The sequence below is a fragment of the Actinomadura violacea genome, assembly GCF_017573465.1.
In the GTDB taxonomy this organism is placed as follows: domain Bacteria; phylum Actinomycetota; class Actinomycetes; order Streptosporangiales; family Streptosporangiaceae; genus Spirillospora; species Spirillospora violacea.
Window position 1 is genome coordinate 109,393 of sequence record NZ_JAGEPF010000001.1, and the last position, 56,964, is coordinate 166,356.

Genomic DNA, 56,964 nt, shown 5'->3' on the forward strand with positions numbered 1-56,964 from the left:
CTCAGTTCGGCCGCGCGTCAGTTGGACCGCGTGTCAGTTGGGGCGCGCGTCAGTTGGGGCGCAGCACCCGGGTGACGCCGGCGATGAGCGCGGTGGCGAGCACCCACCCGGTCGCGATCAGCGCGTAGGCGACCCAGCGGGACCAGTTCTGCGGGTCGAACGCCTCCTGCTGCCCGAACGTGTCGATCGGGATCAGCAGGTCGAGGCTGTAGACGAGCGCGTGGAAGTGCGGCTGCTCGGCCGGCTGCTTGATCCCCTTCGGATGGTCGAGGGAGAACACCGTGGTCCCGACGGCGAGCAGCACCGCGAACCACGCGAACGCCAACCACGGCCGGTACCCGTAGCCGACCGTCCAGTCCAGGACGAGGTTCCACACCCGGCTGACCGGGTGGATCTTGCGGCGGCGGGCGCGCAGCTTGGCGAGCTGCACCTTGCGGGCCAGGTCGTCGTGGCCGATGCCGTGGTACCAGGCGGCGAGCTGCTCGTACGGCTGGAGGTGGAACTCGGGGTCGCGGGACACCCAGCCCAGCCGGTCCTTGAAGCCGCCGCCGCGCAGCGACTGGTACGTCGTGCCGTTCAGGAACAGCTTGTCGGGCCAGATCGACGGATGGTCCATGATCAGGTCGATCCGGGAGAACGACAGCGACACCCGGCCCTTGATCTTCTCTGCGGGCCACAGCAGCAGCTCGTCGCAGACCATGTGGCTGGCGTGCAGCGCCATCCGCGCCGGGTCGCCGGAGTCGAGGAACCCCTTGGAGAACGACAGGATGCCGTTGAACCGGGCGCTGCGCAGCCGGACCGTCCCGACCGCGCGGAAGCCGGCGCTGAACTCGGCGGCGTTCTCCACCACCATGTTCTGCGCGTCCAGCGCGATCCGCCCCGGGTTGGACAGCGTGGCGCCCTGCATGAACAGGCCGCCGTTCATCTTCGCGCCGACCAGCCGCACGCCGCCGGTGATGTGCGCCTCCTGCGCGAACATCCCGACGTCCACGACCAGCCCGCCGCTGAACAGCGCCCACTTCTCCGGCGCGGTCGCGGTGATCCGCGTCCGGTTCATCCGGAAGCCGCCGAGCAGCTGCGCGCGCGGCAGCCGCACCTCGCCCTCGATCTCCGAGCCGGACAGGCTGAGGTACCCGTCGGCCTGGAGCCCGCCGCCGTCGAAGCCCGGCAGCCGGCAGTCGGCGAACCGCAGCTGCCGGGTGCGCGCGTTGGAGAACTTCGGCTCTTCGACGAGCCGGCAGTGCTCCAGCCGCAGCTCGTGCTCGACGGTGCCGCCCGACACGTCCAGCCGCCCGGTGACGTACGCGCCGCGCAGCCGGACCGCCGCGACGGACCCGGACCGGGTCTCGCCCGCGCCGAGCAGCAGCCGGCTGATCACCTCCGCCCGGACGATCCGGTCGGGCAGCGGCCCGGCGGGACGGTCGTCGCCGAGGACGACGCGGGCGCCGGTCGGGAACGCGGCCCACAGGCGGCGTTCGGCGTCGTTGAGTCCGGGAGGCTCGCTGAGCCCGGGGGGCTGGGGCACGGGACCTCTTTCTACGGGACGCCTCCTCCGCGATCAACACCGCGGAGGAGGGTCGCGCTGATCCTCCTGGTCAGGGCCTCGGGCCGGACGGGGATCAGAAGAAGCCGCGGCGGCGGCCGGCCTCCTGGAGGAAGCCGTCCAGCTCGCGCTCCCAGTCGGTGTGCCCGACGGTCGCGTAGTCGACGGTGAAGCGGCTGAACGCGTCGTGGCCCTCGGTGAAGACGCCGCCGCGCTTGTCCAGCTCCAGGACGACCTCCATCGACTGCGGGTACGACACGAACGTCACTTCGAGCTGCTTGATGCCATGCCCGTACTGGTGCGGCGGGTGGAACTCGATCTCCTGGTAGAACGGCAGCTCCTGGTGGACGCCCCAGATGCGGCCCTTCTCGCAGTCGGCGTTGCGGAAATGGAAGCCGAGGTTGGAGAACGCGGCGAGGAGGCGCTCCTGCGCCGGCAGCGGGTGCACGGCGATCGGGTCGAGGTCGCCCGGGTCGAGCGCGCCCGCGACCTCCAGCTCGGTGGCGATGCCGACGGTGGTGCCGTGCAGCGGGTGCCCGTACATGTGGGTGAGCGGCGCCTCCCACGGGATCGGGAACTGGAACGGGATGCTGTGCCGCATCCCCTCCTCCAGCTTGAACCCGCCCGCGACCGGCATCTTCGAGTACTCGATGTTGGAGGTGTACTCGCTGTCGTCGGTCTCGACCTCGACCCGGGTGCGCAGCGCGAGGTTCACCGACTTGATGTCGGAGTTGAACTGGCCGCCCACGATGACGACCTCGCCGGTGACGACCCCGCCCGGGGTGGTGTTCTCGTCGTGCAGGGTCGTCTCGATCGAGGGGCCGCCGATGCCCATCGCCTGCCGCAGCTTCTTGAAGACCAAGGTCCGTCCTCCCGTGTACGAGCACCCCCGGTGCTCTCGTCGTCCCATAGACGTGCTTACGGGAGATTACGTTCCTTAACGGAAGGTCGCCGGGCGAATCGCCGGGCCCGCCAGTGCCCGTCAGTGCCCGTCAGTGCCCGTCAGTGCCCCGTCAGTGGCCTCCGCCGGCCAGGTTCAGGCCGATCACGCCGATGATGATGCAGGCGAGCGCGCCGATCTTCACCGCGGACACCTGGTCGCCCATGACCAGCATGCCGAGCGCGGCGGTGCCGACCGCCCCGATGCCTACCCAGACGGCATAGGCGGTGCCGACGTCCAGCGACTTCAGCGCATGGCTGAGCAGGCCGAAACTGGTCACCGCGAAGACGAGGAAGCCGATCGACGGCGGCCACTCGGAGAAGTTCTTGCCGGCCTTCAGGCACAGCGCCATCGCGACCTCGAACAGGCCCGCGAGGATGACGAGGATCCACGCCATGGTGCACTCCCGGATGCGTGAGACGGCACGGTCACGCGTCGTCTTCGCCTGCCGGGTACGGCGCACCTCGTCCGGGAAGGCCGCCAGGGGCCTTCATGCGCGTCAACGGCCCAGCGGTGCGGGGTGTTCCCGCCGGTGGCCGATGTCACCGGCGGGAACCCCGGAACGCGGGGGAGCGGGGGGACGCGCGGAACGCGGCCTCAGGACCGTCCCAGCGCGCGGTACTCCCAGCCGGCGGCGCGCCACTTCGCGGCGTCCAGCGCGTGCCGGCCGTCCACGATCCGCTTGTGCTTGACGACCTGCGCCAGCGCGTCCGGCTCGATCTCCTTGAAGTCCGACCACTCGGTCAGCAGCACGACCACGTCGGCGTCCTGCGCGACGTCCAGCGCGCTGTCGCCGTAGCGCAGCTCCGGGAACGCGCGCCGCGCGTTGTCGAGCGCCGCCGGGTCGAACACCCGGACGTGCCCGCCGAGCCCGTGCATGGTGCGCGCCACGTCCAGCGCGGGCGCGTCCCGGATGTCGTCGGAGTTCGGCTTGAACGCCGCGCCCCACGCCGCGATCCGCTTGCCGGAGATCCCGCCGAGCATCTCCCGGACGAGGTCGACGGTGCGGGCGCGCCGCCGCCGGTTGATGTCGTCGACCTCGCGCAGGAACGACACGGCCTGCCCGACGCCGAGCTCCTCGGCCCGGTGCGCGAACGCCCGGATGTCCTTCGGCAGGCAGCCGCCGCCGAAGCCGAGGCCCGGCTTCAGGAACTTGCCGCCGATCCGGTCGTCGAGGGCGAGCGAGTCGGCGAGGTGCTTGATGTCGGCGCCGACCGCCTCGCAGACCTCCGCCATCGCGTTGATGTAGGAGATCTTGGTGGCGAGGAAGGAGTTCGCGGCGACCTTCACCAGCTCGGCGGTCGCGAGGTCGGTGCGCACCACCGGGGTGCCGAGGTCCAGGATCGGCCGGAACGCCGCCTGCAGCCGCTCCTCCGCCCACTCGGACGCGACGCCGAACACCAGCCGGTCCGGGCGCATCGTGTCGTCGACGGCGAAGCCCTCGCGCAGGAACTCGGGGTTCCACGCCAGCTCGACCTCGTCGCCCGCCGGGGCGAGCTCCTGCAGGAGGCCGGTGAGCCGCTTCGCCGTGCCGACCGGCACCGTCGACTTGCCGACGACCAGGGTGCGCCGGGTCAGCGTCGGCGCGAGCGCCCGTACCGCCGCGTCGATGTAGCTGAGGTCGGCGGCGTCCGAGCCCGGCTGCTGCGGCGTCCCCACGCACAGGAAGTGCACGTCGCCGAACTCGCCGGCCTCCGCGAAGGAGGTGGTGAACCGCAGCCGCCCGGACTCCAGCGCCTTGCTGAGCAGCTCCGGCAGGCCCGGCTCGAAGAACGGCACCTCGCCGGACGCGAGTTTGTCGATCTTGCGCTGGTCGACGTCCACGCCGAGCACCTCGAAGCCCAGCACGGCCATGCAGATCGCGTGCGTGGCGCCGAGGTACCCGGTGCCGATGACGGTGAGCCGCGGGGACTCCGTCGGGTTCATTGCACTTCTCCTTCTTCACTGCTGACGGAAGAGACGACTCCCGATGGCTCTAGGAGCACTTGCCCTTGTTGGTCAGTTCGCCTCCGGTGACCCGGTTGTCGCAGGCGACCTTGTTGCCGTCCGAACCGAGGAAGATGCCGACGCCTTTCGCGCCGCCCAGGTCGATGACGTTGCGGCGGAAGACGTTTCCGGTCCCCCAGCCCTTGTACTCCTCGTGGGTCTGGAAACCGTCCTTGACCGTTCTGGTCCCCCGGTTCCCCTCGATGAGATAGCCGTTCCCCTTGGCGTCGACCCACGAGTCGTTGATGCCGCCGCCGGACAGCTGCGACCCGTCGAAGACGTTCGCGACGAGCCGGCCGCCCGACGTGCCCTCCTTGATGTCCACCGCCTCGGCGGTGGCGGTGATCCGGTTCGCGGCGACCAGGTTGGCGTCGCTCGCGTCCGGCCTGCCCCGCGTGAGCTGAGACCAGTTGTTGTGCGACGAGCCGAGGTACACCCCCTCGCCGAAGCGCGGGTTCGCGCGGCCCGTCCGCATGATCATGTTGTACTGCACCGCGTTGCCGGTGCTGAAATTGCGCAGGTGGACGGCCTCGTCGCCCACGTCGTGGACGTTCAGCCCCTGCACCACCGTCCCGCTGGTGCCGTCGAGCATGACGCCCTTCTGGCTGCGCGTGACGGTGAAGCCGATCAGCCGCCAGTTGCTCGCGTTCTGCAGGTGGAAGCCGTAGCCCTTGGCCACGCCGCCGCCGTCCAGCACCGCCTGCGGCGTCCCGCAGACGAAGATCGGTTTGCCCTGCGCGCCCGACTTCTGGCTGGAGAACCGCCCGGGGTACCTGCCGGGAGCGAGCCGGATGACCTCGCCCGGCGCGGCCGTGTTCAGCTTCTCCTGCAGCTGGACGGGCCCGTGCACCGTCACCGTCGCCTTCGGGCACGCGATCCGCCGGTACGACGACGGCAGCGGCATCGCCGGCGCCGGCTGCCCGATGCCGCTGCCCGAGCCGGCTCCTGCTCCCGCACCCGCACCGGCTCCCGCGCCGGATCCGCTGCGCGGCACTGCGGTCAGCCCCGTCCCGGGGAACGGGTCCGTCCCGGCGGTGTCCTTGGTCTTGCCGCCGCCGCCCTCGGTGGCCAGCACGACGACCGCGCTCGTCGCGACGGCCCCGACGACCAGCACGCCGGCGAACTTCACATCGATCTTCACTGTCCGGACCCCGTCCACGCGCCGCCGCGCGTCAGGAGCACTTGCCCTTCTTGGTGAGCTGCCCGCCGGTGACCTTGTTGTTGCAGGCGATCGTGTTGCCGCCGACGGTGTCGTTGATGCCGACGCCGTTGCCGCCGTCCAGCGCGATCGTGTTGTTGCGGAAGGTGTTGCCGGTGCCCCAGCCCTTGATGATCTGGTGCACCTGGAAGCCGTCCGCGGGCGTCTTGTCGCCCCGGTTCCCCTCGATCAGGTAGCCGTTGCCCTTCACGTCCACCCACGAGTCGTTGTGCTTGTCGCCGCCGGTCTTCGACCCGTCGAACACGTTGTTCAGGATCTTGCCGCCCTTCGTGCCCTCCTTGATGTCGATCGCCTCGGCGGTCGCCCTGATCACGTTGCCGCGCACCACGTTGTTGTCGCTGTTGTCGATCTTCCCGCCGGACACCGACTTCCAGTTCGACTGCGCGGTGCCGAGGTACACGCCCTCGCCGAACTTCTCGCGCCGCAGCCCGGTGTTGAAGACCTTGTTGTACTGGATGGTGTTGCCGGTGGAGAAGTCCCGCACGTGGATGCCCTCGTCACCGATGTCGTGGACGTTCAGGCCCTGGATCACCGACCCGTTCGTGGTGTCGCCGACGACGCCCTTCTGGCTGTTCTGCACGGTGAACCCGATCAGCCGCCAGTAGTTCGCCTTGTCCAGGTGGAAGCCGTAGCCCTTCTTGATCCCGCCGCCGTCGATGACCGACGACGGGTCGCCGCACAGGAAGATCGGCTGCTGCTGCGTGCCGGACGCCGTCGCGACGAACTTCCCCACGTACTTGCCGGGGCTCATCTTGATCACGTCGCCGGCCTGCGCGCCCTTCAGCGCCGCCTGGAGCGAGTTCGCGTCGCCGACGGTCTTGGTCGGCTTCGGGCAGCCCACCTTCCCGCCGCCGTCGGGGACGGGCAGCGTCAGCGGCGCCCCGGCCTGCGCGCCGCCGCCGTCCCCACCGCCGTCCCCACCGCCGTCGCCGCCCTGGTCACCGCCGCCCTGCGGCGCCGCGCTGATCCCGCCGTCCGCGGACGTCTTCTTCGAGTCGTCCCCGCCGCCGCTGGTGAACAGGATCACCAGCCCGGCCGCCACCAGGGCACCGACCGCCAGGCCGATGAGGAACTTGACATCGATCTTGATCGTCATGCTGAACTACTCCTTGGAAGACCGCTCTGGTGCGTCGTGCCGTCGCCGGCGCCGGGCTACCGTCCCGCGCGCGCACCGGCCCGCTGACCGTCCTCGGAGGGGACGGTATCGGCGCGGCGGAGCAGCCGCACGGGCCGTTCCTCGAGCACGTCCTGCGCCGCGTACGGGTGGGCGCCGAGGCTGCCGATGCGCAGCCGGGTGCCGCGGGACCGGAACATGGAGACCGCCACCAGCAGGAACACGCCCGCCCAGATGACGTTCATCGGCTTGAAGATCCGCTTCAGCCAGGTGACGAAGCCCGCGGTCTTGTGCCATCCCTTGATGTTGTTGTTGGCGTTCTGGTACCTGCCGGTGGCCCGGTCGAGGTCCATCACGCTCGTCCCGGCGCCGCTCAGGGTGTTGCCGGTGATGACGCTGCCGGTGACATTGCCGCGCAGCGTGAGCCCGTGCCGGTGCGCCGACTGCACCGTGTTCCCGTTGACCGTGCCGTTGGCGTCGCGCAGGTAGAGCGCCGTCTTCCCGCCGCTGATGACGTTGCCGGACACCGTCGCGGCCGCCATGCCGTCGCGCACGACGATCCCCTGCCGCGCGAACCCCTTCACCTGGTTCCCGACGATCTGGACACGGGTGCCCTTCTCGCGCGCGACGATCCCCATGTCGCCGCCGCTGATCCGGCTGTTCTGCACGGCGACGCCGGACCCGCCGAGCAGCTCGACCCCGTACCGCCCGTTGTCCTTCGCGACGCTGCTGCTCACCCAGTTGTTGCCGAAGCTGGTGATCGCCTCGCCGGACGCCGACGGCCCCTCCGCGAGCGGCTCGCCGTTCAGCGTGAACCCGTTGCCGCCGTTCCCGCTCGACGTGCAGTTGGTGACCCGGACGCCCTCCGTCCCGCGCGACAGCACGAACCCGTCGCCGCGGCTGCCGGCGACCGTGGTGTTCTCGATCGTCGCGTTCTTGGCGAACCGGTGCAGCAGCAGCCCGTCCACCAGGCTGTTCCTGATGGACGTGTTGGTGATCTGCGCCTGGTTGGACGCGGTGACGAACACCCCGTAGGCGTCGCCGTCGAAGCTGGAGTGGTCGATCGTCCCGCTGACCAGGCTCGCCGTCGGCACCTCGAACGTGCCGCCCTTGCCGCCGCCGCCCGCCGGGACGACTTGGACCCGCGCGTTGTCGCCGTCGGTCTCCTCCTGCCCGCCGTCCGGCAGCGGCACCCGGTGCGCCGGGCCGGGGTCGGCGAGCTCGGCGGAGGAGTCCGGGCGGTCCGAGCCGGTCAGCGCGACGCCGCCGGTCCGCCCGCTCCAGAACCCGAGGTCGGACACCTGCGTGTAGTGCATCTCGAACGTGCCGCCGATCGCGCGGATGTAGGCGCGGCCGTCGGCGACCTGCGTGTCGGGCTTGCCCGTGTCGTCGTTCCAGCTGGTGAAGCGGACCGGGTTCTGCGCCGACCCGTTGATCCGGACGGTGCCGCCCGCGCTGACGATCGAGGTGAACGAGCCGGGCACGCTGCGCATCCGGATCGTCAGCGGCCCCGTCGAGCTCTGCAGGATCAGCTTGCCGCCGGCCGCCACCATGATGTTGACGCCGAGCAGGTAGGAGCCGTCGCTCTGCTTCTGGAAGTCCTGCCCGCCGAGCTTCTCCAGCTCGGACACGTAGTAGGGCTGCCGGCGCTGCGGCAGCATCAGCGTCCGGCCGGTGGCCGAGGTCATCAGCCGCGGCTGGCGGGCCGCCGCCGCGGCCGCGCCGCCGCCCGCGAGGTCGGACTCCTGCTTGGCGCGGATCTGCATGACCCGCAGGTCCTCCTGGTCGACCAGCGTCGACTGCTGCCGCGCCGCGCTCGGCGACACGTCGTCGACGCCGGGCGGCCCGCCGCCCTGCTGGGAGTAGACGCGGTAGGCGTAGGTGCCGCCGCCCGCGAGGCCCAGCACCAGCAGCGTCGCGACGATCCGGCCGCCGCCCTTCTTCTTCGGCGGCGGCGCGCCGTGCCGCGGCCCCTCGGGCGCCGCGGGCGCCGGCCCGGCGGCGGATGCCGGCCCGGCGGCGGGTGCCGGCCCGGAGGCCGGGGTTCGCCCGCTCATGTCAGACCCCCCTTCGCTGCGGCTGCGGGACGCCGCTGCGCGGCGTCGGATGCGGCGGTGTCGCGGGCGGCGGCACCGGTCGCGGGCCGGTCGCCTGCGACGAGTGCGGCGCGACCGGCTGCGGCCCGCGCGGCGGCATCGAGGGACGGCGCACGTTGCCGGGGACCGTCGGCGAGGCGGACGGCCCGCCCGGCGGCGGCGCCATGTGCCGTCCGGCGGCCTGCCCGGGCACCGGCCCGGCGAACGGGCTCCCGGCGCGCCCGCCGGCCCCTGCGCCCGCCATCGCCGGCGCGCCCATCGGGCCGGGACGCGCGGGCATCGGCCGCGGCTGCGGCTGCGCCGACCGCCGCGGCAGGCTCCACACCTGCCGCTTCTCCAGCGGCTGCTGCAGCGTGTACGGGTGCAGGCCGAGCCGGCCGATCCGCTGCCGGTCGTTGCGGGCCCGGACCATCGAGAAGATGACGACCGCGAACACGCACGTCCAGATGACGTTCAGCGGCGTCAGGTAGCGCTGCGCCTTCATCCACAGCGACGCGGTGTCGTGCCAGCCGTCGTCGTTGTTGTCCTCCTTGACGACCTTCCCGTGCGACCGGGACGTGCTGACCGCGCTCGTCCCGGACCCGCTGAGTGTGTTGTCGCGGATCTGCGAGCCGCCCGCCGCGCCGAGCACCGAGATGCCGTGCGCCTTGGCGCCCTTGACCGTGTTGCCGAGCAGCGTCGCCGACGAGCCCCGCAGGTAGATGCCGGTGCGGGCGCCGTCGACGGTGTTGCCGGCGAGGTTGGCGCCCTTCACCCCGTCGCGCAGCGAGATGCCCTGCCGGACCTGCCCGGTCAGCTGGTTCCCGGAGATCTGCACGTTGGTGGCGGCGTCCCGCACGACGATCCCCATGTCGCCGCCGATGACCTTGCTGTTCTGCACCGACAGCTTGTCGCCGCCGAGCAGCTCGATGCCGTAGTGGCCGTTGTCCTTGGCGAGGCTGTTGTTGATCGAGCTGTCGCCGAAGCTCTCCAGCGATTCGCCGGACGCCGACGGGCCCTCGGCGAGCGCCCTGCCGTTCAGCGTGAAGCCGTCGTGGCCGTTGCGCTCCGCGGTGCAGTTGGTGACGCGGATCTTCTCCGTCGCCCGCGACAGCACGAACCCGTCGCCGCGGCTGCCCCGCACGGTGGTGTTGGCGATGTTGGCGTTCTTCGCGAACCGGTGCATGACCAGCCCGTTCACCAGGCTGTTCTGGATCGCGTCGTTGGTGATCTGGGTCTGGTTGGAGCCGGACACGAACAGCCCGAACGCGTCCCCGGTGATCGTGCTGTTGGTGATCGCCCCGGTGACGAGGTCGGCGGCCGGGACGTGCGTCGCGGTGCCGCCGGGGCCGTCGCCGCCGCCGGGCTTCTCGGTCTCGATGTCGCCGGGGCCGCCGCCGGTGCTGCCGCCGTTCTGCTGCTGCTCCTGGCGCTTCTTCTTGGCCTCGTGCCGCTGCTGCTTGTTCAGGTGCTTGGTGGCGCTGGACGGGCGGTCGGTGCCGGTCAGCGCGATGCCGCCCGTCCGGCCGCTCCAGAACCCGAGGTCGCTGACCTTCGTGTAGTCCATCCGGAACTCGCCGCCGACCGCGCGGATGTAGGCGCGGCCGTCGGCGACCTGCCGGTCCGGGGCGTTGGTGCGCGGGTTCCAGCTGGTGATCTGCACCGGGGCGCGCTGGGTGCCCTTGATCTGGATGGCGCCGCCGAAGCTGACGATGGAGCTGAACGCGGTCGGCAGGCTGCCCATCCGGATGACCAGCGGGCCCGTCCCGCTGGACAGCTGCAGCTTGGCGCCGTCGGCGACGAACACGTGGATGCCGAGCAGGAACGAGCCGTCGCCGAGGCGGCGGAAGTACTGCCCGCCGTACTTGGCGAGGTCGGCGACGGTGTAGGCGCGCCCGTTGGTGGTCGGCGGCAGGACGAGCGTCTTGCCGTGCGCGGAGCCGAAGATCTGCGGCCGCTTCCACTGCGTGGTCGCCTGCCCGCCGATCATCAGCATCGCCGACAGCACGGACCGCGTCTGCATGATCCGCTGGTCCTCCTGGTCGACCAGCGCGGCTTGCCGGTTCGCGTCGGCGACCGGGTCGGCGTGCGCGCGCGGCGCCGGCGTCCCGGGCAGCAGCCCGAGGGGGAGCAGCCCGATCCCGAGGGCGGCGAGGGCGAGGGCGGTCCCCCGCCCGGCTGCGCTCGGCGGGCGCGGGCGGATGTTCGGCCGGGTCACCTCAGCCCACTCCCTGGAGCGAGCTCGCGCTCTGCCCGGCGCCGCCGACCTGGTCGGAGGTGCGGGTGAGCCAGCCCTGCTTGTTCATCGTGACGAACGCGTACAGCTTGATCGGCAGCGAGATGCCGATGACGACGAAGACGGTCAGCGGCAGCAGCAGGATCTCGCCGGGGTGCCGCTTGAGGTGCGACCAGCCGCGGACGCCGCGGCCGAGCAGCACCCAGCCGAGCGCGAGCGCGATGCCGAGCGGGTTGAAGTTGTCGGCGAGCCGGCTGAAGATCAGGTAACCGAGGGTGACGGCCATGGTGACCGGGGTCAGCAGGATCTGCAGCACGGTCACCTTCGTGACGAACGGCGTCTTCCACAGCCAGCCCTTCCACAGCGCGGTGAGGTAGCAGCGGTAGGAGTTGCGGCTCCACCGGATGCGCTGCTTGAAGAAGGCGCGGAACGAGTCGGGGAACATCGAGATCGCGCGCGCCGACGACTGGTGCACGGTCTTGTAGCCCTGCGAGAGGGTGAGCCAGGTGAGCCGGCCGTCGTCGCCGGCGATGCAGCGGCGGCCGAGGAAGAACTCGTTCTCCAGGTTCTCCACGACCGGCAGGATCACCGAGCGGCGGTAGGCGGCGGTGCGGCCGGACAGGCAGGCGACGCCGCCCTTGGAGCCCATCGCGGGGACGTAGTCGTAGTAGCGCAGGTTGACCAGCCAGTCGGCGACGCGGCGCCAGACGCTGGTGGTGCGCTGGTAGACGTTCTGCTGGGTGCCGACGCCGCCGACCTGCGGGTCCTCGAACGGCATCTGGACGGCGTCCAGCAGCCCGGGCTGCCACCAGGTGTCGGAGTCGGCGAACACGATGACCTCGCCGCGGGCGGCGCGGATGCCGACGCCGAGCGCGGAGCGCTTGCCGGAGTGCTCGTAGACGAGCACGTGCAGCCGCGGGTCGGTGACCTGGGCGAGCCGCCGGTGCCCCTCGGTGTCGGCGACGTCGATCACGATGATGACCTCGCTGGGGTTCTGCGCGAGCCAGCTCTCCAGGCAGCGGACGAGGATCTCGGGGTCCTCGCGGTAGGAGGGGACGACGACCGAGACGGTGGTCCGGAAGTTGTTGACCACCGGTTTGTCCATGCGCGACAGGATCACCCGGTAGAGCCAGAGGCCCCAGACGAGCAGCCCGGCGAAGCCCAGCGGAACGAACTTCCGCCAGTCGCCTCCGGCGGTCGCCCCCGCGACCGAACTCCAGGCGTCACTCAGCCACCCCGTGACAGACGACAAAACAGGTCCTCTCTCTCCCGTGGCATCGGGAGAAACCACCGACTCCTGCGACCCCGTGCCACCTCAAGTAAGAGTGAGCAGACCAGCAAATGGTTCACCTTTGCCGGATGCGGCCACGCTTGCCCCATTGGCCGGGCTCTTTATCGTTCGTCCCGATTCGTCGTCAAGGATCATGCGGGAATCGTTCGCCAACCGATGTGCTCGTCAGGTCCCGGACGCTCGGAGGCCGTGATTCGGAAACACTCGACCGGGAGTTATCTGCCCTGTATAGGGCTAGGCGTCCGATAGATGGCCGTTCGCCTCTTTGGGAATGCGCATCAGGGCAAGCCCTGTGATTCGCGTCACGTTGGGGCGTTCTGGACGGCCCGCGCATGGTCTGAGTCCTGTGACCCACCCGGTTCCGGGTGGTTGTCACTGGTTACCAGCGGGTAGCATGATGTCGAGTTACTGACCAGTAGAACGTGCGGGGCCGGCCGGCGCCGCCGGACCGGACGGAGTCTCGAATGGGGCACTACAAGAGCAACCTCCGGGACCTGGAGTTCAACCTCTTCGAGGTGTTCAAGCGCCAGGACCTCCTCGGCAGCGGACCGTACGCCGACCTTGACGAGGACACGGTGCGCAGCATCCTCGACGAGGTGAACCGCCTCGCCGAGGGCCCGCTGGCCGACTCCTTCGAGGACGCCGACCGCAACCCGCCGAAGTTCGACCCCGCCACCGGCGACGTCCGGATGCCGGAGAGCTTCAAGAAGTCGTTCAAGGCGTGGATGGACGCCGAGTGGTACCGCCTCGACCTCGCCCCCGAGTTCGGCGGCAGCGGCGCGCCCCGCTCGCTGACCTGGGCCGTCGCCGAGCAGGTGCTGGGCGCCAACCCGGCGGTCTACATGTTCGCCTCCGGCCCCGGCTTCGCCCAGATCCTCTGGCACATCGGCACCCCGGAGCAGAAGAAGTTCGCCGAGCTGGCGCTCGAGCGGCAGTGGGGCGCCACCATGGTGCTGACCGAGCCGGACGCCGGCTCCGACGTCGGCGCCGGCCGCACCAAGGCCGTCCAGCAGCCCGACGGCACCTGGCACATCGAGGGTGTCAAGCGCTTCATCACCTCGGCCGAGCACGACATGGCCGAGAACATCTTCCACCTGGTGCTCGCCCGTCCCGAGGGCGCCGGCCCCGGCACCAAGGGCCTGTCGATGTTCCTCGTCCCCAAGTACCTGGTGGACGTGGAGACCGGTGAGCTCGGCGAGCGCAACGGCGCCTACGTCACCAACGTCGAGAAGAAGATGGGCCTCAAGGTCTCCACGACCTGCGAGCTCACCCTCGGCGAGAAGCACCCCGCGGTCGGCTACCTGGTCGGCGACGTGCACCAGGGCATCAAGCAGATGTTCCTGGTCATCGAGTACGCCCGGATGATGGTCGGCACCAAGGCCATCGCCACCCTGTCCACCGGGTACCTGAACGCGCTGGAGTACGCCAAGGAGCGCGTCCAGGGCGCCGACATGACGCAGATGACCGACAAGGCCGCCCCGCGCGTCACGATCACCCACCACCCGGACGTCCGCCGCAGCCTGATGACCCAGAAGGCCTACGCCGAGGGCATGCGGGCGCTGGTGCTGCTCACCGCGTCCTACCAGGACGCGGTGCAGGTCGCCGAGCACGAGGGCCGCAAGGACGAGCAGGCCGAGAAGGTCAACGACCTGCTGCTCCCGATCGTCAAGGGCTTCGGCTCCGAGCGCGCCTACGCGCTGCTCGGCGCGGAGTCGCTGCAGACCTTCGGCGGCTCGGGCTTCCTGCAGGAGTACCCGGTCGAGCAGTACATCCGCGACTCCAAGATCGACACCCTGTACGAGGGCACCACCGCGATCCAGGGCCAGGACCTGTTCTTCCGCAAGATCCTGCGGGACAACGGCGAGGCCCTCAAGGTGATCGCCGGGCAGGTCAAGGCGTTCGCCGAGTCCGAGGCCGGCAACGGCCGGCTGAAGAACGAGCGCGCCCTGCTCGGCAGGGCGCTCGACGACGTCCAGGGCATCCTGAACCCGATGATCGGGTGGGCGCTCGGCTCCATGGAGAACCCGAAGGAGCTGTACCGCATCGGCCTCAACAGCTCCCGGCTGCTGCTCGCCCTCGGCGACCTGATCGTCGCGTGGCTGCTGTGCCGGCAGGCCGAGGTCGCCCTCACCGCCCTCGGCGGCGGGGACGTCTCCGACTCCGACAAGGCGTTCTACACCGGCAAGGTCGCCGCCGCGCAGTTCTTCTGCCAGACGGTGCTGCCGCGCCTGGCGTCCGAGCGCGCGATCACCGAGGCCACCACCCTCGACGTGATGGAGCTGCCCGAAGAGGCCTTCTGAGCCCCTCCGCCTCCCGCGGACAGGGAAGCGCCGGCCCCCGCCACCCGTGTGGCGGGGGCCGCTGCCGTTCCGGCGCCCGGGTCACTAATGTGAGCGCCGTCCCCCCGCCCCCCGAATCGAACCGGAGAACCCGATGCCGGCAGGCCGCCCGCGGGATTACCGAAGCCGAAACCGTCTCGTCTTAAGCGTCCCCTTGGCCGTATCGCTCGCCGGGGTGCTGGCCGCCGCCGGCTGCGCCGACTCCGGCAAGGCGAGCAAGAGCGACCCGCCGACGGCCAAGGGGGGCGGCCCCGTGACGCCCGCCGCGACCACCGCCGCGGCCGGGTCCACCAAGGAGGGCTGGTTCGGCGGCCCGGACGGCCTGCACGCCCGGCTCCAGATCACCGGCGTCGAACGGCAGGGCGCCAAGTCCGTCCTGAAGTACAGCGTCACCTCGCTCGACCAGGCCGCCAAGTCGGCGCCGCTCGCCATCAGCCTGCTCGACCCCGTCGCCGGGAAGCTCTACAAGCCCACCGCGTCCACCAGCGGCGAGCAGTTCGCGCCCGGCGCCACCCGGCAGATGCAGGCCGACTACCCGGCGATCCCGCAGAACGTCCAGAAGCTCACCGCGATCACCCCGGGCACGGCGGGGGAGTACGCCGGCGTCCCCGTGACGGGCACCGGCGACGCGCCCGCCGCCGGGTCGTCCACGGGGAATCCGGTCGAGCTGTACGACATCACCGAGGGCGAGATCAAGGACGTCACGTCCAGCGGCACCGACGTCACGATGAACCTGCGCACCGACGTGCTGTTCGCGTTCAACTCCGCCAAGCTCTCCGGCCGCGCCAAGTCCGTCCTGGACGAGGCCGCGCAGGAGATCAAGGCGAAGGCCGACCCGGACAAGAGGCCGCTGGCGTTCGACGGCTTCACCGACAGCAAGGGCGGCGACTCCTACAACCTCAAGCTGTCGCGCCAGCGCGCCGAAGCCGTCATGAACGAGATGAAGAAGCGGCTCGGCAACGCGTTCAAGTACTCCGCGCACGGCAAGGGCGAGTCCGAGCCCGTCGCCAAGGAGGGCGGCAAGGACGACGCGCAGGCCCGCGCCCGCAACCGCCGCGTCGAGATCTCCTACGTCGTCCGGCAACAGGCCGACGGCACCACCGGCTCGTCGACCGCCGCCGCGAACGGCCGCGGCGGCACCGTCGCGCCCGCCGCGTTCCACGGCCAGGACGGCAACACCGTCGCCAGCCGCTACGGCCGCTTCGGCGCCGACAAGCGCCGCCTCGACGTCAAGCCGTTCTACCGGGACGGCGCCTACATCGTCTGCGTCTTCACCATCACCGACGAAGGCCCCGGCACCACCCCGGCCGACGCGAACTACGCGCACAAGGACTACCCGGGCGGCGCGTTCACTTCGTTCTCCGTCCTCGCGCAGGGCGGCAAGGACGTGTACCGGGCCGTCCGCATCGGCCCCGGCGACCCCGGCAAGCCCGCCGCTTACGTCGATCCGGGCCGCGCCACCTTCCTCACCGCCGTGAACCAGCCGCAGCGCGGGTTCATCTACGTGCCGGCCCCGCCCGGGAACATCTCCTCGGTCGTCTTCGACGGCGGCCCGTTCGGGAAGGTCCTCAACGTCCCGGTTCAGTGACCCCGCGGCCCCGCACCAGGGGCAGGAACACCTCGTCCACGATCTCGGTCAGCACCGCGTCGGGGACGTCGGGCAGGCCGCGCGCCGCGTACTCGCCGCGCAGCATCGTCATCGGCAGCGCGGCCACGCGCGGATGCACCGCCTCCGGCGGCGCCTCGCCCCGCGCCACCGCGCGGCCGAGCATCGTCAGCCAGGCGTTGTCCATGGTGGTGTCGCCGGCCTGCTCCCGCAGCAGGCCCAGGAGCTGCGGGTCGTCGCCGGTCGCCGCGAGCAGCTCCCGGAGGACGGCGCCCTGCGGTGACGACCACGTCGCGTTCGCGCGCCTGAGCATCTCCAATGCGTCGCCGTGCAGCGTCCCGGTGTCCGGCACGGTCATCTGCGCGCGCGCGAGCTGCCGGTACGCGGCGACGCCCAGCGCCGCACGGTTCGGCCAGCGCCGGTAGATGGCGTTCTTGTTCGTGGCGGCGCGCCGGGCGACCTTGTCCATGGTCATCCCCGCGTAGCCCGACTCGCGCATCTCGTCCGCCGCCGCCCGCAGGATCGCCTCCTCCAGGGCCGCGCCCCGCCGCCTGGTCGCCGTCACGGTACGCGCCGTACGTGATCGCGGTTCCTCGTTCCCACAAAAAGGAGCTTAGTCCCGCCCAAATAAGGTACCTTTCGTACCCTAAGAGTGGAGGGACGCATGCGCGCCTACGGCATCACCTACGACACCGGCTTCACCTCCGCCGGAACCACCACCCACGAGCCCTTCGCCCCCGACCTCGTCCGCCGCGAGATGCGGATCATCCGGGACGAGCTGCACTGCGACGCCGTCCGGATCACCGGAGGAGTCCAGGACCGCCTCGAAACCGCCGCGCGGCACGCCGCCGACGCCGGCCTGGAGGTCTGGTACTCGCCGTTCACCAACGGCCTCACGCAGGACGAGCTGATGGCGTTCCTCCTCGACGGCGCCGAACGCGCCGAGCGCATCCGCCGGTCCGGCGCGCCGGTCGTCTACCTCACCGGCTCCGAGGTCACCCTGTTCACGCACGGTTTCCTGCCTGGCGACGACTTCCGGGCCCGCGTGGGCCTGATGGCCGACCCCGCCCGCTTCCGCGCGGCGCTCCCCGACCTGCATGTCCGCGTCAACGACTTCCTCGGCCAAGCCGTCGCCGCCGTCCGCGAGCGCTTCTCCGGCCCCGTCGGCTACGCGTCCCTGCCCTTCGAAGGCGTCGACTGGACGCCCTTCGACGTGATCGCCACCGACGCCGGATACCGCGACGCCGACACCGCCCCCACCTTCGGAGAGGCCCTCGCCGGCCAGACCCCGCAGGGCAAGCCGTTCGCCGTCACCGAGTTCGGCTGCACCACCCACCGCGGCTCCGCCGACCTCGGCGGCCACGGCGAGTCCGTTCTCGAGTACGACGACCGCGCCCGCCCCGTCCGCATGACGCGGCCCCTCGTCCGCGACGAGCAGGAGCAGGCCGACTACATCCGCGAACTCCTCGACGTCTGCGACAAGGCCGGCGTCGACGCCGCCTTCGTCAACACCTTCGCCCGCCGCGACCTCCCCACGTCGTCCGACCCGGAACGCGACTTCGACAAGGCGAGCTACGGCATCGTCAAGATCCTCGAACCCGGTGCCGACCGCCCCCGCCCCGACGTCCCCTGGACCCCCAAGGCGGCCTTCCACGCCCTGTCCACCTACGGCCGCACCCGAAGGGCCGCTTGCTGAAAGCGCCAGGCGGGCCGGCGCGACCGAAGCCGAAGTCGGCGTGGACGGCGAGGGCGCGCGCCGGTCGGCGCGCGCCCTCTACCTCGGCCTCATCGGGTGGCCGTGGTCAGTTCCGGTAGCGGAAGACGATGCGGCCGCGCGACAGGTCGTAGGGGGTGAGTTCCACCAGGACCCGGTCTTCCAGGACGATCTTGATGTAGTTCTTGCGGATCTTTCCGCTGATGTGCGCGAGCACCCGGTGGCCGTCCTCGAGCTCCACGGTGAACATGGCGCTGCGCAGGCACTCGACGACCCGGCCCTCGACTTCGATGCCGTTCCTGTTCCTCGTCATCGCACCAGCTCCAGGTTGCTGCCCGCCGGCCGGGCGCCGATGCCTTCGAGCAGTGCCGAGGCCGCTTCGTTGGATTCGTGGACTTCGGCCCAGGCCGTGTCGAAACCGGAGCGGTGCAGCGTCTCCAGCGTGTGGGCGAGCAGTGCCCGCGCGATGCCGCGGCGCCGCTCGCCGGCCCGGACCGCGAGCAGGCCGATGCGCGGCCGGATCACCGTCACCACCCGGACGAGGGCCAGGTAGCGGTCCGGTGCCGCGGCCACCGCGTACTTCGACGGGTCGACGATGGTGTCGCCCTCGGGGAGCGGGATCACCTCCGCGGGCATCGACCGCCATCCGGCGGTCGCCTCGACCTCGTCGCGGATGGCGCGGTCCACCGCCCGCAGCAGGTCTTCGTCCGTCTGACCCGCGGGGACGATCGTCACGCCCGAAGGCGGCTGGACGTGGGCGAGCCCGGTGACCCGTGGATCGGTCGGGACGGCGTACTCCCACTCGCGGCGCCCGATCGTGAAACCGGCGCGCCGCCAGCGCACCGTCAGCTCGGTGTCGGCTTCGTCGACCAGGGTGTGCAGCGGCGCCGGCAGGTCCGCCAGCATCGCCTCGGCGAGCCGGTCGAAGGCGGCGTCGTGCCAGGCGTCGATGCTGACGAACAGGCGTCCGTCGGGGCGGTGCTCGGCGTATCCGCGGCCGACCACCAGGTCGTCGTCCAGCGCGTGCCAGTGCCTGTCGGCGACGCGCGTGACCGCGTAGCCGCTCAGGCGGGATGGGAAAGGCTTCATCGGTGTCTCCTTGAGGAGTGCCTCTGGGCGCTCCTGGCGACACCGAACGTCAGCCGGCGGACCGTGACGGGCTGAGGGAGCACCCATGGGTGACTGTGTTCACGGGGTCTCACCTCCTTGCGACGGTTCCACGATCCGCCACGACGGTAACCATCGGGCGCCGCCTCGCTCAACTTCTTTTCCGTGGGAGGCCGAGCGAGGCGCGCGCCCTCGCCGTCAGGGCTGGGACGGGAGGGTTTTGCAGGTGGAGGGGGACGGCTTGCCGTTCAGGCGGTCGGTCAGCCAGGTGACGGCGGTGGGCTGGTCGAGGAGGAGCGGGGCGAAGTGGTTGAGGAGGGTCTTGTCGCCGAGGTTCGGCAGGTCGACGGGGACGTAGCCGACGTTGCCGCCCCGGCGGCACCAGTCGACGGCGAGCCGGCGCGCCTGGGCGTGGGGGACGATGTCGTCCTTGACGCCGGTCGCCAGCCGGACGGGGCCGGCGGGCTTGAGGGTGCCGATGCGCTGCTTGTCGAGGACGGCCTGCGCCGCCGGGATGGACGGGAGGATCTCGGCGATGGGCTTGCCGCTGACGCTCCATTTGGTGCTCGACGTGAAGCCGTACTTGAGGAGCGCGTCGCCCACGCACATGGTCGAGATGTCCTTGAGCGCGGCCTTGCCGGTGGCGTTGATGTTGGCGTCGACGATGCGGCGCAGGGCGGGGTCGGACTGGGCGAAGCCGTTGATCGACCAGCCGAGCGCGCCGACGAGGGCGCTGCCGTCGATGCCCTTCATGACGGCGGTCAGGTCGGCGGGCGGCGCGCCGGCGTAGGTGCCGGCGAGGTGGACGTCGGGCGCATAGGACGGCTGGAGTTCGGCGGCCGAGGCGCTGGCGCCGCCGCCCTGGCTGTAGCCGTACAGCCCGACCTTCGAGCGCGCCGTGATGGACGCCCCCGGGACGGCGTGTGCGGCGCGGGCGGCGTCCAGGAGGGCGTGGCCCTCGTCGAGGCGGTTGACGTAGGTGTGGAGGCGGTCGGTGGCGCCGAGACCGACGTAGTCGGTGACGACGACGGCCGCGCCGGTGGAGAGCAGCCGGTAGATCGACAGGTCCTCGTACGACACGGACATGGTGTCGCCGGTCAGCGTCAGCGGGTGCTGCAGGGCGTAGGACGGGGCGCACTGGTCGCCCTGGCCCATCGTCCCGGAGGCCAGCGCGACGAGGGGGCGGGGGCCGTGCCCCTTCCAGGCCGCGGTGGGCTCGATGTAGGCGCCCGTCACCGCGACGGGCTTGCCGTTGGAGTCGGTGGACTTGTACATCAGCCGCGTCGCCTTGCCGGGCAGTGGACGGCCGTCCAGGCCGGGCAGGCTCAGCCCGAGGGGCAGCGCCTCGGTGCGGATCAGCGCGCCGTTGGCCGCCGGAAGCGCGGACGGCGGGTTGTAGAAGACCGGGATCGTGACCCCCCGGGACACCTCGGAGGTCGCGGCCTGGCCCGGTCCGGCCTGGACGGTCGCGGCGAGGACGCCGGCCGACGACACGGCCAGCACCCGGCGCATCAGGGACCCGGTTCTTCTCATGCTCACTCCACGGACGGTGAATAAGAACTCACTTACTCTGCCATCCGTGGATCTTGGTTCCTATCAGCGGGGGGAACATCTCAGGCGCCGCGACCCGTGTTCAACTGACAGAAGGCGAAGGCGCGCGCCGCAGCGGCGCGCGCCTTCGCGGGTCCAGGTCAGGACCAGGCGAGCATCCGGAGGGGGTCCTCCAGCATGTCGCCGACGTCGCGCAGGACGCGGGAGCCGAGCTCGCCGTCGACGATCCGGTGGTCGAACGACAGCGCGAGCGTGGTGACCTTGCGGATCGCCAGCTCGCCCTCGTGCACCCACGGCATGTCGCGGATCTGGCCGAACGCCAGGATCGCGGCCTCGCCGGGGGTGAGGATCGGGGTCCCCGTGTCCACGCCGAACACGCCGACGTTGGTGATGGTGATGGTGCCGTCGGACAGGTCGGCGGGGGACGCCTTGCCCGCACGGGCCTTGTCCGTGAGGTCGGTCAGCGCGCGCGCCAGGTCGGGCAGGGAGAGGTCCTGCGCGTCCTTGATCTTCGGGACGATCAGGCCCCGGTCGGTGGCGGCGGCGATGCCGAGGTTCACGTAGCGCTTCATGACGATCTCCGCGCCGGACGGGCCGTCCGCCCAGGCGGAGTTCACCATCGGGTGGCGCGCGACGGCGGTGAGCAGCGCGCGCGCGACGAGCAGGAGCGGGGACACCTTGACGCCGGCGAAGTCCGGCAGGTCGCGGAGCCGCTTCACCGCGTCCATGGTGCGGGTCACGTCGACCTGGAGGAACTCGGTGACGTGCGGCGCGGTGAACGCCGAACCCGACATCGCGGCGGCGGTCGCCTTGCGGACGCCCTTGACCGCGATGCGCTCCTCGCGCTCGGCGGTGGCGCGGGGCGCCGCGGGGGCGGCGGCCTCACCGGACTGGGCGGCGAGGACGTCGTCGCGGGTGATCGACCCCTGGGGACCCGAGCCGGTGATCGTCGTGAGGTCGACGCCGAGGTCCTTCGCCATCTTGCGGACGGGCGGCTTGGCCAGCGGCAGCCGGTTGTCCACAGCCTGTGGACGAACGGCGGGCGGCGGCGCGGGCGCCTGCGCCGGCACCTGCGCCGGCACCGAGACCGGGGCGGCCGGCGCGCCGTTCGGCGCCTTGCGGGCGCGGCGCTTGGTCGTCCCCTCCTTCACCCCGTAGCCGACCAGGACGGGCTGCCGTTTCGGCTGGTCAGGGCTGGTCATGCCGGATTCGGCCGCGGACGGCACGCCCTCCTCGCGCATCGCCGCGGCCTGCGCCGGGGGCTCCGACACCGGGGTCGCGACGCCGCCTTCGGCCTCGGTGCTCACCGAGATGATCGGGACGCCGACGTCCACGGTCTGGCCCTCGGTGACGAGCAGTTCGGCGACGACGCCCTCGAACGGGCAGGGCAGCTCGACGATCGCCTTGGCGGTCTCGATCTCCACGATGGTCTGGTTGATCTCGACGGTGTCGCCGGGCTGGACGTGCCACTTGACGATCTCGGCCTCGGTCAGGCCCTCGCCGACGTCCGGCAGCTTGAACAGTTTCGGGCTCACCGGCGTCACCACGCGAAGGTACGGTCGACCGCGTCGAGGATGCGGTCGAGGTCGGGCAGGTAGTGGTCCTCGAGGCGGGACGGCGGGTACGGGGTGGAGGCCCCGCCGACCCGCAGCACCGGCGACTCCAGCCGGTAGAAGCACCTCTCGGTGATCCGCGCGGCCAGCTCGGCGCCGAACCCGCTGTAGACCGGGGCCTCGTGGACGACGACGCAGCGGCCGGTGCGGTTCACCGAGCCGGTGATCGCGTCGATGTCGAGGGGGTTGAGCGAGCGCAGGTCGATGACCTCCAGCGAGCGTCCCTCCTCGGCGGCGGCGGACGCGGCCTCCAGGCACGTCTTCACCGACGGCCCGTAGGCCAGCACCGTGACGTGCTCGCCGGGACGGACGGTCTTCGCGTCGTGCAGCGGCGCCCAGTCGCCGGGGGCGGCGTCGACGTCGACGTCGGCCTTGTCCCAGTACCGGCGCTTCGGCTCGAAGAAGATCACCGGGTCGGGGGAGGCGATCGACTGCTGGATCATCGTGAACGCGTCGGCCGGGTTGGAGCAGGCGACGACGCGCAGGCCGGCGGTGTGGGTGAAGTACGCCTCCGGCGACTCCGAGTGGTGCTCGACGGCGCCGATGCCGCCGCCGCACGGGATCCGGACGACGACCGGCAGCGACAGCGCGCCCAGCGAGCGCATGCCCATCTTGGCGAGCTGCGTGATGATCTGGTCGGCCGCCGGGAACACGAACCCGTCGAACTGGATCTCGCAGACCGGCCGGTACCCGCGCAGCGCGAGGCCGATCGCGGTGCCGACGATGCCGGACTCGGCCAGCGGCGTGTCGATCACCCGCTCCTCGCCGAAGTCCTTCTGCAGCCCGTCGGTGATCCGGAACACGCCGCCGAGCTTCCCGACGTCCTCGCCCATGACCAGGACCTTCGGGTCGTTCTCCATGGCCTTGCGCAGGCCGGTGTTCAGCGCCTTGCCGAGCGTCAGGGTCTGCGCGGTCACGGCGTCACCTCTTCCTCGAAGGACGCCAGGTAGGCGGCGAACTGCTCCTGCTCCTCGGTCATCAGCGGGTGGTCCTCGGCGTAGACGTGCTCGAACATCGACAGCGGCGCCGGGTCCGGCAGGGCCAGGCAGCCCTCCCGCAGCTCCTTGGCGACCTGCTTGGCCTCGGCCTCGACCTCGTCGAGGAACGCGGTGTCGGCGAGGTCGCCCCGGACCAGGTACGCCTTGACCCGCTCGATCGGGTCCTTGAGCTTCCACGCCTCCTCTTCGGCCTTCAGCCGGTAGCGCGTGGGGTCGTCGGTGGTGGTGTGAGCGCCCATCCGGTACGTGAACGCCTCGATCAGCGTGGGGCCCTGGCCCGTCCGCGCGTTCTCCAGCGCCTTCCTGGTGACGGCCAGGCACGCGAAAACGTCGTTGCCGTCCACCCGCAGGCCGGGGAAGCCGTAGCCCTGCGCGCGCTTGTACAGCGGGATGCGCGTCTGCTTCTCCAGCGGCTCGGAGATGGCCCACTGGTTGTTCTGGCAGAAGAACACGACCGGGGCGTTGAACACGGAGGCGAACACGAACGCCTCGTTCACGTCGCCCTGCGACGTCGCGCCGTCGCCGAAGTACGCCATCGTGGCGCCGGCGGACGGCGTGCCCAGCAGCCCGTCGCGCTGCACGCCCATCGCGTAGCCCGTCGCGTGCAGCGTCTGGCTGCCGATCACGACGGTGTACAGGTGGAAGCCGTGCTCGGCGGGGTCCCAGCCGCCGTGGTTGACGCCGCGGAACAGGCCGAGCAGGTTCAGCGGCGGGACGTCCCGGCACCAGGCGACGCCGTGCTCGCGGTAGGTGGGGAAGACCATGTCGTGCTCGGTCAGCGCGCGTCCCGAGCCGATCTGCGCGGCCTCCTGGCCGAGCAGCGACGCCCAGAGGCCGAGCTCGCCCTGCCGGGTCAGCGCCACGGCCTCCCGGTCGATCCGGCGGACGATCACCAGGTCGCGGTACAGCCCGCGGACCTCCCCGGCGCTCAGGTCCAGCGGGTAGTCGGGATGCTCGACGCGCTCGCCCTCGGGGGTGAGGAGCCTGATGAGCTCGGGTTCGGCGAGCTCGGAGGCGCCTGGCGCGCCGCGCACGGAGTCGATCGTCATTGATGGCACTCCTCGTTCGGGGCCGGTGCGCGGGATCGCCGCACGGCCGGCCGATGTCAGCGGCCCCGTCCCCGGTAAGGGACAAAAGCCACCAAAGACATCGTGGCAGACATCACACCCGGAGATGCAAGTGCCGCCGCCTATCTCCTACCCCGCTACGGAGCCCCGATCCGCTGTGACGCGCGCCACCCCGCGCCGGGCCTCACTCCCGGGAGAGCGCGCGCGTCGCCCCCGCGGCGACCGTCAGGCCGAGGACCAGCCCGGCCGCGACTATGAAGTTGGCCACCCACATGTAGATCCCGCTCGGCGCGTACTCCGCCTCCTGCCCGAGGCTGCCGATCGGCAGCAGCAGGTCGAGCGTGTAGAAGAACGCGTTGAAGTGCGGCTTGTGGCCGGTGTCCAGAACGCCCGGATTATGGATGGAGAACACGATCGTGCCGAACGCCAGCAGCCCCACCAGCCAGCTCGCCGCCCGGAACGGCCGGTACCCGTAGCCGACCAGGACGTCCTGCAGGAACCCGACGACCTTCAGCGGGATGCCCTGCGTGCGGCGCCGGTCCCGCGCCTTCGCCAGCAGCACCGACCGCCCGTCGGCGTCCAGCCCGAGCGCCCGGTACGTCGCCGCGAGCCGCTCGTACGGCTGCGGCGCGTACCCGTCGCTGTCGCGGCGCAGCCACGCCAGCCGCTCGCGGGCCGCCAGCGGCGGTTCGAGCGTCTCGTACTGCAGGCCGTCGAGCTGGAGCCGGTCCGGCCAGGTCGCCGCCTCGTCCCGCAGCAGGTTGATCCGCGCGTACGACAGGTCGGTCGTCCCGGCGATCTTGTCCGCCGGGCGCAGCAGCAGCTCCTCCGCCTGGACGCGCTGCAGGCTCAGCGCCGTCCCCTGCTCGTGCCGCAGGTGCGCGCCGCGCAGGCTGAGCTGCCCGGTGACGTGCGCCCCGGAGAAGCTCACCGCGCCGTGCGCGGTGAACCCGTCCGAGCAGTACACGTCGGTCTCGACGGTCAGGTCGTCGGCGTTCAGCGCGGTCCGCTCCGGCGCCGACAGCTGCGCGCCGACGAACGACAGGTACCCGCCGACGCGGGCGCCGCGCAGCCGGACCTCGCCCTCCGCGACGAACCCGCCGTCGCAGAACACGTTCGCCGCCACGTCCAGCCGGCTCGCGTACAGCGCCGCGCCGGACGGGTTGTGCAGCCGCGCCTTCCGGAAGATCAGCTGGCCGCCGACCCGCGCGCCCGGCAGCCGGACCTCGCCGTTCGCCGCGAACCCCTGGTCGCAGTAGACGTTCGCCTCGACCGTCAGCCGGTCGGCGAGCAGCGCGTCCCCGCCCGGGTTGGACAGCTGGACGCCCGACATGTTCAGGATGCCGGTGATGTGCGCCCCGTCCAGCCAGAGCCCGCCGGTGATCCGGCTGCCCTCCAGCCACAGGTGGCCGTCCACCCGGGTGCCGGACGCGACCAGCCCGGGCAGCCGGCAGCCCATCAGGTGGACGCTGTTCATGCTGGCCCAGTACAGGTGCGGCGCCTCGTCGAACGAGCACGCCGTCAGCGCCAGCGGGACGCGGACCTCGGCGTGCCCGAGGTTCAGCGAACCGGTGATCCGGGCGCCGCTCAGCCGGACGGCGGCGACCCGTCCCGGCTCCGGCTCCACGGCCCCGACCAGCAGCGCCACCAGCACCTCGGCCCTGACCATCCGGTCATGCCCCCAGTGCGGCGCGTACCCGGGATCGTCCAGCGCCGGGTCCCCGGACGACAGGTCCACCGATTCGCCGCTCGGGAACGCCTCCCACAGGAGACGCTCCGGCGGGGTGAGGTCCTCGATGTTCATCGGACGGCTCCGGGAGGGTGTGGGCGGGGTGCGGACAAGGGGGATGCGTGGGTGGCGCGTGCCCATGGTGCCGTACGCTTCAGGTTCGTCAGCAAAAGCGCAGATCAGTGAGGGGGCGACCGTGGCGCGTGTCGTCGTCGACGTCATGCTCAAGCCGGAGATCCTCGACCCGCAGGGCCAGGCGATCGCCCGGAAACTGCCGCAGCTGGGGTTCGACGGCGTCGTCGCCGTCCGGCAGGGCAAGCGGTTCGAGGTCGAGCTCGAAGGGCCGGCCGACGAGGCCGCGCTGGAGCGGGTGCGCCGGATCGCCGAGACCCTGCTCGCCAACCCGGTGATCGAGAACTTCGAGGTGCGGATCCTGCAGCCCGAGGGGCTCGAAGCCGAGACCCCGGACAGCCCGCCGGAGGCCCCGCAGGGCGAGACGCCGCAGGCCGAAGGGCACGGGACCCCGCCCGACAGCCCCCAGGGCGAAGTGAAAGACCCGACAGTATAGCGGTTACGGAAGATCCCGGCGGGGAAGCCTTAGCTGCGTCGAGTCGTCGAGCACGCTCCGGGTCCGGGGGCCCTGCCGGGACGCCCGGGGCATGACACGAGGTGTCCGGGGTGGATATGGAGTTCGCGCTCGCGCTGCCGCGCGAGGCGCCGAGCATTCCGGTGGTACGCCGGGTGGTGGGGGACGCGCTGCGGGGGCTGGGCGTCGCCGAGGACTGCGTCGCCGACATCCTCGTCGCCGCCTCCGAGGCGTGCACCAACGCCGTCCAGCACGCCCGCGCCACCGGCGACTACCGGGTCGCCGGCCGCGTCGACGACGGCAGCTGCCTGCTGGAGATCGAGGACGGCGGCCACGGGCCCCGCCCCGTCCCGCGGGAGCCGGCCCCCGAGCCCGGGGTTTTGAGCGAATCGGGCCGCGGGATTAAAATCATGCGGGCGCTCGTGGACGATCTGGACATCGACCGCACCCCCGACCGGGGCACCATCGTTCACCTGCGGAAGCGCCTGACCTGGCGGGACGGGGCACTGGTAGGCCGCCTCGACCGCCGGCTCATGCACACGGCCGGGTAGATTGGTACGCGCGCGGGGGGATTGTGCGACGCGCGCAGCGGTGATCGGCGGATGAGACCCGACCGTCCCGGCCGCACCTCATTTCGGAGGAACAGAACAGATGGACGCTGCCCGGGTGGGGGTCATCACCTTCCCTGGTTCCCTGGACGACAAGGACGCCGCGCGCGCCGTGCGGCTGGCCGGCGCCGAGCCGGTCGCCCTCTGGCACGCCGACCACGACCTGCAGGGCGTCGACGCCGTCGTCCTGCCAGGCGGGTTCTCCTACGGGGACTACCTGCGGGCCGGGGCTATCGCCCGGTTCGCACCGCTGATGACCGAGCTGGTCGCCGCCGCCAAGGCCGGCCTGCCCGTCCTCGGCATCTGCAACGGCTTCCAGGTGCTCTGCGAGTCGCACCTGCTCCCGGGCGCGCTGCTGCCGAACGCGGGGCTGCACTTCGTCTGCCGCGACCAGCGGCTGCGCGTCGAGAACGCCGGCACCGCCTGGACCTCCGAGTACACCGAGGGGCAGGAGCTGGTCATCCCGGTCAAGAACGCGGACGGCCGCTACACCGCCGACCGCGAGACGCTGGCCGAACTGGCCGACTCCGGCCGGATCGTCGCCCGCTACCTCGACCTGAACCCCAACGGCTCCCTCGACGACATCGCCGGGATCTGCAACGAGGCCGGCAACGTGGTGGGGCTCATGCCGCACCCCGAGCACGCCGCGGAGTCGCTGACCGGGCCGTCCACCGACGGGCTCGGCTTCTTCACCTCGATCGTCAAGAGACTGGTCAACGCATGAGCGAGCAACGGCCCAACGCTTCCGGCCGCGCGGGGCGCGACGCCGCGCACGACGAGCCGTCGCTGGACTGGCTGGACGAGCTGAAGTCCGACGCCGACGACCCCGAGCTGCAGCCCGTCGACCCCTCGGTGACCCAGGCCTTCGAGGCGATCCTGGAGGAGGACCGGTCCAACGCGCCCGCCGCGTCGCCCGGCGTCCCCGGCGTCCCCGGCACGCCCGCTCCCGAGCAGCCCGCGCCGCCGGCTCCGCCCGCGCCCTCGGCCTCGCCCGCGCCGCAGGGGCCGTTCACCGGCCCGCTGCCCGTGCTGAACGACGAGCCGGCCGCCACCGGGCGCACCCTGCCCGACACCGGCGTCCCGTCGGACGCGTTCGCGCGCGCGCTGGCCGAGGAGGGTGTCGCGGTCCCGCTGCCGCCGCAGAACGACCCCACGCGCACCACGCCTGACCTGGGCGAGTACGCGGCGTTCCCGCCGCCGCCCGCCGCCCCGCAGCGCGTCGCCGGTCCCGGCACCGGCCCGCAGCCCGCCATCGGGTCCGGGACGGGCCCGCAGCCCGCAGTGGGGCCGCAGGGGCCGCAGGGCCAGCAGGCGCCGTCCGGCGGCTGGCAGAGCCCCGGCGCGAGCCCGCAGCCCGTCCCCGGTCCCGGCACCGGCCCGCTGCCCGCCGTCGGCCCGGGCACCGGCCCCCTGCCCCCGGTCGGCCCGGCCACCGGGCCGCTGCCCGCGATCGGCTCCGGGACGGGCCCGCAGCCGTCCGTCGGCCCGCACCACAGCGGCCCGCACGGCGGTCCGCACACAGGGCCGCTTCCGCCCGTCGGCCCGGCCGGCACCGGCCAGTTCCCGGCGATCGGCCCGAACACCGGCCCGCAGCCCGCCATCGGCTCGGGCACCGGCCCGCAGCCCGCCGTAGGACGCGGCACCGGCCCGCAGCCGTCCGTCGGACCCGGCACGGGCCCGCAGCCGGCCGTCGGCCGCGGCACCGGCCCGCAGCCCGCCGTCGGCGGCCCCAACACCGGGCCGCAGCACGCCGTCGGATCCGGCACGGGCCCCCAGCCCGCCATCGGCGGCGGCGCCCGCCTCGCGATCGAGTCGTCCGTCAAGGTCGACACCGGCACCGACACCGTCGCCATCGCCGCCGCCTCGCCCGACCGCGCGCAGCCGTACGCCGAGCTGGGCATGAACGACGAGGAGTACCAGCGCGTCCGGCACATCCTCGGCCGCCGCCCCACCTCCGCCGAGCTCGCGATCTACTCGGTCATGTGGAGCGAGCACTGCTCCTACAAGTCCTCCAAGGTCCACCTGCGCCAGTTCGGCGACAAGGCCCCCAAGACCGACAAGCTGCTCGTCGGGATGGGCGAGAACGCCGGCGTCGTCGACATCGGCCAGGGCTGGGCGGTCACCTTCAAGGTCGAGTCGCACAACCACCCGTCCTACGTCGAGCCGTACCAGGGCGCCGCGACCGGCGTCGGCGGCATCGTCCGCGACATCATGTCGATGGGCGCCCGCCCGATCGCCGTCATGGACTCCCTGCGCTTCGGCCCCGCCGACGCCCCCGACACCCAGCGCGTGCTGCCCGGCGTCGTCGCCGGCGTCGGCGGCTACGGCAACTCCCTCGGCCTGCCCAACATCGGCGGCGAGACCGTCTTCGACGCCTGCTACGAGGGGAACCCGCTGGTCAACGCCCTCTGCGTGGGCGTGATGAAGCACGAGGACATCCAGCGCGCCGTGGCCCCCGGCCCCGGCAACCGGGTGATCCTCTTCGGCGCCCTCACCGGCCCGGACGGCATCGGCGGCGCGTCCGTCCTGGCGTCCGCGACCTTCGACGAGGAGTCGCACACCAAGCGCCCGTCCGTCCAGGTCGGCGACCCGTTCATGGAGAAGCTGCTCATCGAGTGCTGCCTGGAGCTGTTCCGCGAGGACCTCGTGGTCGGCATCCAGGACCTCGGCGCCGCCGGCGTCTCCTGCGCGACGACGGAACTGGCCGCCGCCGGCACCGGCGGCATGCACGTCGACCTCGACACCGTCCCGCTGCGCGACGCGACCCTGCGCCCTGAGGAGATCCTCATGAGCGAGTCGCAGGAGCGGATGATGGCGGTCGTGTCGCCCGACAAGGTCGACCGCTTCATGGAGATCTGCCGCCGCTGGGAGATCCCCGCCACCGTCATCGGCCAGGTCACCGACACCCGCCGCCTCGTCATGACGTGGCGCGGCGAGACGATCGTCGACATCCCGCCGGTCACCGCCGCCGACGAGGGCCCGGTCTACGAGCGGCCGTTCGAGCCCCCGAAGGACCTCGGCGCCCTGCAGTCCGACACCCCGGGCCGGCTGACCCGCCCGTCCAACGGCGACGAGCTGCGCCGCACCGTCCTGTGGCTCGCCGGCTCGCCGAACCTGGCCAGCAAGACGTGGGTGACCTCGCAGTACGACCGGTACGTGCTCGGCAACACCGTCCTCGCCATGCCGGAGAACGCGGGCCTCGTCCGGATCGACGACGAGTCGGGCCTCGGCATCGCGCTGTCCCTGGACGGCAACGGCCGCTACACCCGCCTCGACCCGTACTCCGGCTCGCAGCTCGCGCTGTCCGAGGCGTACCGCAACGTCGCCGCCACCGGCGCCCGCCCCCTCGCCGTGACGAACTGCCTGAACTTCGGCTCCCCGGAGGACCCGGGCGTCATGTGGCAGTTCGCCCGCGCCGTCGAGGGCCTCGCCGACGCCTGCCAGTACCTCGGCATCCCGGTGACCGGCGGCAACGTCAGCTTCTACAACCAGACCGGCACCACCCCGATCAACCCGACCCCGGTCATCGGCGTCCTCGGCGTCCACGACGACGTCCGCCGCCGCGTGAACATGGCGCTCACCTCCGACGGCGCCACGCTCGCGCTCCTCGGCGAGACCCGCGAGGAGTTCGGCGGCTCCGAATGGGCGCACGTCGTCTACAACCACCTCGGCGGCCTGCCGCCGCTGGTCGACCTGAAGGCGGAGGCGGCCCTCGCCTCCGTCATGGTCACCGCGATCCGCGAGGGCCTGCTGACGGCCGTCCACGACCTGTCGGACGGCGGCCTCTCGCAGACCCTGGTGGAGTCCTGCCTGCGCGGCGGCCTCGGCGCCCGGATCACCCTGCCGGGCGACCCGTTCGTCACGCTGTTCAGCGAGTCGGTGGCCCGCGCGATGGTCGCGATCCGCCCCGGCGGCGAGGCCCGCCTCGCGGCCCTGTGCGAGTCGGCGGGCGTCCCGGTGACCCAGCTCGGCATCGCCGGCGGCGACTCGCTGAACGTCACCGGCCGCGCCCCGGAAGGCGACCAGCAGGAGCTGTTCTCGATCCCCCTCGCCGAACTCCGCGAGGCCAACGAGCGCATGCTCCCGAGCTACGCGAACTGACCGTCCGAGGGCGTCCCCGTTCTCCGGGGGCGCCCTCTCTAATGGACGCATGCCCCCTGCGATCCGAACCGCCACCGAGACCGACGCCCCCGCGATCGCCCATCTGCACCTGGCGTCCTACCGCGCCGCCTACCGCGGCCTGCTCCCCGACGACTTCCTTTCTGGCCTCGATCCCGCCCAACGCGAGCACCGCTGGCTGGAAAGCCTCCGCGACCCGTCCCGCGCCACCTTCGTCGCCGAATCCGGCACCGCGTTGACCGGCTTCGCCGAAATAGCGTTCTCAGGCGAACTGAAAGCCCTCCACATCGCCGAGACGCACTGGCGGCAAGGAACGGGCACCGCCCTCCACAGCCGGGCCGTCCACACCCTCAAGGCCGCCGGCCTGAAAAGCGCCGTCCTCTGGGTCCTCCAAGGCAACCAGCGCGCCTGCGCCTTCTACGAAACCGCCGGCTGGACCTTCACCGGCGAAACGCGCCACCGCACGATCCGCGGCACCGCCGTCGACGAACTCCGCTACCGGATCCGATGGCCGTAACCTGAGCGGGTGCAGGAAACCGTGACCTACGTGGAAATGACCGACCGGGCCCAGTTGAACCCCGCCGCGCCCGTCCAGGGCCTGCTCCTGGAACCCCTCGACCGCACTTCGCCCCTCATCCCCGACGTCATGTCCCGCGTCGGCGCCCCGCACGGCTGGAAAAGCTCCCGCCGCACCCCCGACGAATGGCGAGCCTGGCTCGCCGCGAACCCCCGCCGCGCCTTCGCCCTGCTCACCTACGAATCAGAACCGGCAGGCATCGTCGCCTGCGACCCCCACGACCACGAAGTGGAGATCGAGACCTTCGGCCTCCTCCCCGACTTCGTCGGCAAGGGCCTCGGCGCCCACGCGCTCACCCTCGCGGTCCGACGAGCCTGGGAACTGTCCCCCACGGCCACCCGCGTCTGGCTCCACACGTCCTCACTCGACCACCCCAACGCCCTCCCCAACTACTACCGCCGCGGCTTCCGCACCTTCAAAACCGAACCCGGCACCCGTCCCTGACCTCCAGGGCTCCTCACTGGGCGTCTACTACTATCCCGGTACGCCCATCATCATTTCCTCGCGGGAGGGGATTCCCAAGCCCACGTGAGGGACCCACATCCGGAGCGCCAGCAAGTACAGGCCAAGGATCAGAACCGGTGAGAGCCACCGCGAGAGCCGTGTCCGGTTGGCCGGCATGGTCAGGACCGCCAGCGCCGGAGTCGCCGATGCGGCGAATATCAGGCCGAGCGTATTGAGTAGCGGCCCCGGCCGGTTGTGACATCCGAACACCCAGACCCCGCCCCCTCCGCAGACGTCCGCCTGGGTGTAGAAGAAGGTGAGAAGGCAGAACAGGCCGCCGAGGAACCATGCGCACGCGGCCAATGCCACTTCGAGGCTCCGAATCGGCCGGGACAAGCCACCGCGCCGAGCAGCGCGCATGTCCATGACCGCCACGGCCGTCATCAGTCCGATGACAACGACCACGGCCAGCGTCTCCAGGCCCCACCCCAGGCTGCTCGCCTGAAAGGGCGGCTTGTCGGAGTCCGTGCTGTCCGTCGGCCAGGTTGCCACGGTCAGGACGAAAAGGGCCGTCACGGCCACCCAGGCTCCGCCCACCACCCCGTACTCGCGAAAGCGACCACCGGCCATCACCGGGCTTTTGAGCACGTGGACGCCTCCATCCGGTACCAGCGCAGATCTTCAACCTACAACTTTCGCCCCACGCGGCGGACCGCGGAATCTACGCGCCCAGATAACGACCGCACCTGGAGCCGAATGCGGTATCGCTCGGCGGTGCGCTCAGGGCAGGATCGGTTCCATGACGAACGTGGCCGACAGGCAGATCCCCAATTACCTGGACCATGTCGGGCCGGGGTGGCGCGACATCCTGATGCGGACCCACGCCGAACTCATCGCCGTACTGCCGAACTACCAGCTGGCTCAGGTCAAGGAGAAGTACGGCATGCTCGACGTCAACCTGGGCGTGTACTTCGACCCCGTCACCGGCGAACTCGGTGTCTCCCGTGACATCGGCGACCGGATCCGCGCCATTCTGACGGCCGCGCAGGACGAGTCCCGTCGCACCTGCGAGGTCTGCGGCGAGCCGGGCAGCGAGACCGGCCAGGAGTGGATCAGAACCCTCTGCCCCGACCACGCCCAACGGCGCTGAGCGGCAGACGGCCAGTCCCCCCCGATGCGCCCGACCCGCAATCGGACGGCTCCGCCCTGCACCACCGGCGCCGTCCGTTCCGCACTCTAGGCCTGACCACCCCCGGGCCTTCCTGCTGCTTCCTCGCCGGAGACCATGCGGTGTCCGCGGGCCGTGTCCATGTACTCGCGGACTCGGTGGATCAGGCCGTCTCGAAGCTCGAAGACGAAGCAGTAATCGTTGCTGTAGTGGTTGCCGTTGGCGAGCGTGGCCGTCATGGTCTCCTCCACGATCACGTGGTCGCCGTCGGCATAGATCCCGTGGAAGGTGACGGTGACGTCGTGCGCGAAGAAGCGAGGGAAGTCGTCGGCGAGAAAACGCACGATCGCCTCCCGGCCGACCATATGGCTGGAGCCTCCCAGCGCTACGGCGGTCGCGTTGTCCAGGGGCGCCAGCCACTCGGCGTCCTCAGTGAAGACCGCGGAGATCTGATCCGCGTCGTGGGTGGCGAAGGCTTTCCAGGCGTTCTGGACGATGTCCCGGCTGTACTGCGACATGGCCGAGACTCTAGAAAGGTGCGGGGGAGAGGACTGGCGAATTTACGACATCAACGCCGGCACCCCCTACCGGAGCATCCGCGGATCACCCCCGATCAAGGCCCTGACCTGGGCAATCCGGAACGCCTGGAATCGAAAGGCTGGGAACCGGTCTCGTGGAACCTGGGCCTCCGGCACTCCACCGTCGTCCTCCGCCGCACCGATTGCTGATGGAAGGTTGGACGGTGTGGTGAACCGACTCCCTGTGCGCAACCTGACTAATGAGTTCCTGTGCCTAGTGGTGGAACCGCTCGGTGAGGACTTCTGGCTGAAACCCCAGGAGACCCTGGTTGTGACCTATACCGCCGACGACGGTCATGATTCTGAGTTATCGATGGTGGTGGCAACCGATCACGTGCAGGCTTGGATCAACGAGGGCGACCCCTGCAACTTCAAGGTCACTGATGGGTCCGGAGCCGAGGTGACCTGCGGTCATCAGCGTCCGCCCGGTGGCTTCGCCCATAGCCCCGAGGACTGAGGGGCCGTCGCGCACAGGCGCCGTTGGGGCTTGGCGCGGGTGTCGGGGACGGTGTCATCGTTTGCGGTTAGAAGACCGAGATGTGGACGTGGTCGTAGTGGTTGGCGGTTACGCCGCCTCGGTTCTCCATGGCGCGCCAGCCGGGGCTGCGGAGGTCGTAGATGCGCTGGCGCCAGATGATGTACTTGATGCCGAGGGCGCTCGCGTGGGCGATGGCGTAGGCGGCGGTGGCGTCGCCGTGGGCCTGGGCGGCGCCGGTGGCCATGACGCCGCCGGTGGTGATCATGAAGTCGCAGGCGTGGCCGGTGCCGTGGTCCTGCGGGTCGCCGGTGCTGCGGACGCAGCCGATCGTGGGGAAGGGCCCCATCTCCTGGTCGATGACCGTCTTGACGTGCGCCATGCGGGGGGTGACGCCGCCCATCCCGACGCTCGGTGACTGCGGCTTGTACTTCTTGACCAGGGCCTCGACGCGCTTCTTCTGCGCGAGCAGGTCCTTGATCTCCTTCTGCAGTTCGGTGATCTTCTTCTGGGCCTGGTCGTGCGCGGTGGCCTGTTCGTCGACGAGCTTGCCGATCTGGGCGACCTTCGCCGTCTTGTTCTGGGCGAGGTGCTCGATGATGGAGTAGCCGCTCAGCATGTCGGACGGGTTGCCCGCGGCGAGCATGGAGATGGTGGGGCCCTGGCCGTCCGTCATGTACTGGGTGGCGGCCATCTGGGCGACGAGGGAGCGGGCTTCGTCGAGGTTGTTCTGCAGGCTCTGGGACTTCTGCAGGGCCTTCTTCGCGGCGTACTGGGCGTCCTTCAGCTTGGCGAGGTCGCCGCCGTACGCCTTGTCGAGCTTGTTGATCTGCGCGTTGAGCTTGGCGAACTTGCCGCTGTCGCCGGGGTCGGACGGCAGGGCGGGCAGCGAGCGCGGCGCGGCGGCGGACGAGGGCGCGGCGGTGCAGGCCAGCGGCAGCGCGATGGCGAGGACGGCCAGGGCCGTGCGCCGGGTTCGTCTCCGGAGGGTGGAGGTGGGGGACTCCACGTCTGCTCCTCTCCGGCCGGACCCGGGGGCGTCCGGCCGAACGCCAACGGACGGCGAGGGGGCCGTCCTTGTCCTCGCCAAGATTAAACGGCTGGGGCGGGTGGGGCGGTTCAACCCCCAAGAAGCCCGGCCCCCCGAGGGGAGCCGGGCCGTCCTACGGGAGGGTCACAGGCTGCTCTTGTAGAGCAGCCGGTTGGCCTGGCTCTTCATGCGGCCGAGGACGTTCTTGGTCGAGTTGTCGTTGAGCCACTTCTGCACCGTGGGGAACGTGGCCGTGGGGTGCGTCGAGAGGTAGAGGGCGGCGGTGCCGGCGACGAACGGGGACGCCATGGACGTGCCGCTCTCCAGGCCGGTCTTGTTGCCGGGCAGCGTCGAGCGGATGTCGTAGCCGGGGGCGTTGATGTCCACGCACTTGCCCCAGTTGGACCAGGTGGCGCGGTTGTCGTAGGACGTGGTGGCGCCGACGGCCATGACCCAGCCCGCGCTGGACGGGGAGGACTTGCAGGCGTCCTTGTTGTCGTTGCCCGCGGCGACGGAGACGAAGACGCCGGACTTGGACAGGTTCGTGACGGCGGTGTTGAGCGCCGTGGACTTGGCGCCGCCGATCGACATGTTCGCGACGGCCGGCTTGGCGGCGTGGGTGCGCAGCCAGTTCACCGCGGAGATGATGTCGGAGACGTAGCCCTCGCCGTTGCAGTCGAGGACGCGCAGGGCGCGCAGCTTGGCGCCCTTGGCGACGCCGTAGGTGTTCGAGCCGATGATGCCGGCGACGTGGGTGCCGTGGCCGTTGCAGTCGCCGCCGTTGCCGTTGAACGTGGGGGCGACCCAGGCGATGCCGGCGCGGCCGCCGAACTGCGAGTGGCCGGTGTCGAGGCCGGAGTCGATGACGTAGGCGGTGACGTTCTTGGCCAGGGAGCTGTAGTGGTAGCTCTTCGACAGCGGCCGCTTGCGCTGGTCGATGCGGTCCAGGCCCCAGGGCGCCGAGCCCTGCGTGCTCTGGGCCTTCATGACCTGGTCGTGCTCGATGGCGGCGACGCGGCCGTCGCGGCGCAGCTTGTTGAGCTGGTCGCCGGTGAGCTTGGCGGCGAATCCGTTGAGGACGCCGTCGAAGCGCTGGGCGCCGGCGGCCTTGACGGTCTTGACGGCCGTCTCGGCGGAGGCGCCTCGCTTCATGGTGACGATGTAGCGGCCGGGCACGGGGGTGCCTTCGGCGGCGGTCACCTTGACGAGGGAGGGGGAGGAGTCCGCGAGGACGGGGAGGGTCGCCGCGCCGCCGACGCACGCCGCGACGACGCCGGCGAACAGCAGCCTCCGGTGGACAGCCCGCAAGGCTTGTCTCCTTCTGCCGGGGGGCCGCGCTGTCGGCGGCCCGTCAGAAGATCGAGAGCTTCGATCGAGGGGCCACCCTAGCGGAACTGTTCTGACATAGACCGCAAAAGCGGACGTGTCAGACGGGTCGGGAAACGGCCGGAGTCGGCCGCCGACCGGAAGGGCTGGTGGGGGCGGGGTTCCGATCCCGTCGCGCGCCCGCCCCGGCCACGCGACGGCTCCCGGCGGCCCGGGTCAGCCGCGCGACAGCTTCCCGGAGTAGGCGAGGTTGGTGCCGGGCTTGTTCCACGCGTACTGGAGCGTCCCGTCGGGCAGCCGCTTGATCTGGACCGTGCCGGACGTGCAGGGCGCCGGGATGGCGAGGTCCATCGTCAGGTTGCTCTGCGTGCCGTTCTTGAGCGTGAGCGTCCCGTTGCAGTGCTCCCGCGGGTACAGCGCGCGCGCCGTCGTGGCACCGGTCTGGAAGGTGACCTCAATGGGGAACGACGCCTGCTGCGCGGTGTTCACCACCGTGCCCTTCCACGTGCCCGCGAACGGGCCGGGGACGGTGGTCACCGGCTGGTTGCCGGACGTGTTGGGCCGGTCGGGCGGCGGGTCGCCGTCGTCCTTCAGTTGCGGCCACAGCACGAGCATGATGATCGCGATGCCCACGCCCACGCCGATGACCAAGGACAACGCGACGCCCAGGACGTGGTTGCTCGGGCGGCGCATCCGGCCGAGGGACAGCAGCGGCGACCCCTTCCGCCGGCCGCCGCCGTGCTGGCCGGCGCCGCCCTGCTCGGCGCGCAGGCCGGGGATCAGGTGCGACGCCGTCGTCTCGTCCGGGGCGTCCGGCATCTCGACCGGGTCGAACGCGGTGGTCGGGGCGGGGTCGGACGGGTCGGCGGGCGGGGGCACGGCGCTCATCGTCGCCGTCGCGTCCGCCGCCGGAGCGCCGATGTTGAACGTGGTGGTCGCCTCGAACGCCGACGGGTCGAGTTCGGGCTCGGGCGCGGACGGCGCCGGAGCGGCGCCTCCACCGGGACCTCCCGACGCGGCGGGCTTGGCCTTCGCCAGAGGCGAGGACGCCAGGAGGTTCGAGAGCTTCCTGAAGGGCCGCGACGGCGGCGGAGTGAACCCGTGCCGGGCCGCCATGGGGGGACCCTGCATCTGAGGTCCGCTGCCGGGAGGCGGAGGTATGAACGGCTGCTGCGGCGGCGGGCCTGACGGTGGGCCCATAGGAGGGGGCGGCGGGCCCATAGGAGCGCCCATGGGCGAGCGTGGAGGCGCCTGCGGTGGCATGGGCGCGGGCCCGGCACCGGGAGGCGGCCCTTGTGGCGGGGGCGGCCCTACAGGGCCGGCGGGCTGGGCTGCAGAGGGCGCAGGTGGTGGCGGGGGCGGCTGCGCGGAAGGCGCGGCGCTTCCGGCGAGCGCACGGCCCTCTTCCACCATGGACGGGGGCATGCGCCCAGCGAGTCCGCTGCTCTCGTCAAGGAGCCGTTCGAGGAGCCGCTTAGCGGTCGGACGTGCGGCGGGGTCCTTGGCGAACGCGTCCCGCATGATCCCCTGCAAGGACGGCGGCACCTCGGACAGGTCCGGGTCCTCGTAGATGATGCGCTGCATCACCTCGGACGGGGAGCCCTCCCCGAAGGGCGCCTTGCCGGTCACCGCGAACAGCATGGTGGCGGCCCAGGCGAAGACGTCGGCGGCCGGGCCTATGCCGCTGCCGCTGAGCTGCTCGGGCGCCTTGTAGGCGGGGTCTTCGGTGATACGTCCGGTGGGCGCGGCGTTAACGGCCTCCAGCGCGCGCGCTATGCCGAAGTCGGCCATCCGGGGTCCGTTCCTGCCGAGCAGGACGTTCCCCGGCTTCAGCCCGTGGTGGACGGCGCCGGCCCGGTGGACGGCCGCGAGCGCGACCGCCGTACCGACCGCCACGCGTTCCACTACGGCGCCGCCGCGTTTGCCTTCCTCGTCCACGAGCTGCTGCAGGGAAGGGCCGTCGACCCATTCGCTCACCACGTACGGGCGGTCGCCCTCCACGTCGGCGCTGAGGATCGCCGCGGTGCAGAAGCCGGAGACCTTCTGGGCGGACGCGAAGGCGTTGGCGAACCGGGACCGGGCCACGGGCTCGCCGCTCAGCCGGACGTGCAGCAGCTTCACCGCGACATGGCCGCCGGCCGGGTCCCTGCCGAGGAAGACGGCGCCCTGCTCGCCGACGCCCAGCCGGCCCGTGACCTCGTACGAGCCGAGCCGTCGCGGGTCACCGGGCTGCAGGGGCAGCGCCTCGGGCATCTGACGAACCTCCGTGTCCTCCGGGGCCGCGTCCCCGGCCTCCCCGTTTCCCTTCACTCCCCCATGCGTGCCTGCCACCGGGGTCCATTTTTACCGTGCGCGCGGAGTCGTGGGTGCCATCGGCGGCCGAGCACCCTCGCCGGACCGGTGCCCGGCGGCCTCCCCTCCCCGCCTGCCGGCGGCGACCCGGTAGCGTCGGGGCGATGCCGCGAACACCGCTCTCCGCCGCCGTGCTGAACGAGCAGCGCGCCGCCCTGGGCCTGCCGCCTTACGCGGGCCCGGACGAGCCCGTGCCGCTGCGCCGCGCCGCCCTGCAGACCGTGCTGGCGGCAGCGGACGCGGGCGGGGACGCGGGCACGCAGGCGGGCACGCAGGCGGGCGCGGAGCTGCCCCGGCCGGTCGTCCGGGGCGCCGTCCGGTTCCTGCTCGACCGGCTCGCCGAGCTGGCGCCGGGCCGGTCGGTGGAGGTGCGCGTCCCTCCGCACGCCGCCGTGCAGTGCATCGCCGGCCCGCACCATACCCGGGGAACCCCGCCGAATGTGGTCGAGATGGACGCCGGGACCTGGATCGGGCTGGCGACGGGACGGCTGAGCTGGGCGGACGCCATAGCCGGCCACCGGGTCCGGGCCAGCGGGTCGCGCGCGGACCTGTCGGAGTACGTCCCCTTGCCGCTGGATTGATCCGGTTTCTCGGGGCCGACCTGGGATATTGGGTGCGAAGTCCAATTCGGGTCTTGCCCGGAGCGCCGGGCACTGCGAGCGTGGGTGCCGACCATCGGGGCACCGCATGGGCGAGACGCCGTGCAGGAGGTGGACCCGTGCTCGTAGCGCACTGGACGTTCGACGTCGCGACCGTCGACGGCCGCCGGGTGGCGGACGCCGCCGGGGGCGGCCCGGTCGCGGAGCTGAACGCGTCCGCGCAGATCGTCCCGGGGCGGCACGGGGAGGCGCTGAGCCTGGACGGGCTCGGCCGGGCGCTGATCCCCGCGATGCCGCAGCTGGTGCTGAGCCAGGTGTTCGGGTTCAGCGTGGCGTTCTTCGTCCAGGTGGTGGAGGAGCCCACCGGCGAGTGGCGCAGCCTGCTTTACAAGCCGGTCGCGGAGAGTGATGCGCGCGCGCTCGGCATGTGGCTCTATCCGGACGCCATGCGCCTGCGAGTGCAGTTGTTCACGGTCAAGGGCCCTGAGTACATCGACAGCCACGCAAGGCTGACTCCGGGGGAGTGGGCCCACGTCGCCTTCGTCGTGGACCACGAAGGCATGTTCCTCTACATCAACGGCCGTCTCGACACGGGCATGTCCCTAGAGCACGCCGTCGTGACGCCCGCCGGGCCGATCTACCTGGGCAGCGAACCCACCAAGCCAGGTTTCGGTGGCCTGATGGACGACTTCCGGGTGTACGCGTCCCCGCTGAGCGCCGAAGCCGTCGGCGCCTTGGCCGTCCAAGAGCACGGCTAGGGGCGAGCCAAGCGGAACGTCAGGGGTTCGACGTGTCGCGGACGAACGGGAACTCCTGCTCCACGCATCCCTGCCGCGCCTCATCGTTCGGGTAGCGGGACGTGTCCCCGCACATCGCCGCCTTGCTCAGCAGCCAGACCAGCGCCACGACGCCCACCACGACGGCTATGGCGCAGCACACGACGCCCGCCACCGCCGGCCACCGCTCGGACTGGCCCCGGACGAGAGCGATCGTCCCGAGGACGAGCCCCACGATCGCCGGGATCAGCCCCAGAAGGCACAGCGCCAGCCCTAGGAGCCCGACGATCCCGAGCACCAAGGAGGCCCGTGCCAGCCCGCTCCGCCGGGGCGGAGCCGGAGGCGAATAGGTCTGGTACCCAGGCAGCGTCATAGGTTCCTCCACGTGTCGGCCACCAGATTTGCGCGCGGACGCTGAAAGCCGTGCTCGCGGGGAGTAAAGGTCGCTTAAGGAGATCCACCGATCCGAGCAGGTGAAGGGGGCATCTAGACTGGCGGGCGTGCCTCTCCGTGACGGACGTCTGAGCCACGACATCGATCCCTCCGACCGCCCCCCGCAGGACGCCTGCGGTGTCTTCGGCGTCTGGGTCCCCGCGGACCAGGCGCCGAGGGCGGAAGTGAGCAAGCTCACCTACTACGGCCTGTACGCGCTCCAGCACCGCGGGCAGGAGTCGGCGGGCATCGCGGTAAGCGATGGCTCCCGGATCGTCGTCTACAAGGACATGGGCCTGGTCGCCCAGGTCTTCGACGAGTCGGTGCTGAACACGCTGCGCGGCCACATCGCCGTGGGCCACTGCCGCTACTCCACGACCGGCTCGCCGACGTGGGAGAACGCGCAGCCCACGTTCCGCTCGACCGAGGCGGGCGGGCTGGCGCTGGTGCACAACGGCAACCTGATCAACACCCCCGACCTGGCCGCGCGGCTGGAGCCGGGCGTGCTGACCGCCACCACCGACACCGAGGTCCTGACCGCGCTGCTGGCCACCCGCGAGGGCGGCCCGCTGGCCGCGGCGCGGGAGATCCTGCCGGTGACGCGCGGCGCGTACTCCCTGGTCTTCATGGACGAGGGCGTGCTGTACGCGGCGCGCGACCCCGAGGGGATCCGGCCGCTGGTGCTGGGCTCGCTCGAGGACGGCGGCTGGGTGGTCGCGTCCGAGACCGCCGGTCTCGACATCGTCGGCGCCCGGTTCGTCCGGGAGATCGAGCCCGGCGAGCTGATCGCGATCGACGGCGGCGGGGTCCGCTCCGAGCGGTTCGCCGAGCAGCGGCCCAAGGGCTGCCTGTTCGAGTACGTGTACCTGGCCAGGCCGGACACCACCATCGCCGGGCGCAGCGTCCAGGCGACGCGGGTCGAGGTCGGCCGCCGGCTGGCCCGCGAGCACCCCGTCGAGGCCGACCTGGTGATCCCGACGCCGGAGTCGGGCACCCCGGCCGCGATCGGCTACGCCGAGGCGTCCGGCATCCCCTACGGCCAGGGCCTGGTGAAGAACTCCTACGTCGGCCGGACGTTCATCCAGCCGTCGCAGACGATCCGCCAGCTCGGCATCCGGCTGAAGCTGAACCCGCTGCGCGAGGCGATCGAGGGCAAGCGCCTGGTGGTGGTGGACGACTCGATCGTCCGCGGCAACACCCAGCGGGCGATCGTCGGGATGCTGCGGGACGCCGGCGCCAAGGAGGTGCACGTGCGCATCTCCAGCCCGCCGGTGTCGTGGCCCTGCTTCTACGGCATCGACTTCGCCACCCGGGCCGAGCTGATCGCGGGGCACCTGTCGGTGGAGGAGATCCGCGACTCCATCGGCGCCGACAGCCTCGGCTACATCTCGCTGGACGAGCTGATCTCCGCCTCGCGCATCCCCAAGGACAACCTGTGCCGGGCGTGCTTCGACGGCGTCTACCCCATTCCGGTGGAGGACGCCGCCCGCGGCAAGCACCTGCTGGAGGTCACCCGATGACCTCGTACGAGGCCGCCGGTGTCGACATCGCCGCGGGCGAGCGCGCCGTGGAGCTGATGAAGTCGCGCGTGGCGCGCGCGCGGCGTCCCGAGGTGGTGGACGACGCCAGCGGCTTCGCGGGCCTCTTCGACGCGTCCGCGTTCCTTCGCTACAAGCGGCCCCTGCTGGCGACGTCCACGGACGGCGTCGGCACCAAGGTCGACCTGGCGCGGCGCCTCGGCATCTACGACACGGTGGGGCACGACCTCGTCGGCATGGTCATCGACGACCTCGCCGTATGCGGCGCCGAACCGCTGTTCATGACGGACTACATCGCCTGCGGCAAGGTCGTCCCGGAGCGCATCGCCGACATCGTCGGCGGTATCGCGGACGGCTGCGCCATCGCGGGCTGCGCCCTGGTCGGCGGCGAGACCGCCGAGCACCCCGGCCTGCTGGAGGCGGACGAGTTCGACATCGCCGGCGCCGGGACGGGCGTGGTGGAGGCCGGCGAGCTGCTGGGCCCGGACCGGGTCCGCCCCGGGGACGTGGTCATCGCCATGGCGTCGTCCGGCATCCACTCCAACGGGTACTCGCTCGTCCGCCACATCCTGGCCACGACCGACCTCGCGCTGGAGTCGGAGCCGTCGGAGCTGGGCCGCCCGCTCGGTGAGGAACTCCTCACACCGACCCGCATCTACGCGCAGGACTGCCTGGCCCTCACCCGGGCCGGCGGGGTGCGTGCGTTCGCCCACATCACCGGCGGCGGGCTCGCGGCGAACCTGGCGCGGTCCCTGCCGCCGTCGGCGGACGCCGTGCTGAGCCGGTCGTCGTGGGAGGTGCCCGCGCTGTTCCGCGTCCTGCAGGGGCACGGCGACGTGCCTCAGGCGGAGATGGACAAGACGTTCAACCTGGGCGTCGGCATGGCCGCCATCGTCGCGCCGGACGCCGCCGACGAGGCGCTGCGGCTGCTCGGCTCGCGCGGCGTGCCGTCATGGGTCCTCGGTGAGATCACCGAGGGCACCGGCCAGGCCGTCCTCAGCTGACCGTTCTCGGCCCCCGCCCGGAGCGCCCGGGCGGGGCGCTGAGCGCGACGCTGGGACGCCGGCGGGCCCCATGGGTCCGCTGATGCGCCCGATGCGTAGAACGCGACTCCTCGCGGCGCTCAGCGCCGCGGGACGACCGACGGTGAACGAACGCCACCGCCCGCGCGAGCGGGCGGTGGCGTGTTGTTCAACCGGTCAACCGGAGGTGCCGTCCTTGCGCTCCTCGGTCCCGTAGTCGTCGGCGTAGTCGGCGTACTTCTCGGCGAGCTCATCGTAGGAGTCGTCACCGGAGTCGTTGACCCCGAGTTCGTGCTTCAGGCGGTCGAGGTCTGTACCGCCGCTGTTGTACTTGAGCTGGCGGGCAACCTTTACCTGCTTGGCCTTGGCTCGGCCGCGACCCATTGGCTCGACCCCCTCGATGGTCAGGGCTTTCGTGGGCCCATCAACGCGCGCGTGTACCACACGAACCGGTGCCTGATGAGCCATGCGTCAGTCACGGATACAACCGTACCCGTTTTGCGCCCGGCTCGGTACATCGACGGTACGTGGCGGCGCTCTTGTTGCGGAGGACTCCAGTGTATCCGGTGGTCAGGGCCGCCCTCCAGGGCGCCCGCAGGGGGCCCTGCGACACGCGGACGAAACGGTCGCCATCGGCGCGAACGCCAACGGACCGCCGCGCAGCGGGTCACACCGTGATCGCGGCGGTCCGGGGGGATGCGTCAGATCCCCGATGGCGTCAGATGCCCGGCGGCGTCAGAGCAGGATGCCGCGCAGGCGCCCGATCTCGGACATCCGCCGCTCGGCGAGCCGGTCGGCCGCCACCGCCGGCGGGACGCCCTCGTCGGCGGCCAGCGCGAAGATCTTCCGGGTCGTGTCGTAGATCCCCGTCGCGCGGGCCTTCGCCCGGTCGAACTCGAAGCCGCCGATCTCGTCCGCGACCTGGATCACGCCGCCCGAGTTCACCACGTAGTCGGGCGCGTACAGGACGCCGCGGTCGGCGAGCCGCTTCTCGATGCCGGCGTGCGCGAGCTGGTTGTTGGCCGCCCCGCACACCACCTTCGCGGTCAGCACCGGCACGGTCTCGTCGTTGAGGGAGCCGCCGAGCGCACACGGTGCGTACACGTCCAGCTCCGTGCGGACCATCTCGTCCTTGTCCGCGACCACGTCGACCTCGGGGTGCAGCGCCTGCACGCGCTCTACCGCCGCCTCGCTGACGTCGCAGATGACCACGTCCGCACCGTCCTCGCGCAGGTGCTCCACCAGCCTGTGGCCGACCTTGCCGACGCCCTCCACGCCGACCCTCTTGCCGCGCAGGGTGGGCGAGCCCCACACCGTCTCCGCTGCGGCGCGCATGCCTTGGAACACGCCGTATGCGGTCAGGATGGACGAGTCGCCCGCGCCGCCGTGCGCGACCGTACGCCCCGTGACGAACTGGCACTCCCGCGCCACCACGTCCATGTCCTCGCTGTACGTACCGACGTCGCACGCCGTGTAGTAGCGGCCGTTCAGCGACTGGACGAACCGCCCGTACGCGCGCAGTAGCGCCTCGGACTTGTCCTGGACGGGGTCACCGATGATGACGGCCTTGCCGCCGCCGAGGTCCAGGCCCGCCAGGGCGTTCTTGTACGCCATGCCGCGGGACAGGTTCAGCACGTCCGCGAGCGCCTCCTCCTCCGTCCCGTACGGGTAGAAGCGGGTGCCGCCCAGCGAGGGGCCGAGCGCGGTGGAGTAGATCGCGATGATCGCGCGCAGGCCGCTGGCCTCGTCCTGGCAGAAGACGACCTGCTCGTGTCGGGGCTCTGTGCCCTTGTGGGGCGACCCGAAGACATTAGGCACGGTAGTGCCCTCCTCTCTGTCTGCAGATCAGACTAAGGGGCTCCGGTATGGCGTGTTCGCGGCAGCGTTCGTCCGGTCTCATGTCACGATGCGGTGGTGTTTCCGTACGCGGCGTACCTACGGGTATATGAACCGGTGACCGCCTTCCCGGAGCCCGCGCGGACCCTGTGGACGGCCTACGCCGACTCCAGGCGGCGGCCCCGGCGGATCCACGCGCTCGGCGCCGAGCACCGCGGCGCGGCGCGGCGCGTCGTCGGCGCGCCGCCCGAGGTCGCGCCGGACCGGGAGAGCCGGGACGCCTACGTCCGGCGGGTCGACGACGCGATCTACGTCTGCCCGTGGGAGACCCGGCTGCGGTCCTGGCTGGCGTTCGAGCGGTTCCGCGGCGAGCACGCCGCCGCGCTCGCCGCCGCGTTCGTCCCGCCGCCGCTGGCCGAGCGCGTCGCCCGCGACTTCGAGCGGTGGAAGCAGGCGGGCCGCCCGCTGCGGCCGCACATACTGACCAGCACGTGGCACGTCCCGCTGGACTGGTTCGTGCCGTTCGCCCGCCGGGAGCGGTGCCTGATGCTGGGCGCGCCGGGCACCGGCTACGGCGCCCCGGAGGGCGCCCCGGACGACGCGTCGCAGGAACATGCAGGTCATGGCCCTGCGACGGCGGCTCCAGCGCGTACCCTCATCTACGTCACCTCGATGGGGGAGGCGCGCCGCCGGGTCGCCGCCGCCCTCCCGGTGGTGCGCGAGCACCTCGGCGACGGGTCGGGGGAGGTCTTCCTGCTGTCGGCGGGCCGGCTGGACACGCTCGGCCGGTGGCTCGGGGAGTTCCACCCGCGGGCGCTGGTGGAGCTGGACTACGGCGGCCTCGTCCATCTGCTGGACGACCGGGCGCTGGAGTCGGACGAGTCCGTCGCGGAGATGGCCGTCGCGCTCACCGGCATGGAGCGCGGTGAGGCCGAGCTGACCGTGGCGATGTACAAGCGTCTCCTCGCGCGCTGGAGGCCCGTGCGGGCCCTCGAATCGGCGAACTAAAACAAATTTCCCGAATCCGCGCGCGATACGACTATACGTGTCGCTAGAATCACGCAGCGTGACCCAGTCATCATCGGACACGCGCAGCTCCCGGCCCCGGCGGGGATGTTTGCACGCAACTACCGCCAGGAACTTGCTTGTTGCGCTGAGTGGTGGCAAGGTTACACGTTGTGATGTCATAGTGGCTCTTTCGGGCCATAGGGGACATCAGTGACCGCGCGAGGATCAATCGCAGGATCGCTGTCATCGGTCCACGGAGGAGAGGCCGCAAACATGTCAGCACGTACGCCAGAGGCCGAGCCCCTGCTGACGCCGGCGGAGGTGGCGACGATGTTCCGCGTCGACCCCAAGACCGTCACGCGGTGGGCGAAGGCGGGAAAGCTCACGTCCATCCGCACGCTCGGGGGGCATCGGCGCTACCGCGAGGCGGAGGTGCGCGCGCTGCTGGCGGGCATCCCGCAGCAGCGGTCGGAGTAGCCGCTCCGGTCGGCCGGGCTCGAGCCGAGCCCTGCCGGAAGCACCCGGCCGAACAACTGGGGGGGCGGCCAGGAGGCCTCTGGACGACCCCGCGCGCAAGGATTTCGCGCGGGGACGGTGCGGCGGCCTCCTGGACGAACGGGCCGGGACCACGGTCATCCGAGAATCGCGGTCCCGGGCCGATCACCGTCCGGTCTGGACGTCCCGCTCGCGACCCGCGAGCGGGACTGTCCTTTTCCGTCCCGCCCGGCGGCTCGGGCCGCCCGCCCGGGTGACCGGACGCGGGTGACCGGATGAGGTCAGCGGGTCTTCCCGGACCGGCAGGACGCGGGCCGGGTCAGACGCTCATCTCTTCCTGGGCGAGACGGTCGAACAGGGCGCCGGTCGACGGGTCGTGCCTGCCTGCCACGTGCAGCATCACCACGAGCTGGTCCACCACGAGGGCCTCCAGCTCGGCGCGGGACACGTCGCGGTTGTCCAGCCAGTCCAGGCCCGCGGTCTCCACCGACGCCATCCACGAGCGCAGCGTGATGCGCAGGATCGGCGGCGGCGTCTCGACCTCCAGCGAGTGCAGGATCCGGTCCAGCAGCAGCTGCCGGATGCCGTCGACGATCTCCCCGACCTCCCCGGAACGGTCCGCCGGGCCGCCGCGCAGCAGCGCCGTGTAACCGGCCGCGTGGCTCTCCACGAAGTCGAAGTACCGTTCCAGCGACACCCGCAGCCGCTCCAGCGGCTTGCCCTCCGCGGGCGGTTCCAGCAGCACCGACAGCTGCTTGGCGGCGCTGCCGAGCGCCGCGAGGTACAGCTCGTACTTGCCGCCGAAGTAGTGGTAGACCAGCGCGCGCGAGGCGCCCGCGGCGGCCGCGACGTCGTCGATCGAGATGTCCTCGGGCGAGCGCGTGCTGAACAGCTGGAGCGCCGCCTCGATCAGTTCCTCTCGCCGTTCGTCCACGCTGAGCCTGCGGCGTCCTTGCCCACCGCTCTGCCGGCTCCGCGCCTTACCGCCGGCCACCGCACGTTCTGCCACCTGGGCAGCGTATCCGAGGGCGGCGGGGGCGGGTCGTGGTCGCGCCCGGCCGGGCGGGCTTTTCACCGGGTCGTGATCACCCGCCGACACCGCTGTGATCCGGAACACCACAGGCCGCAACTGCCATTGTCGTATGCCCGTTACTCACTGTTGCGACGATATGGGGCGAAGGAGAGGCATCATGGCATCTCCTCCGCGGCGCAGGAGGTGCGCCGGCCCCCCGCGGCGTGCCGCCGCGGTCGGCCGCGAAGACCCGAAGAGGCATGCCTAGGCCCCCCTGGACGGAGTGCCATGTCAGCTGGTGAAGCAAGCCCCCCGCACGAGACGCCGGTGGTGGGGGAGGGCGCGGTGCCGCCGCCGCGCGCCCCCGCACCCGCGTCGCGCTCCGACGAGGGGAGGCCGGTGCCCGCGCCGAAACCGACCATCCGCAACGTCGCCGAGCGGGCGGGCGTCTCCAAGTCGCTCGTCTCGCTGGTGATGCGGGGGTCACCGCACGTGAGCGAGCGGCGCCGGCAGGCGGTGCTGCAGGCGGCGCGGGAGCTCGGCTACCGGCCGAACGCGGTGGCGCGCAGCCTCGTGGAGGGCCGCACCCGGCTGATCGGCGCGATCGTCGCCGACCTGCACAACCCGTTCTTCGCCGAGTTCCTGGACGGCCTCCAGGAGAGCCTGCACGGCGCGGGGCTGCGGATGCTGGTCGGCAGCGGCCGCTGGGACCCCCTGTTCGAGGCGGAGGCCGTAGAGGCGTTCCTGGAGATGCGGGTGGACGGCCTCGTGCTGCTCAGCGTCGTCCCGGAGTCGCTGAAGGAGGCCGCGGCGAGCGTCCCGGTGGTGGTCGTGGGCGAGCGCGACGTCGTCGGGGTCGACATCGTGGTGGACGACGACGAGCTGGGCGCGAGCCTCGCCGTCGACCACCTGGTCGGCCTGGGGCACCGGCGGATCGCGCACATCGAGGGGGCGCGCTCGACGACGGCGCGGTACCGGCGGGCGGGGTACGAGAAGGCGATGCGCCGGCACGGGCTGAGCGAGGAGATCGTGGTCGAGCCGGGCGACTTCACCGAGGACGGCGGCTACCGGGCGGCCCGCGAGCTGCTGCGCCGCGAGCACCGGCCCACCGCGATCTTCGCGCCGAACGACCTGGTCGCGACCGGCGCGCTGTCGGCGGCGGACGAGCTGGACATGTCGGTGCCCGAGCAGCTGTCGATCGTCGGCTACGACAACACCCATCTCGCCGCGATCCGGCACATCTCGCTGACCAGCGTCGACCAGCCGCGCCGGGACATGGGGCGGGTGGCCGCGGAGCTGCTGACGGCGCGCATCGGCGACCCGTCCCGGGCCGCGAAGCAGAACCTCGTCGTCCCGCATCTGGTGATCCGTTCGACGACCGGCCCGGCCCCCGCCGTCTAGCGCGGGACGGCCCGCGGGCGCTCCCCTCGCCCCTGCCCGCGGCGTTTCCCCGCACCCGCCCGCGGCTCCCCTCGCATCCGCCCACGGCCTCCCTACGGCCGGGCGTTCCTCGAAGTGGTGTGGCGCGGGTAAGGGGCTGGCCAAGCCTGCCGCATTCCCCGGCCTCCGCCCCCTTGGCGGCGCCTTAATGGACTCACCGCTCGGCGTGGCGCGCGGGCGGCTCCTGTATGGGGCCTCCGCGCGGCCGGGCGGCCGTGGGCAAAGGGTCGTGTTCACCCAAGGGGGTTCAGCTCGTGCGTGATCCGGAACTGGTGTCGTGCGCGCAGCGCGCGGCGAGCGAACTGGAGCAGGCGTGGTCGCAGTGGCGGCACGCGCGCGGACTGGCCGAGCAGGTCTCGGAGTCGGTCGCCAGCTACGTCGCCCATTCGATCGACCACCCCTGGGGGCGGCCCCGCGTGGTCCTCGGCCTGGACGCCGACGAGGCGCGCGCGCTGGCGGCGCTGCTGGGCAAGGAGGACCCGCTCCTCTGACGCGCCCGTTTTCGCGACTTCGTTTGACGAACGCCCCTGCGTGTGCAGACTGTCAGGGTCGGTAACGAAGTCATCACGGAGGACGACCTGTGCGCATCCAACGAGGCGGTCCCGCGGTCGCCGGTCTCGCGCTGTGCCTCGGCGCGCTGGTCGCGTGCGGTGGCGGATCGTCCGGTGGGAAGGCGTCGCCGGCCGGTGACACCGCCGCGCCGCCGACCGCCGGCGCGACGACCGGCACCTCGGCGGGCGGCCCCATCTCGCCCAAGGGCTCGGGCGGCCACCCGCTGGCGGGCAAGGTCGTCGTGATCGACCCCGGCCACAACGGCGGCAACGCCTCGCATCCGAGCGAGATCGGCAAGCAGGTCTACGTCGGCAACGGCACCAAGGAGTGCGACACCACCGGCACCGACACCGTCTCCGGCTACTCCGAGCACGCCTTCACCTGGGACGTGTCGAACCGGCTGGCGAAGATCCTGCGGTCCCAGGGCGCGAAGGTGACGCTGACCCGCAAGAACGACACGAGCGTCGGGCCGTGCGTGAACCAGCGCGCGGCGGTCGGCAACGAGCTGCACGCGGACGCGGCGATCTCGATCCACGGCGACGGCGCGGCCGCGTCCGGGCACGGGTTCCACATCATCGAGCCCCTCGCCGTCGGCAAGAACGCCAAGATCGTCGCGCCGTCGGTGAAGCTGGGCACGGCGCTGCGCGACGCCTACCACTCCGGCACCGGCATCTCGTACTCCACGTACCTGGGCACCAAGGCCATCGACAAGCGCAGCGACCTCGGCGGGCTGAACATGTCGACGGTCCCGAAGGTCTTCATCGAGTGCGGCAACATGCGCAACAAGGGCGACGCGGCCAAGATGACCAGCGCCTCGTTCCGCCAGCGCATGGCCGAGTCGCTGGCGAAGGGCTTCGACACCTACCTCGGCTGATCGTCGGCGTGCCGGCGGCCGGCGAGGACGATGAGGGCGCCGGCCGCGGCGAGGGCGGCCAGGGCGGCGGCGAAGAGGGTGGCGCCGGTGGTCAGGCCCGCGGCGTCGCTGAGGTAGCCGGCGGTGACCGGCAGGAGCCCGGCGGGGACGTAGCCGCCGATGTTGAACGCGGCGTTGGCCTCGGCGAGGCGGCGCGGCGGGACGGCGGCGTTCAGCAGCGACAGGCCGCCGAGCTGCCCCATCCCCTGACCCGCGCCCGCGAGGGCGGCGGACGCGGCGAGCGCCGTGACGGACGCGCCGTGCACGGCGGCGACCAGCGCGGCCATCGCGGCGGCCGTGGCGGCGGAGCCCGCGAGCAGGACGGTGCGGCGGGGCAGCCGCTGGACGGCGAACTGGACGCCGGTGGCGGCGGCGAACATGAGGAACGCCAGGCCCCCGGCGACGGCCCGGTTCCCGGTGCCGAGCAGCCCGAACAGCAGTGACGGGCCCAGCGACAGCACGAACGACGTCGCGGTGATGCCGGGCGCGAAGACCGCGATACCGAGGACGAGCCGCACGGCGCTGCCGCGCGGCACGCCCGGCATCCGGATCCACGTCCGCACAGCTGTGCCGGCCGTCCGCGCGGGGGCGCCGGCCGGCCGCGGCAGCGGCATCCGCATCACGACCAGGACCGCGGTGACCAGCAGGACGGCCTCGACGGCGAACACGGTGACGGCCGGGGCGGGCAGCGTCTCGGACAGGACGCCCGACAGCAGCGGGCCCAGGCCGGCGCCGAAGACCATCGCGGACGAGGCGAGCAGCGCGGCGAGGCGGCGGCGGTGCGGCCCGGCGACGTCGGTGACGGCGGCCATGCCGGCGGAGACCGTCGCGCCGACGGCGATGCCGGTGAGCAGCCGCGCGACGATGAGCGCGGTCACCGTGCCGGCGGTCGCGAACACGCCGCAGGCGAGCAGGGCGAGGGCGAGCGCGGGCAGCAGCACGGGACGGCGGCCGAGCCGGTCCGACAGGACGCCGGACACGAGCAGCGAGCCGAGCAGCCCGACGATGTAAAAGGCGAAGACGACGGTGAGCGTGCCCTTGGAGAAGCCGATGTCGCGCTGCCAGAGCACGTAGAGCGGGGTGGCCGCGTTCGACAGCACGAACACGGCGGTGACGGGCCACCCGGCGAGCCAGATCCAGCGGGTGCGGGCGTCCTGGCGGGGGGCGGATCCGGGGGCGCGGATCGTCCGGGCGTGCGGCATGGGGGTCCCTTCGCCGAAGCAGTACGACTTTTTTCGAACTTAGCATGCAGTACGATGAAAGTCGTACAAGCGGGAGAGGGGACGGGACATGGCGACGACCGCGCGACCGGCGATCAGGGTGCTGCCCGAACCGCCCGGGCTGCCCGAACCGCTGCCCGAGCCGGCCGCCGCGGACCTCCGGCTCGAGACGGTGTTCGGCGCGCTCAGCGGGCCGCTGCGGCTGGAGATCGTCCGCAGGCTGCTGCTCGAACGCGAGGAGTTCGACCATCCCTGCGGCTGGTTCGGCTTCGACCGGCCGAAGTCGTCGCTGACCCACCACTTCAAGGCGCTGCGCGAGGCCGGCGTCCTGCGGCAGCGCCAGTACGGGCTGGAGCGCCGCAGCGAGGTCCGCATCGACGACCTCAACGCCCGCTTTCCCGGCCTGATCGACCTCGTCGCGGGCTGGGAGCCGGACGCGTCCTGAACCCGCCTGGACTCGGCGGCGCGTGCGGGGCGCGGGCGGGGCGTCCGGCGGGCAGGATGGGCGGATGCGTGATCTTCGGGAGCCCCTGCGCCGCGTCCGTGCCGCGTTCGAGGACGCCGGCTACACCGTCGGCGGGGTGCGCGGGCTGCTCGGGCCGGTCGCGGGCGGCGCGCTGGCGCGCGACGAGATCGTTCCGGCGCTGCGGGCGACGCGGGGCGGGTCGCCGCTGGAGGCGCTGACCCGGCTGTTCTGGCTGCAGGTGCCGGTGGACGCGGCCGCGCTCGACGCACGTGACCTGGTCGCGGCCGGGCTCGCGGAGTCGTCCGGCGGGGAGGTGCGGCCGCTGCTGCACGTCGAGCCGCTGGAGTCGGTGAGCGGCGAGGGGCACGCGGGATACGTCGTCGCCGATCTCAAGGTGCGGCCCGGGTCCGGGACGGTCCCGGCGGACGATCACGTCGTGGGAACGGGCGGCGCGTCGGGGAATCTGGCCCGCCTGGTTGTCCACAAGCCTGTGGATAACGTGCTCGACCTCGGCACCGGATGCGGCGTCCAGGCGGTGCACCTGCACGACCGGCTGCGCCCCGGGCGGATCACCGCGACGGACGTGAACCCGCGCGCCCTGGAACTCGCCGCGATGAGTTTCGAGCTGTCCGGAATGGACGGCGTCGAACTGCTGGAGGGGTCGCTGCTGGAGCCGGTGCGGGGCCGGCGCTTCGACCTGATCGTGTCGAATCCGCCGTTCGTGGTCGCGCCGTCCGGCGACCGCCGGTTCACCTACCGCGAGTCCGGGATGCCGGGCGACGACTTCTGCCGGCGGCTCGTCGGCGCGGCGCCGCAGATCCTGGAGGACGGCGGATACTGCCAGCTCCTGGCCAACTGGCTGCATGTCGACGGTGTCCCGTGGGAGGAGCGCGTCGGCGGCTGGACGCAGGGCTGCGACGCGTGGATCGTCCAGCGGGACGTCCAGGATCCCGCCGAGTACGCCGAGTTGTGGCTGCGCGATTCGTGCGAGGCGGGCACGCCCGAATACCGGGCGCGCTACGACGCGTGGCTGGAGCACTTCGAGCGGCAGGGCGTCACGGGGATCGGGTTCGGGTGGATCACGTTGCGGCGCGCCGAGCGTCCCGCGGTCCGGATCGAGGAGCTGCGGCAGGCCGTCGAGCAACCGGTGGGCGCCTATGTGGAAGGCGTCTTGGACGGGTTCGGGAACGCCGAAAAGTTTTCCACAGGCTGTGGATCGCCGTTGCGGGTCGCGGACGGTCTCGTCCAGGAACAGGTCGGCCCGCCGGGCGCCGAGGACCCCGAGCGGATCGTGCTGCGGCAGACCGCGGGGCTGCGCCGGGCCGCCGGCGTCGGGACGGTCGAGGCGGCGCTCGCCGGGGTCTGCGACGGCAGCGTCCCGCTCGCCCCGCTGCTCGACGCGATCGCCCAGCTCACCGGCATGGACGCCGGGCAGGTGCGGGCGCATGCCGACACCGTCCTGCCCGAGCTGATCGCCGACGGTTTCTTCGAGGTGCCCTAGCGGCGGACGACGGCCTCCATCGCGCGCCCGAGGTCGCGGTGCCGGTTGATCAGGACGGTGAAGCCGATCGCGAGGTAGATCCCGGAGAGCACCAGCCGGGCCTGCTCGCCCGGCAGCGCGAACTGGACCGCGAACAGCACGAACAGCAGCGCGGCCTCCCATCGCCGCAGCACCAGGTCGATGAGCAGGCCGAGCCCGAGGACGGTCTGCGAGGCGGTCAGCAGCACCTCCTCCAGCTGCCGCGAGTCGAGCGGCAGCGACCAGCCGCCGCCGCCCGCCTTGTAGGCCAGCGGCAGGCTGCCGATCAGCAGCGTCCACTGGTTGACCTTGCTGGACAGCAGCGCGCCGATCGCGTCGGCGTCGCGCAGCCGCCACGCGAACACCACCGCGACGATCAGCTCCGGCGCCTCGGACGCCAGCGGCGCGAGCCACTGGACGAGCAGGAACTCGTCGATGCCGAGCGCGGAACCGGCGTCCACCAGCGAGTTCGCGAACGGTTCGGCGGAGATGAACACCAGGATCGCGCCGATCGCGAAGCCGGCTCCGGTGGCGGTGCGGCGCATGCGGCGCGGCAGGGTGACGAGCCAGGCGGGCACTCCCGCGAGGTCCTCCACGTCCTCGCCGCCGCCGCGGGCGATCCGGCCGAGGTAGATCGCGTACACGGCGATCAGGACGATCGCGATGTACCACCCGATCTCGGCGGTGAGCGCGGGGATGAAGCCGAGCACGGCCGCGAGCGCGAGGAACCCGAGTTCGGTGCGGTGGTGCGGGGCGAGCCGCACGTCCTGCTCCCTGGCCGATGGGGGCCTGCCGTGGCGTCCGCCGCGCCGGGAGACGCGCCGCACGCCGAGCGTGAACGCCAGCACGACCAGCGCCCAGCCGACCCCGACGAGGAGCCGGTTCGCGCCCGTCATGTTGGCCGCCGCATAGCCCGCGTAGTGCGGTTTCGTGCCTGCCGCGTACGCGTAGTACACGTCCACCGCGTACTCGGGCAGCACCGCGATGAGCGCGAGGAGGGCCAGCGCGAGCGCGCCCGACATGTCGGCGCGGGCCGTCTCGGCCGCCCACATCAGCAGGATCGCGGCGGCGAGCACCCCGGCGCCGTAGATCACGGCGGAGGCGACGGCGGGCGGATGCAGCCCGGCGGCCCGCGTCACGACCGCGGGCAGCGCGATGACCAGCGCGGCGCCGATGCGGACGAGCAGCGTCTCACGGGGCACCAGGTCGCCGGGCATACCGGCACTCGTGCCCGGCGGCCCTCCGGCGATGCCCAGGTCAGGGCAAAGCCGTGATCAGCGGCGGGCGGCCGTGACGTCGGGGAACGCGCTGCCCTTCAGCCGGCGGGCCAGGCCGCGCTGGACGCGGTGCGCCCACAGCGGACCGCCGTAGATCATTCCGGTGTAGCCCTGGACGAGCGTGGCGCCCGCGCGGACGCGTTCCCACACGTCGTCGGCCGTCTCGACGCCGCCGACCGAGACCAGGACGAGCCGGTCGCCGACGCGGTCGCGCAGCCGGCGCAGGACGTCCAGGGACCGGTCCTTGAGCGGCGCGCCGGACAGCCCGCCGGTCTCCTTGGCGAGCGCGGCGTCGCTGCGCAGGCCGGAGCGCTCGATGGTGGTGTTGGTGGCGATGATGCCGTCCAGGCCGAGGTCGAGGGCGAGGTCGGCGACCGCGTCGACGTCGTCGTCGGCGAGGTCCGGCGCGATCTTGACCAGCAGCGGGACGCGGCGCGGCGCGGACCGGTCGGCGGCCTCGCGGACGGCGGCGAGCAGCGGCCGCAGGTGCTCGACGGCCTGCAGGTTCCGCAGCCCGGGGGTGTTCGGCGAGCTGACGTTGACGACGAGGTAGTCGGCGTAGGGGGCGAGCCGCTCGGTGCTCGCGACGTAGTCGGCGGCGGCCTCCGCCTCCGGGACGACCTTGGTCTTGCCGATGTTGACCCCGACGATCGTGCCGGGGCGCCGGTCGCGCAGCCGCGCCGCGGCGGCCTCCGAGCCGGCGTTGTTGAACCCCATCCGGTTGATGACCGCCCGGTCGCGGACGAGCCGGAACAGCCGGGGCCGCGGGTTGCCGGGCTGCGGCCGCCCGGTCACGGTGCCGATCTCGACGTGGCCGAACCCGAACGCGCCCAGCGCCTCGTAGGCGACGGCGTCCTTGTCGAACCCGGCGGCGAGGCCGAGCGGGCTCGGGAAGTCCAGGCCGAGCGCGTGCACGGCGAGCGCGGGGTCGCGCGGCGCGAGGACGCGGCGCAGCAGCGGCGCGAGGCCCGGGACGGCCTGGATCGCGCGCAGCGCCCGCAGCGTCAGGTGGTGCACGGTCTCGGCGGAGATCCGGGCGATGACCAGTGAGAACAGGAGTCGATACATCGCCGCCAGTATCGCAGCCCCGCCCCGGCCGAAAACACGTTGCCCGCCGCCGGGGCGGCAGTAGCGAAGAGCGCGCCGGTCTCCGCCGAGGAGGCCGGCGCGTTCGGCTGCGGTCCCGGTGGTTCGGCGCGGCGGTCTCAGCGCCCGAGGAACGTGCGGCGCAGCGTGCGGCGGATGTCGCGGCCCGCCTCGCGCAGGCTCTGGCGGACGGCGCGGAGCGGGTCGCGGACGGTGACGCGCCACGCAGCGCCGATGCCTCGTCCGATGGGCATCAGGATGTTCCGCCCGAACCACCGCATCGGGATCACGATCAGCACGCGGACGGGCGCGACCACCAGCGTGCGCCACAGCCACAGCAGGATGCGGGCGGAGAGCCGCCACGTCCCGGCGATGCCCGCGC

Annotated in this window: 51 protein-coding genes, 1 pseudogene and 1 riboswitch (1 of these 53 only partly in view); of the genes and pseudogenes, 22 read left to right on the forward strand and 30 right to left on the reverse strand. The window is 71.9% G+C overall.

From position 1 onward, the window contains the following. Positions 1 to 49 precede the first annotated feature (49 nt). From J4709_RS00595 to J4709_RS00635, 9 genes are all read right to left on the reverse strand, one after another. Entirely contained in the window at positions 50 to 1,525 is a 1,476-nt protein-coding gene (locus tag J4709_RS00595; RefSeq protein WP_208235682.1) for a hypothetical protein, read from the reverse strand. Between the two features lie 94 nt (positions 1,526 to 1,619). After that, complete coding sequence (locus J4709_RS00600) at positions 1,620 to 2,405, reverse strand: sporulation protein (RefSeq protein WP_208235683.1); 786 nt, start codon at positions 2,403 to 2,405, stop codon at positions 1,620 to 1,622. A 151-nt stretch (positions 2,406 to 2,556) separates the two neighbouring features. Beyond that, entirely contained in the window at positions 2,557 to 2,880 is a 324-nt protein-coding gene (locus tag J4709_RS00605; RefSeq protein WP_208235684.1) for a DMT family transporter, read from the reverse strand. A gap of 32 nt (positions 2,881 to 2,912) precedes the next feature. Next, positions 2,913 to 2,977, reverse strand: a riboswitch (guanidine-III (ykkC-III) riboswitch). Between the two features lie 103 nt (positions 2,978 to 3,080). After that, the gene (locus J4709_RS00610; RefSeq protein WP_208235685.1) at positions 3,081 to 4,409 is read right to left on the reverse strand and encodes a UDP-glucose dehydrogenase family protein; all 1,329 of its coding nucleotides are present in this window, start codon (positions 4,407 to 4,409) and stop codon (positions 3,081 to 3,083) included. 49 nt (positions 4,410 to 4,458) lie between these two features. Next, positions 4,459 to 5,610 (reverse strand): right-handed parallel beta-helix repeat-containing protein, encoded by a 1,152-nt coding sequence (locus tag J4709_RS00615; protein ID WP_208235686.1) that lies wholly within the window; start codon positions 5,608 to 5,610, stop codon positions 4,459 to 4,461. Positions 5,611 to 5,641: 31 nt separating this feature from the next. Then, positions 5,642 to 6,784 (reverse strand): right-handed parallel beta-helix repeat-containing protein, encoded by a 1,143-nt coding sequence (locus tag J4709_RS00620; RefSeq protein WP_208235687.1) that lies wholly within the window; start codon positions 6,782 to 6,784, stop codon positions 5,642 to 5,644. A 56-nt stretch (positions 6,785 to 6,840) separates the two neighbouring features. Continuing rightward, positions 6,841 to 8,859 carry a right-handed parallel beta-helix repeat-containing protein gene (locus J4709_RS00625; protein ID WP_208235688.1) on the reverse strand — a complete coding sequence of 673 codons (2,019 nt, stop codon included), beginning with the start codon at positions 8,857 to 8,859 and terminating at the stop codon, positions 6,841 to 6,843. A gap of 1 nt (position 8,860) precedes the next feature. Continuing rightward, positions 8,861 to 11,095: a right-handed parallel beta-helix repeat-containing protein gene (locus J4709_RS00630; protein ID WP_208235689.1), complete on the reverse strand. Its 2,235-nt coding sequence runs from the start codon at positions 11,093 to 11,095 to the stop codon at positions 8,861 to 8,863. A gap of 1 nt (position 11,096) precedes the next feature. Continuing rightward, positions 11,097 to 12,365, reverse strand: coding sequence for a glycosyltransferase family 2 protein (locus J4709_RS00635; RefSeq protein WP_208235690.1), 1,269 nt, complete (start codon positions 12,363 to 12,365; stop codon positions 11,097 to 11,099). 503 nt (positions 12,366 to 12,868) lie between these two features. Here J4709_RS00635 and J4709_RS00640 point away from each other — a divergent pair. Further along, a complete protein-coding gene (locus J4709_RS00640; protein ID WP_208235691.1) occupies positions 12,869 to 14,704 on the forward strand; it encodes an acyl-CoA dehydrogenase in 1,836 nt (611 codons plus the stop codon). Positions 14,705 to 14,897: 193 nt separating this feature from the next. After that, entirely contained in the window at positions 14,898 to 16,331 is a 1,434-nt protein-coding gene (locus J4709_RS00645; RefSeq protein WP_208235692.1) for an OmpA family protein, read from the forward strand. On the opposite strand, the gene J4709_RS00650 is transcribed toward J4709_RS00645, so the two are convergent. Next, the gene (locus J4709_RS00650; protein ID WP_307800830.1) at positions 16,312 to 16,914 is read right to left on the reverse strand and encodes a TetR/AcrR family transcriptional regulator; all 603 of its coding nucleotides are present in this window, start codon (positions 16,912 to 16,914) and stop codon (positions 16,312 to 16,314) included. The two genes, J4709_RS00645 and J4709_RS00650, sit on opposite strands and share 20 nt — an antisense overlap. 99 nt (positions 16,915 to 17,013) lie before the next feature. Between J4709_RS00650 and J4709_RS00655 the strand changes: the two genes are divergently transcribed. After that, positions 17,014 to 18,045 (forward strand): hypothetical protein, encoded by a 1,032-nt coding sequence (locus tag J4709_RS00655; RefSeq protein WP_208235693.1) that lies wholly within the window; start codon positions 17,014 to 17,016, stop codon positions 18,043 to 18,045. A 106-nt stretch (positions 18,046 to 18,151) separates the two neighbouring features. Here J4709_RS00655 and infA read toward each other — a convergent pair whose 3' ends face one another. The 7 genes from infA to J4709_RS00690 form a co-directional block, all read right to left on the reverse strand. After that, on the reverse strand, positions 18,152 to 18,376 hold the full coding sequence (infA, locus tag J4709_RS00660) for a translation initiation factor IF-1 (protein WP_208235694.1): 225 nt from the start codon (positions 18,374 to 18,376) through the stop codon (positions 18,152 to 18,154). Beyond that, a complete protein-coding gene (locus tag J4709_RS00665; RefSeq protein WP_208235695.1) occupies positions 18,373 to 19,152 on the reverse strand; it encodes a GNAT family N-acetyltransferase in 780 nt (259 codons plus the stop codon). Before J4709_RS00665 ends, infA begins: the two co-directional genes overlap by 4 nt. Positions 19,153 to 19,368: 216 nt before the next feature. After that, positions 19,369 to 20,703, reverse strand: a complete 1,335-nt coding sequence (locus tag J4709_RS00670; RefSeq protein ID WP_232382767.1) for a lipase family protein — start codon at positions 20,701 to 20,703, stop codon at positions 19,369 to 19,371. A 158-nt stretch (positions 20,704 to 20,861) separates the two neighbouring features. After that, the gene (locus J4709_RS00675; RefSeq protein ID WP_372442028.1) at positions 20,862 to 22,265 is read right to left on the reverse strand and encodes a dihydrolipoamide acetyltransferase family protein; all 1,404 of its coding nucleotides are present in this window, start codon (positions 22,263 to 22,265) and stop codon (positions 20,862 to 20,864) included. Beyond that, positions 22,262 to 23,251 (reverse strand): alpha-ketoacid dehydrogenase subunit beta, encoded by a 990-nt coding sequence (locus J4709_RS00680; RefSeq protein WP_208235697.1) that lies wholly within the window; start codon positions 23,249 to 23,251, stop codon positions 22,262 to 22,264. The genes J4709_RS00675 and J4709_RS00680 overlap by 4 nt, the downstream gene beginning before the upstream one ends. Then, positions 23,248 to 24,381, reverse strand: a complete 1,134-nt coding sequence (gene pdhA / locus J4709_RS00685) for a pyruvate dehydrogenase (acetyl-transferring) E1 component subunit alpha (RefSeq protein ID WP_208235698.1) — start codon at positions 24,379 to 24,381, stop codon at positions 23,248 to 23,250. Before pdhA ends, J4709_RS00680 begins: the two co-directional genes overlap by 4 nt. 202 nt (positions 24,382 to 24,583) lie before the next feature. Beyond that, positions 24,584 to 26,203: a hypothetical protein gene (locus tag J4709_RS00690; protein WP_208235699.1), complete on the reverse strand. Its 1,620-nt coding sequence runs from the start codon at positions 26,201 to 26,203 to the stop codon at positions 24,584 to 24,586. 121 nt (positions 26,204 to 26,324) lie between these two features. On the opposite strand from J4709_RS00690, the pseudogene purS reads away from it, so the two are divergent. The 6 genes and pseudogenes from purS to J4709_RS00720 form a co-directional block, all read left to right on the forward strand. Continuing rightward, a pseudogene (gene purS, locus J4709_RS52770) lies at positions 26,325 to 26,558 on the forward strand (phosphoribosylformylglycinamidine synthase subunit PurS); the annotation flags it as partial. A 254-nt stretch (positions 26,559 to 26,812) separates the two neighbouring features. Beyond that, the gene (locus J4709_RS00700; protein WP_232382815.1) at positions 26,813 to 27,265 is read left to right on the forward strand and encodes an ATP-binding protein; all 453 of its coding nucleotides are present in this window, start codon (positions 26,813 to 26,815) and stop codon (positions 27,263 to 27,265) included. A 100-nt stretch (positions 27,266 to 27,365) separates the two neighbouring features. After that, positions 27,366 to 28,046 (forward strand): phosphoribosylformylglycinamidine synthase subunit PurQ, encoded by a 681-nt coding sequence (gene purQ / locus J4709_RS00705; protein WP_173097141.1) that lies wholly within the window; start codon positions 27,366 to 27,368, stop codon positions 28,044 to 28,046. Between the two features lie 1,082 nt (positions 28,047 to 29,128). Beyond that, the gene (gene purL, locus J4709_RS00710) at positions 29,129 to 31,423 is read left to right on the forward strand and encodes a phosphoribosylformylglycinamidine synthase subunit PurL (protein WP_504740132.1); all 2,295 of its coding nucleotides are present in this window, start codon (positions 29,129 to 29,131) and stop codon (positions 31,421 to 31,423) included. 49 nt (positions 31,424 to 31,472) lie between these two features. Continuing rightward, positions 31,473 to 31,958, forward strand: coding sequence for a GNAT family N-acetyltransferase (locus J4709_RS00715; protein ID WP_208235702.1), 486 nt, complete (start codon positions 31,473 to 31,475; stop codon positions 31,956 to 31,958). A 9-nt stretch (positions 31,959 to 31,967) separates the two neighbouring features. After that, complete coding sequence (locus tag J4709_RS00720; RefSeq protein ID WP_307800832.1) at positions 31,968 to 32,462, forward strand: GNAT family N-acetyltransferase; 495 nt, start codon at positions 31,968 to 31,970, stop codon at positions 32,460 to 32,462. 30 nt (positions 32,463 to 32,492) lie between these two features. On the opposite strand, the gene J4709_RS00725 is transcribed toward J4709_RS00720, so the two are convergent. Beyond that, the gene (locus J4709_RS00725) at positions 32,493 to 33,110 is read right to left on the reverse strand and encodes a hypothetical protein (RefSeq protein ID WP_208235703.1); all 618 of its coding nucleotides are present in this window, start codon (positions 33,108 to 33,110) and stop codon (positions 32,493 to 32,495) included. A 151-nt stretch (positions 33,111 to 33,261) separates the two neighbouring features. On the opposite strand from J4709_RS00725, the gene J4709_RS00730 reads away from it, so the two are divergent. Next, positions 33,262 to 33,612, forward strand: coding sequence for a hypothetical protein (locus J4709_RS00730; protein WP_208235704.1), 351 nt, complete (start codon positions 33,262 to 33,264; stop codon positions 33,610 to 33,612). An 86-nt stretch (positions 33,613 to 33,698) separates the two neighbouring features. Here the strand turns inward: J4709_RS00730 and J4709_RS00735 are convergent, their stop codons facing one another. Beyond that, complete coding sequence (locus tag J4709_RS00735) at positions 33,699 to 34,148, reverse strand: nuclear transport factor 2 family protein (RefSeq protein ID WP_208235705.1); 450 nt, start codon at positions 34,146 to 34,148, stop codon at positions 33,699 to 33,701. Between the two features lie 226 nt (positions 34,149 to 34,374). Here J4709_RS00735 and J4709_RS00740 point away from each other — a divergent pair, with 226 nt between their 5' ends. Then, on the forward strand, positions 34,375 to 34,665 hold the full coding sequence (locus tag J4709_RS00740) for a hypothetical protein (protein WP_208235706.1): 291 nt from the start codon (positions 34,375 to 34,377) through the stop codon (positions 34,663 to 34,665). 67 nt (positions 34,666 to 34,732) lie between these two features. Here the strand turns inward: J4709_RS00740 and J4709_RS00745 are convergent, their stop codons facing one another. The 3 genes from J4709_RS00745 to J4709_RS00755 form a co-directional block, all read right to left on the reverse strand. Continuing rightward, positions 34,733 to 35,692, reverse strand: a complete 960-nt coding sequence (locus J4709_RS00745) for a coiled-coil domain-containing protein (RefSeq protein ID WP_173097137.1) — start codon at positions 35,690 to 35,692, stop codon at positions 34,733 to 34,735. Positions 35,693 to 35,857: 165 nt separating this feature from the next. After that, a complete protein-coding gene (locus tag J4709_RS00750; protein WP_208235707.1) occupies positions 35,858 to 37,021 on the reverse strand; it encodes a S8 family peptidase in 1,164 nt (387 codons plus the stop codon). Between the two features lie 234 nt (positions 37,022 to 37,255). After that, a complete protein-coding gene (locus tag J4709_RS00755) occupies positions 37,256 to 39,292 on the reverse strand; it encodes a serine/threonine-protein kinase (protein ID WP_208235708.1) in 2,037 nt (678 codons plus the stop codon). 203 nt (positions 39,293 to 39,495) lie between these two features. On the opposite strand from J4709_RS00755, the gene J4709_RS00760 reads away from it, so the two are divergent. Together J4709_RS00760 and J4709_RS00765 are read left to right on the forward strand one after the other, a co-directional pair. After that, a complete protein-coding gene (locus J4709_RS00760; RefSeq protein ID WP_208235709.1) occupies positions 39,496 to 39,972 on the forward strand; it encodes a sterol carrier family protein in 477 nt (158 codons plus the stop codon). Between the two features lie 137 nt (positions 39,973 to 40,109). Continuing rightward, positions 40,110 to 40,748, forward strand: coding sequence for a LamG domain-containing protein (locus J4709_RS00765; RefSeq protein ID WP_208235712.1), 639 nt, complete (start codon positions 40,110 to 40,112; stop codon positions 40,746 to 40,748). A 19-nt stretch (positions 40,749 to 40,767) separates the two neighbouring features. Here J4709_RS00765 and J4709_RS00770 read toward each other — a convergent pair whose 3' ends face one another. Continuing rightward, positions 40,768 to 41,139, reverse strand: coding sequence for a DUF4190 domain-containing protein (locus tag J4709_RS00770; protein ID WP_208235713.1), 372 nt, complete (start codon positions 41,137 to 41,139; stop codon positions 40,768 to 40,770). Between the two features lie 127 nt (positions 41,140 to 41,266). On the opposite strand from J4709_RS00770, the gene purF reads away from it, so the two are divergent. Both purF and purM read left to right on the forward strand, forming a co-directional pair. Continuing rightward, positions 41,267 to 42,718 (forward strand): amidophosphoribosyltransferase, encoded by a 1,452-nt coding sequence (gene purF / locus J4709_RS00775; protein WP_208235715.1) that lies wholly within the window; start codon positions 41,267 to 41,269, stop codon positions 42,716 to 42,718. Then, positions 42,715 to 43,740, forward strand: coding sequence for a phosphoribosylformylglycinamidine cyclo-ligase (gene purM / locus J4709_RS00780; protein WP_208235717.1), 1,026 nt, complete (start codon positions 42,715 to 42,717; stop codon positions 43,738 to 43,740). Before purF ends, purM begins: the two co-directional genes overlap by 4 nt. Before the next feature lie 195 nt (positions 43,741 to 43,935). Here purM and J4709_RS00785 read toward each other — a convergent pair whose 3' ends face one another. Continuing rightward, entirely contained in the window at positions 43,936 to 44,142 is a 207-nt protein-coding gene (locus J4709_RS00785) for a DUF3073 domain-containing protein (RefSeq protein ID WP_173101388.1), read from the reverse strand. Between the two features lie 351 nt (positions 44,143 to 44,493). After that, positions 44,494 to 45,576 (reverse strand): Leu/Phe/Val dehydrogenase, encoded by a 1,083-nt coding sequence (locus J4709_RS00790; RefSeq protein ID WP_173097129.1) that lies wholly within the window; start codon positions 45,574 to 45,576, stop codon positions 44,494 to 44,496. Between the two features lie 96 nt (positions 45,577 to 45,672). On the opposite strand from J4709_RS00790, the gene J4709_RS00795 reads away from it, so the two are divergent. Both J4709_RS00795 and bldC read left to right on the forward strand, forming a co-directional pair. Then, on the forward strand, positions 45,673 to 46,602 hold the full coding sequence (locus J4709_RS00795) for a DUF8083 family protein (protein WP_208235718.1): 930 nt from the start codon (positions 45,673 to 45,675) through the stop codon (positions 46,600 to 46,602). A 273-nt stretch (positions 46,603 to 46,875) separates the two neighbouring features. Beyond that, a complete protein-coding gene (gene bldC, locus J4709_RS00800; protein WP_012850682.1) occupies positions 46,876 to 47,079 on the forward strand; it encodes a developmental transcriptional regulator BldC in 204 nt (67 codons plus the stop codon). Positions 47,080 to 47,416: 337 nt separating this feature from the next. On the opposite strand, the gene J4709_RS00805 is transcribed toward bldC, so the two are convergent. Continuing rightward, complete coding sequence (locus J4709_RS00805; protein ID WP_307800834.1) at positions 47,417 to 48,031, reverse strand: TetR/AcrR family transcriptional regulator; 615 nt, start codon at positions 48,029 to 48,031, stop codon at positions 47,417 to 47,419. 366 nt (positions 48,032 to 48,397) lie between these two features. Between J4709_RS00805 and J4709_RS00810 the strand changes: the two genes are divergently transcribed. From J4709_RS00810 to J4709_RS00820, 3 genes are all read left to right on the forward strand, one after another. Then, positions 48,398 to 49,510, forward strand: a complete 1,113-nt coding sequence (locus tag J4709_RS00810) for a LacI family DNA-binding transcriptional regulator (protein ID WP_208235720.1) — start codon at positions 48,398 to 48,400, stop codon at positions 49,508 to 49,510. Between the two features lie 293 nt (positions 49,511 to 49,803). Continuing rightward, positions 49,804 to 50,040 (forward strand): hypothetical protein, encoded by a 237-nt coding sequence (locus J4709_RS00815; RefSeq protein ID WP_151542608.1) that lies wholly within the window; start codon positions 49,804 to 49,806, stop codon positions 50,038 to 50,040. Between the two features lie 89 nt (positions 50,041 to 50,129). After that, positions 50,130 to 50,975, forward strand: coding sequence for an N-acetylmuramoyl-L-alanine amidase (locus J4709_RS00820; protein ID WP_307800837.1), 846 nt, complete (start codon positions 50,130 to 50,132; stop codon positions 50,973 to 50,975). Here the strand turns inward: J4709_RS00820 and J4709_RS00825 are convergent. Next, entirely contained in the window at positions 50,963 to 52,216 is a 1,254-nt protein-coding gene (locus tag J4709_RS00825) for an MFS transporter (protein ID WP_208235722.1), read from the reverse strand. The two genes, J4709_RS00820 and J4709_RS00825, sit on opposite strands and share 13 nt — an antisense overlap. A gap of 88 nt (positions 52,217 to 52,304) precedes the next feature. Here J4709_RS00825 and J4709_RS00830 point away from each other — a divergent pair, with 88 nt between their 5' ends. After that, positions 52,305 to 52,679 (forward strand): ArsR/SmtB family transcription factor, encoded by a 375-nt coding sequence (locus J4709_RS00830; protein WP_208235724.1) that lies wholly within the window; start codon positions 52,305 to 52,307, stop codon positions 52,677 to 52,679. A gap of 64 nt (positions 52,680 to 52,743) precedes the next feature. Beyond that, on the forward strand, positions 52,744 to 54,201 hold the full coding sequence (locus J4709_RS00835) for a DUF7059 domain-containing protein (protein WP_208235726.1): 1,458 nt from the start codon (positions 52,744 to 52,746) through the stop codon (positions 54,199 to 54,201). On the opposite strand, the gene J4709_RS00840 is transcribed toward J4709_RS00835, so the two are convergent. From J4709_RS00840 to J4709_RS00850, 3 genes are all read right to left on the reverse strand, one after another. Further along, complete coding sequence (locus tag J4709_RS00840; RefSeq protein ID WP_208235729.1) at positions 54,198 to 55,436, reverse strand: calcium:cation antiporter family protein; 1,239 nt, start codon at positions 55,434 to 55,436, stop codon at positions 54,198 to 54,200. The two genes, J4709_RS00835 and J4709_RS00840, sit on opposite strands and share 4 nt — an antisense overlap. A gap of 57 nt (positions 55,437 to 55,493) precedes the next feature. Then, positions 55,494 to 56,564: a quinone-dependent dihydroorotate dehydrogenase gene (locus J4709_RS00845; RefSeq protein WP_208235731.1), complete on the reverse strand. Its 1,071-nt coding sequence runs from the start codon at positions 56,562 to 56,564 to the stop codon at positions 55,494 to 55,496. A 137-nt stretch (positions 56,565 to 56,701) separates the two neighbouring features. Continuing rightward, positions 56,702 to 56,964 carry the end of a hypothetical protein gene (locus J4709_RS00850; RefSeq protein ID WP_208235733.1) on the reverse strand. 727 nt of this gene lie beyond the right edge of the window, so 263 of the gene's 990 nt are visible here — the last part of the coding sequence; its start codon lies beyond the right edge, outside the window; it ends in the stop codon at positions 56,702 to 56,704.

Coding starts and splice junctions, on each gene's coding strand:
- J4709_RS00605 (WP_208235684.1), bottom strand. CDS start 2,880: ATGGCGTGGATCCTCGTCATCCTCGCGGGCCTGTTCGAGGTCGCGATG.
- J4709_RS00610 (WP_208235685.1), bottom strand. CDS start 4,409: ATGAACCCGACGGAGTCCCCGCGGCTCACCGTCATCGGCACCGGGTAC.
- J4709_RS00620 (WP_208235687.1), bottom strand. CDS start 6,784: ATGACGATCAAGATCGATGTCAAGTTCCTCATCGGCCTGGCGGTCGGT.
- J4709_RS00625 (WP_208235688.1), bottom strand. CDS start 8,859: ATGAGCGGGCGAACCCCGGCCTCCGGGCCGGCACCCGCCGCCGGGCCG.
- J4709_RS00640 (WP_208235691.1), top strand. CDS start 12,869: ATGGGGCACTACAAGAGCAACCTCCGGGACCTGGAGTTCAACCTCTTC.
- J4709_RS00655 (WP_208235693.1), top strand. CDS start 17,014: ATGCGCGCCTACGGCATCACCTACGACACCGGCTTCACCTCCGCCGGA.
- infA (WP_208235694.1), bottom strand. CDS start 18,376: ATGACGAGGAACAGGAACGGCATCGAAGTCGAGGGCCGGGTCGTCGAG.
- J4709_RS00665 (WP_208235695.1), bottom strand. CDS start 19,152: ATGAAGCCTTTCCCATCCCGCCTGAGCGGCTACGCGGTCACGCGCGTC.
- J4709_RS00670 (WP_232382767.1), bottom strand. CDS start 20,703: ATGAGAAGAACCGGGTCCCTGATGCGCCGGGTGCTGGCCGTGTCGTCG.
- pdhA (WP_208235698.1), bottom strand. CDS start 24,381: ATGACGATCGACTCCGTGCGCGGCGCGCCAGGCGCCTCCGAGCTCGCC.
- J4709_RS00690 (WP_208235699.1), bottom strand. CDS start 26,203: ATGAACATCGAGGACCTCACCCCGCCGGAGCGTCTCCTGTGGGAGGCG.
- J4709_RS00700 (WP_232382815.1), top strand. CDS start 26,813: ATGGAGTTCGCGCTCGCGCTGCCGCGCGAGGCGCCGAGCATTCCGGTG.
- purQ (WP_173097141.1), top strand. CDS start 27,366: ATGGACGCTGCCCGGGTGGGGGTCATCACCTTCCCTGGTTCCCTGGAC.
- J4709_RS00715 (WP_208235702.1), top strand. CDS start 31,473: ATGCCCCCTGCGATCCGAACCGCCACCGAGACCGACGCCCCCGCGATC.
- J4709_RS00730 (WP_208235704.1), top strand. CDS start 33,262: ATGACGAACGTGGCCGACAGGCAGATCCCCAATTACCTGGACCATGTC.
- J4709_RS00735 (WP_208235705.1), bottom strand. CDS start 34,148: ATGTCGCAGTACAGCCGGGACATCGTCCAGAACGCCTGGAAAGCCTTC.
- J4709_RS00755 (WP_208235708.1), bottom strand. CDS start 39,292: ATGCCCGAGGCGCTGCCCCTGCAGCCCGGTGACCCGCGACGGCTCGGC.
- J4709_RS00760 (WP_208235709.1), top strand. CDS start 39,496: ATGCCGCGAACACCGCTCTCCGCCGCCGTGCTGAACGAGCAGCGCGCC.
- J4709_RS00770 (WP_208235713.1), bottom strand. CDS start 41,139: ATGACGCTGCCTGGGTACCAGACCTATTCGCCTCCGGCTCCGCCCCGG.
- purM (WP_208235717.1), top strand. CDS start 42,715: ATGACCTCGTACGAGGCCGCCGGTGTCGACATCGCCGCGGGCGAGCGC.
- J4709_RS00785 (WP_173101388.1), bottom strand. CDS start 44,142: ATGGGTCGCGGCCGAGCCAAGGCCAAGCAGGTAAAGGTTGCCCGCCAG.
- bldC (WP_012850682.1), top strand. CDS start 46,876: ATGTCAGCACGTACGCCAGAGGCCGAGCCCCTGCTGACGCCGGCGGAG.
- J4709_RS00810 (WP_208235720.1), top strand. CDS start 48,398: ATGTCAGCTGGTGAAGCAAGCCCCCCGCACGAGACGCCGGTGGTGGGG.
- J4709_RS00825 (WP_208235722.1), bottom strand. CDS start 52,216: ATGCCGCACGCCCGGACGATCCGCGCCCCCGGATCCGCCCCCCGCCAG.
- J4709_RS00830 (WP_208235724.1), top strand. CDS start 52,305: ATGGCGACGACCGCGCGACCGGCGATCAGGGTGCTGCCCGAACCGCCC.
- J4709_RS00835 (WP_208235726.1), top strand. CDS start 52,744: ATGCGTGATCTTCGGGAGCCCCTGCGCCGCGTCCGTGCCGCGTTCGAG.
- J4709_RS00840 (WP_208235729.1), bottom strand. CDS start 55,436: ATGCCCGGCGACCTGGTGCCCCGTGAGACGCTGCTCGTCCGCATCGGC.
- J4709_RS00845 (WP_208235731.1), bottom strand. CDS start 56,564: ATGTATCGACTCCTGTTCTCACTGGTCATCGCCCGGATCTCCGCCGAG.